Source organism: Sciscionella sediminilitoris (genome assembly GCF_000737195.2).
In the GTDB taxonomy this organism is placed as follows: Bacteria; Actinomycetota; Actinomycetes; order Mycobacteriales; family Pseudonocardiaceae; genus Sciscionella; species Sciscionella sediminilitoris.
The window spans coordinates 1-55,760 of record NZ_JALM01000010.1 but is presented as its reverse complement, the minus strand read 5'-3'; the positions used below and the strand labels follow the sequence as shown (position 1 = coordinate 55,760).

General features: G+C 70.4%; 54 protein-coding genes, 1 tRNA gene, 1 pseudogene and 1 riboswitch (1 of these 57 running past the window's edge). Of the genes and pseudogenes, 26 read left to right on the top strand and 30 right to left on the bottom strand.

Going from position 1 to position 55,760, the window contains the following annotated elements; translation table 11 throughout:
• The 4 genes from AD72_RS05020 to AD72_RS05005 all read left to right on the top strand — a co-directional run.
• A protein-coding gene (locus AD72_RS05020; RefSeq protein ID WP_051897951.1) for an alpha/beta hydrolase crosses the window boundary here: on the top strand, nt 1–623 show its 3' portion. 343 nt of this gene lie to the left of the window's left edge; the window shows 623 of its 966 coding nt (coding positions 344–966); its start codon lies beyond the left edge, outside the window; it ends in the stop codon at nt 621–623.
• Between the two features lie 36 nt (nt 624–659).
• Complete coding sequence (gene lysX, locus AD72_RS05015) at nt 660–3,959, top strand: bifunctional lysylphosphatidylglycerol synthetase/lysine--tRNA ligase LysX (RefSeq protein ID WP_031465202.1); 3,300 nt, start codon at nt 660–662, stop codon at nt 3,957–3,959.
• A gap of 74 nt (nt 3,960–4,033) precedes the next feature.
• Nucleotides 4,034–4,384: a nuclear transport factor 2 family protein gene (locus AD72_RS05010; protein ID WP_037344889.1), complete on the top strand. Its 351-nt coding sequence runs from the start codon at nt 4,034–4,036 to the stop codon at nt 4,382–4,384.
• Nucleotides 4,377–5,243, top strand: coding sequence for a proline iminopeptidase-family hydrolase (locus AD72_RS05005; RefSeq protein WP_031465200.1), 867 nt, complete (start codon nt 4,377–4,379; stop codon nt 5,241–5,243). Before AD72_RS05010 ends, AD72_RS05005 begins: the two co-directional genes overlap by 8 nt.
• On the opposite strand, the gene AD72_RS05000 is transcribed toward AD72_RS05005, so the two are convergent.
• Nucleotides 5,213–6,373: an FAD-dependent monooxygenase gene (locus AD72_RS05000; RefSeq protein ID WP_031465199.1), complete on the bottom strand. Its 1,161-nt coding sequence runs from the start codon at nt 6,371–6,373 to the stop codon at nt 5,213–5,215. The two genes, AD72_RS05005 and AD72_RS05000, sit on opposite strands and share 31 nt — an antisense overlap.
• Nucleotides 6,370–7,995, bottom strand: coding sequence for an FAD-binding dehydrogenase (locus AD72_RS04995; RefSeq protein WP_031465198.1), 1,626 nt, complete (start codon nt 7,993–7,995; stop codon nt 6,370–6,372). Before AD72_RS04995 ends, AD72_RS05000 begins: the two co-directional genes overlap by 4 nt.
• A 19-nt stretch (nt 7,996–8,014) precedes the next feature.
• Between AD72_RS04995 and AD72_RS04990 the strand changes: the two genes are divergently transcribed.
• A complete protein-coding gene (locus AD72_RS04990; RefSeq protein WP_031465197.1) occupies nt 8,015–9,562 on the top strand; it encodes an acetolactate synthase large subunit in 1,548 nt (515 codons plus the stop codon).
• Here AD72_RS04990 and AD72_RS04985 read toward each other — a convergent pair.
• The gene (locus tag AD72_RS04985) at nt 9,549–10,040 is read right to left on the bottom strand and encodes a DUF4188 domain-containing protein (protein ID WP_037344886.1); all 492 of its coding nucleotides are present in this window, start codon (nt 10,038–10,040) and stop codon (nt 9,549–9,551) included. The genes AD72_RS04990 and AD72_RS04985 overlap by 14 nt on opposite strands.
• A gap of 57 nt (nt 10,041–10,097) precedes the next feature.
• Here AD72_RS04985 and AD72_RS04980 point away from each other — a divergent pair, with 57 nt between their 5' ends.
• Entirely contained in the window at nt 10,098–10,688 is a 591-nt protein-coding gene (locus tag AD72_RS04980; protein WP_031465195.1) for a TetR/AcrR family transcriptional regulator, read from the top strand.
• A 38-nt stretch (nt 10,689–10,726) separates the two neighbouring features.
• Entirely contained in the window at nt 10,727–11,590 is an 864-nt protein-coding gene (locus AD72_RS04975) for an oxygenase MpaB family protein (protein WP_031465194.1), read from the top strand.
• On the opposite strand, the gene AD72_RS04970 is transcribed toward AD72_RS04975, so the two are convergent.
• Complete coding sequence (locus AD72_RS04970; protein WP_031465193.1) at nt 11,587–12,852, bottom strand: hypothetical protein; 1,266 nt, start codon at nt 12,850–12,852, stop codon at nt 11,587–11,589. The two genes, AD72_RS04975 and AD72_RS04970, sit on opposite strands and share 4 nt — an antisense overlap.
• A 191-nt stretch (nt 12,853–13,043) precedes the next feature.
• On the opposite strand from AD72_RS04970, the gene AD72_RS04965 reads away from it, so the two are divergent.
• Together AD72_RS04965 and AD72_RS04960 are read left to right on the top strand one after the other, a co-directional pair.
• The gene (locus tag AD72_RS04965) at nt 13,044–13,547 is read left to right on the top strand and encodes a DUF3145 domain-containing protein (RefSeq protein WP_031465192.1); all 504 of its coding nucleotides are present in this window, start codon (nt 13,044–13,046) and stop codon (nt 13,545–13,547) included.
• Between the two features lie 109 nt (nt 13,548–13,656).
• Entirely contained in the window at nt 13,657–14,256 is a 600-nt protein-coding gene (locus tag AD72_RS04960) for a hypothetical protein (protein ID WP_156365051.1), read from the top strand.
• 69 nt (nt 14,257–14,325) lie between these two features.
• On the opposite strand, the gene AD72_RS04955 is transcribed toward AD72_RS04960, so the two are convergent.
• The 7 genes from AD72_RS04955 to AD72_RS04925 form a co-directional block, all read right to left on the bottom strand.
• Nucleotides 14,326–15,570 carry a beta-ketoacyl-[acyl-carrier-protein] synthase family protein gene (locus AD72_RS04955; RefSeq protein ID WP_031465190.1) on the bottom strand — a complete coding sequence of 415 codons (1,245 nt, stop codon included), beginning with the start codon at nt 15,568–15,570 and terminating at the stop codon, nt 14,326–14,328.
• Nucleotides 15,567–15,809, bottom strand: a complete 243-nt coding sequence (locus AD72_RS04950) for an acyl carrier protein (RefSeq protein WP_020495317.1) — start codon at nt 15,807–15,809, stop codon at nt 15,567–15,569. The genes AD72_RS04955 and AD72_RS04950 overlap by 4 nt, the downstream gene beginning before the upstream one ends.
• A gap of 94 nt (nt 15,810–15,903) precedes the next feature.
• On the bottom strand, nt 15,904–16,875 hold the full coding sequence (locus tag AD72_RS04945; protein WP_031465189.1) for a beta-ketoacyl-ACP synthase III: 972 nt from the start codon (nt 16,873–16,875) through the stop codon (nt 15,904–15,906).
• Nucleotides 16,872–17,780: an ACP S-malonyltransferase gene (locus AD72_RS04940; RefSeq protein WP_156365050.1), complete on the bottom strand. Its 909-nt coding sequence runs from the start codon at nt 17,778–17,780 to the stop codon at nt 16,872–16,874. The genes AD72_RS04945 and AD72_RS04940 overlap by 4 nt, the downstream gene beginning before the upstream one ends.
• Nucleotides 17,781–17,860: 80 nt before the next feature.
• A complete protein-coding gene (locus AD72_RS04935; RefSeq protein ID WP_031465187.1) occupies nt 17,861–18,787 on the bottom strand; it encodes an SRPBCC family protein in 927 nt (308 codons plus the stop codon).
• Nucleotides 18,784–19,095 (bottom strand): ArsR/SmtB family transcription factor, encoded by a 312-nt coding sequence (locus AD72_RS04930; RefSeq protein ID WP_031465186.1) that lies wholly within the window; start codon nt 19,093–19,095, stop codon nt 18,784–18,786. Before AD72_RS04930 ends, AD72_RS04935 begins: the two co-directional genes overlap by 4 nt.
• Nucleotides 19,096–19,132: 37 nt before the next feature.
• A complete protein-coding gene (locus tag AD72_RS04925; RefSeq protein WP_031465185.1) occupies nt 19,133–20,332 on the bottom strand; it encodes a PucR family transcriptional regulator in 1,200 nt (399 codons plus the stop codon).
• 120 nt (nt 20,333–20,452) lie between these two features.
• Nucleotides 20,453–20,602, top strand: a riboswitch (FMN riboswitch).
• Nucleotides 20,603–20,676: 74 nt separating this feature from the next.
• On the opposite strand from AD72_RS04925, the gene pnuC reads away from it, so the two are divergent.
• The 3 genes from pnuC (at nt 20,677) to AD72_RS04910 (ending at nt 23,373) form a co-directional block, all read left to right on the top strand.
• Complete coding sequence (gene pnuC / locus AD72_RS04920) at nt 20,677–21,309, top strand: nicotinamide riboside transporter PnuC (RefSeq protein WP_031465184.1); 633 nt, start codon at nt 20,677–20,679, stop codon at nt 21,307–21,309.
• A gap of 157 nt (nt 21,310–21,466) precedes the next feature.
• Complete coding sequence (locus AD72_RS04915; protein WP_031465183.1) at nt 21,467–22,348, top strand: SRPBCC family protein; 882 nt, start codon at nt 21,467–21,469, stop codon at nt 22,346–22,348.
• A gap of 80 nt (nt 22,349–22,428) precedes the next feature.
• Nucleotides 22,429–23,373 carry an SRPBCC family protein gene (locus AD72_RS04910; protein WP_156365049.1) on the top strand — a complete coding sequence of 315 codons (945 nt, stop codon included), beginning with the start codon at nt 22,429–22,431 and terminating at the stop codon, nt 23,371–23,373.
• Nucleotides 23,374–23,404: 31 nt separating this feature from the next.
• Here AD72_RS04910 and aceE read toward each other — a convergent pair whose 3' ends face one another.
• Entirely contained in the window at nt 23,405–26,203 is a 2,799-nt protein-coding gene (aceE, locus tag AD72_RS04905) for a pyruvate dehydrogenase (acetyl-transferring), homodimeric type (protein WP_231644734.1), read from the bottom strand.
• A gap of 256 nt (nt 26,204–26,459) precedes the next feature.
• Here aceE and AD72_RS04900 point away from each other — a divergent pair, with 256 nt between their 5' ends.
• The 4 genes from AD72_RS04900 (at nt 26,460) to AD72_RS04885 (ending at nt 28,961) form a co-directional block, all read left to right on the top strand.
• Nucleotides 26,460–26,891, top strand: a complete 432-nt coding sequence (locus AD72_RS04900; RefSeq protein WP_026196849.1) for a DUF3052 domain-containing protein — start codon at nt 26,460–26,462, stop codon at nt 26,889–26,891.
• A gap of 61 nt (nt 26,892–26,952) precedes the next feature.
• Nucleotides 26,953–27,411 carry a peroxiredoxin gene (locus AD72_RS04895; protein ID WP_031465180.1) on the top strand — a complete coding sequence of 153 codons (459 nt, stop codon included), beginning with the start codon at nt 26,953–26,955 and terminating at the stop codon, nt 27,409–27,411.
• A gap of 46 nt (nt 27,412–27,457) precedes the next feature.
• Nucleotides 27,458–27,529 (top strand) — tRNA-Val (locus AD72_RS04890).
• A 247-nt stretch (nt 27,530–27,776) separates the two neighbouring features.
• Nucleotides 27,777–28,961 carry a glycoside hydrolase family 3 N-terminal domain-containing protein gene (locus tag AD72_RS04885; RefSeq protein WP_037344880.1) on the top strand — a complete coding sequence of 395 codons (1,185 nt, stop codon included), beginning with the start codon at nt 27,777–27,779 and terminating at the stop codon, nt 28,959–28,961.
• 18 nt (nt 28,962–28,979) lie between these two features.
• Here AD72_RS04885 and AD72_RS04880 read toward each other — a convergent pair whose 3' ends face one another.
• Both AD72_RS04880 and AD72_RS04875 read right to left on the bottom strand, forming a co-directional pair.
• Nucleotides 28,980–29,534: a GNAT family N-acetyltransferase gene (locus AD72_RS04880; RefSeq protein ID WP_031465178.1), complete on the bottom strand. Its 555-nt coding sequence runs from the start codon at nt 29,532–29,534 to the stop codon at nt 28,980–28,982.
• Nucleotides 29,535–29,574: 40 nt separating this feature from the next.
• Entirely contained in the window at nt 29,575–30,714 is a 1,140-nt protein-coding gene (locus tag AD72_RS04875) for a citrate synthase (protein WP_031465177.1), read from the bottom strand.
• A gap of 82 nt (nt 30,715–30,796) precedes the next feature.
• Between AD72_RS04875 and AD72_RS04870 the strand changes: the two genes are divergently transcribed.
• Both AD72_RS04870 and AD72_RS04865 read left to right on the top strand, forming a co-directional pair.
• On the top strand, nt 30,797–31,963 hold the full coding sequence (locus AD72_RS04870) for a citrate synthase (protein WP_031465176.1): 1,167 nt from the start codon (nt 30,797–30,799) through the stop codon (nt 31,961–31,963).
• A gap of 12 nt (nt 31,964–31,975) precedes the next feature.
• A complete protein-coding gene (locus AD72_RS04865) occupies nt 31,976–33,013 on the top strand; it encodes a saccharopine dehydrogenase family protein (RefSeq protein WP_031465175.1) in 1,038 nt (345 codons plus the stop codon).
• A 55-nt stretch (nt 33,014–33,068) separates the two neighbouring features.
• Here AD72_RS04865 and lipA read toward each other — a convergent pair whose 3' ends face one another.
• The 3 genes from lipA to AD72_RS04850 all read right to left on the bottom strand — a co-directional run bounded on the left by lipA (nt 33,069) and on the right by AD72_RS04850 (nt 35,777).
• Nucleotides 33,069–34,070: a lipoyl synthase gene (lipA, locus tag AD72_RS04860; protein ID WP_031465174.1), complete on the bottom strand. Its 1,002-nt coding sequence runs from the start codon at nt 34,068–34,070 to the stop codon at nt 33,069–33,071.
• A 185-nt stretch (nt 34,071–34,255) separates the two neighbouring features.
• Nucleotides 34,256–35,179, bottom strand: a complete 924-nt coding sequence (locus AD72_RS04855) for an oxidoreductase (RefSeq protein WP_031465173.1) — start codon at nt 35,177–35,179, stop codon at nt 34,256–34,258.
• Between the two features lie 76 nt (nt 35,180–35,255).
• Nucleotides 35,256–35,777: a hypothetical protein gene (locus tag AD72_RS04850; RefSeq protein WP_031465172.1), complete on the bottom strand. Its 522-nt coding sequence runs from the start codon at nt 35,775–35,777 to the stop codon at nt 35,256–35,258.
• A 133-nt stretch (nt 35,778–35,910) separates the two neighbouring features.
• On the opposite strand from AD72_RS04850, the gene AD72_RS04845 reads away from it, so the two are divergent.
• Together AD72_RS04845 and AD72_RS04840 are read left to right on the top strand one after the other, a co-directional pair.
• Nucleotides 35,911–36,546 carry a TetR/AcrR family transcriptional regulator gene (locus tag AD72_RS04845; RefSeq protein ID WP_020495272.1) on the top strand — a complete coding sequence of 212 codons (636 nt, stop codon included), beginning with the start codon at nt 35,911–35,913 and terminating at the stop codon, nt 36,544–36,546.
• A 9-nt stretch (nt 36,547–36,555) separates the two neighbouring features.
• Nucleotides 36,556–37,479, top strand: a complete 924-nt coding sequence (locus AD72_RS04840; protein WP_031465171.1) for an LLM class F420-dependent oxidoreductase — start codon at nt 36,556–36,558, stop codon at nt 37,477–37,479.
• On the opposite strand, the gene AD72_RS04835 is transcribed toward AD72_RS04840, so the two are convergent.
• From AD72_RS04835 to lpdA, 4 genes are all read right to left on the bottom strand, one after another.
• A complete protein-coding gene (locus tag AD72_RS04835) occupies nt 37,476–38,033 on the bottom strand; it encodes an RNA polymerase sigma factor (RefSeq protein ID WP_051897945.1) in 558 nt (185 codons plus the stop codon). The genes AD72_RS04840 and AD72_RS04835 overlap by 4 nt on opposite strands.
• A gap of 98 nt (nt 38,034–38,131) precedes the next feature.
• Complete coding sequence (gene lipB / locus AD72_RS04830) at nt 38,132–38,863, bottom strand: lipoyl(octanoyl) transferase LipB (protein ID WP_031465169.1); 732 nt, start codon at nt 38,861–38,863, stop codon at nt 38,132–38,134.
• Between the two features lie 27 nt (nt 38,864–38,890).
• Complete coding sequence (gene sucB / locus AD72_RS04825; RefSeq protein WP_031465168.1) at nt 38,891–40,612, bottom strand: 2-oxoglutarate dehydrogenase, E2 component, dihydrolipoamide succinyltransferase; 1,722 nt, start codon at nt 40,610–40,612, stop codon at nt 38,891–38,893.
• A 57-nt stretch (nt 40,613–40,669) separates the two neighbouring features.
• The gene (gene lpdA / locus AD72_RS04820; RefSeq protein ID WP_031465167.1) at nt 40,670–42,037 is read right to left on the bottom strand and encodes a dihydrolipoyl dehydrogenase; all 1,368 of its coding nucleotides are present in this window, start codon (nt 42,035–42,037) and stop codon (nt 40,670–40,672) included.
• A gap of 142 nt (nt 42,038–42,179) precedes the next feature.
• Here lpdA and AD72_RS04815 point away from each other — a divergent pair, with 142 nt between their 5' ends.
• Complete coding sequence (locus tag AD72_RS04815) at nt 42,180–42,521, top strand: hypothetical protein (RefSeq protein ID WP_031465166.1); 342 nt, start codon at nt 42,180–42,182, stop codon at nt 42,519–42,521.
• Here AD72_RS04815 and AD72_RS04810 read toward each other — a convergent pair.
• Entirely contained in the window at nt 42,497–44,434 is a 1,938-nt protein-coding gene (locus AD72_RS04810; RefSeq protein WP_031465165.1) for an ABC1 kinase family protein, read from the bottom strand. The two genes, AD72_RS04815 and AD72_RS04810, sit on opposite strands and share 25 nt — an antisense overlap.
• Nucleotides 44,435–44,473: 39 nt before the next feature.
• Entirely contained in the window at nt 44,474–45,949 is a 1,476-nt protein-coding gene (locus AD72_RS04805) for a leucyl aminopeptidase (protein ID WP_031465164.1), read from the bottom strand.
• A gap of 100 nt (nt 45,950–46,049) precedes the next feature.
• Here AD72_RS04805 and AD72_RS04800 point away from each other — a divergent pair, with 100 nt between their 5' ends.
• Together AD72_RS04800 and AD72_RS04795 are read left to right on the top strand one after the other, a co-directional pair.
• Entirely contained in the window at nt 46,050–46,907 is an 858-nt protein-coding gene (locus AD72_RS04800) for a hypothetical protein (RefSeq protein WP_156365047.1), read from the top strand.
• Nucleotides 46,908–46,912: 5 nt separating this feature from the next.
• Nucleotides 46,913–47,998 carry a branched-chain amino acid aminotransferase gene (locus AD72_RS04795; RefSeq protein ID WP_031465162.1) on the top strand — a complete coding sequence of 362 codons (1,086 nt, stop codon included), beginning with the start codon at nt 46,913–46,915 and terminating at the stop codon, nt 47,996–47,998.
• Here AD72_RS04795 and AD72_RS04790 read toward each other — a convergent pair.
• Together AD72_RS04790 and AD72_RS04785 are read right to left on the bottom strand one after the other, a co-directional pair.
• Nucleotides 47,982–48,746: an alpha/beta fold hydrolase gene (locus AD72_RS04790; protein WP_304437778.1), complete on the bottom strand. Its 765-nt coding sequence runs from the start codon at nt 48,744–48,746 to the stop codon at nt 47,982–47,984. The two genes, AD72_RS04795 and AD72_RS04790, sit on opposite strands and share 17 nt — an antisense overlap.
• Nucleotides 48,724–50,148: an MFS transporter gene (locus tag AD72_RS04785; protein ID WP_051897940.1), complete on the bottom strand. Its 1,425-nt coding sequence runs from the start codon at nt 50,146–50,148 to the stop codon at nt 48,724–48,726. The genes AD72_RS04790 and AD72_RS04785 overlap by 23 nt, the downstream gene beginning before the upstream one ends.
• A gap of 44 nt (nt 50,149–50,192) precedes the next feature.
• On the opposite strand from AD72_RS04785, the pseudogene AD72_RS38340 reads away from it, so the two are divergent.
• Nucleotides 50,193–50,414 (top strand): annotated as a pseudogene (locus AD72_RS38340) (TetR family transcriptional regulator); the annotation flags it as partial.
• A gap of 396 nt (nt 50,415–50,810) precedes the next feature.
• Here AD72_RS38340 and AD72_RS04780 read toward each other — a convergent pair.
• From AD72_RS04780 to AD72_RS04770, 3 genes are read right to left on the bottom strand one after another with little or no spacing between them, the layout of a single operon-like run.
• Nucleotides 50,811–51,551, bottom strand: a complete 741-nt coding sequence (locus tag AD72_RS04780; RefSeq protein WP_231644733.1) for an adenosylcobinamide-GDP ribazoletransferase — start codon at nt 51,549–51,551, stop codon at nt 50,811–50,813.
• Nucleotides 51,548–52,597, bottom strand: coding sequence for a nicotinate-nucleotide--dimethylbenzimidazole phosphoribosyltransferase (gene cobT / locus AD72_RS04775; RefSeq protein ID WP_031465158.1), 1,050 nt, complete (start codon nt 52,595–52,597; stop codon nt 51,548–51,550). The genes AD72_RS04780 and cobT overlap by 4 nt, the downstream gene beginning before the upstream one ends.
• A gap of 35 nt (nt 52,598–52,632) precedes the next feature.
• Nucleotides 52,633–53,163 (bottom strand): bifunctional adenosylcobinamide kinase/adenosylcobinamide-phosphate guanylyltransferase, encoded by a 531-nt coding sequence (locus AD72_RS04770; protein ID WP_031465157.1) that lies wholly within the window; start codon nt 53,161–53,163, stop codon nt 52,633–52,635.
• Nucleotides 53,164–53,188: 25 nt separating this feature from the next.
• Here AD72_RS04770 and AD72_RS04765 point away from each other — a divergent pair, with 25 nt between their 5' ends.
• Complete coding sequence (locus tag AD72_RS04765) at nt 53,189–53,389, top strand: hypothetical protein (protein WP_031465156.1); 201 nt, start codon at nt 53,189–53,191, stop codon at nt 53,387–53,389.
• A 36-nt stretch (nt 53,390–53,425) separates the two neighbouring features.
• Here AD72_RS04765 and AD72_RS04760 read toward each other — a convergent pair whose 3' ends face one another.
• Nucleotides 53,426–54,415, bottom strand: coding sequence for an aldo/keto reductase family protein (locus AD72_RS04760; RefSeq protein WP_031465155.1), 990 nt, complete (start codon nt 54,413–54,415; stop codon nt 53,426–53,428).
• An 83-nt stretch (nt 54,416–54,498) separates the two neighbouring features.
• Complete coding sequence (locus tag AD72_RS04755; protein WP_031465154.1) at nt 54,499–55,149, bottom strand: DUF3043 domain-containing protein; 651 nt, start codon at nt 55,147–55,149, stop codon at nt 54,499–54,501.
• Between the two features lie 186 nt (nt 55,150–55,335).
• Between AD72_RS04755 and AD72_RS04750 the strand changes: the two genes are divergently transcribed.
• Nucleotides 55,336–55,698 (top strand): HesB/IscA family protein, encoded by a 363-nt coding sequence (locus tag AD72_RS04750; protein WP_031465153.1) that lies wholly within the window; start codon nt 55,336–55,338, stop codon nt 55,696–55,698.
• Nucleotides 55,699–55,760 lie beyond the last annotated feature (62 nt).

Sequence of the window (55,760 nt, the reverse complement as noted above, 5' to 3'; positions counted from 1 at the left end):
ATCAGCTCTACAGTCATCACCTGGTGCGCCCGATGATCCTGGTCGGGGCGGACATGACCGCGGGCGATACGGGGACCGATTGGGAATGCCTGAACGTTCCGCACGGTCCGCGGCTGGAGAGTTACCTGACCGAGCACGTCGTCGGGCAGATCGACCACCGGTTCCGCACCCTCGCCGATCGGGGTGACCGGGCGATCGGCGGGATGTCCGGTGGTGGATTCTGCGCGCTGAACGTGGGCCTGCGTCATCTGCCGGAGTTCGCCACGATGCTGATCACCCTTCCCTACGACACCCTCGGAACGGACGCCTCGCTGCTCGGCGGGGACAAGGCGCTGGCGGCCGCGAACGATCCGCGTGCCTACATCCCGCGGATGCGGTTCACCCAGCCGATCGCGGCGATGATCGACGCCGGAATGGGGTCCCGGGTGGATGTGCAGGTCGCCAAGCGGCTCGCCCGCTCACTGCTCGCCAGGGGACAGCGGGTGGCGCTGCGCGAGGAACCGGGCATGAACCACACCTGGAACACCGCGCGCGCCGCGCTGCCGTTCCTGATCGCCTTCGCGGACCAACAGTTCCCCAGAACCACGGACGTGCAGCAGGTCGGAGTACCCGGTCGCCATTAGGATCCCACCGTGACGAGCACAACACCTCCCGTATGGATGAACAGGGCGGCGGCGTTTCTCGCGACGCTGACCGAGATCATGGCGCTGTGCAGCTTCGTGCTCGCCGTGTTCCCCGGTCATGTGCGCTGGCTCTGGCTGCCGGTGAACATCCTGACCGGCGTCTTCTTCGTCCCGGCCGATGCGAGCCTGTTCATGGCGCTCGCGCTCGCCCTGCTCGGGGTCGCGCTGCGCAGGCGCAAACGGGCCGCGCTGTGGGTACTGCTGTTGCTGCAGGGCTTCTGGTCGATCCTCGCGGTGACCTTCCTCGTCACGCTCATCCTGCGCGGTTCCCAGGTGTACGCGGATCTCGAGGTCCGGAAACCACCGATGATCATGCAGTACGTGCTCCCGGTGATGTTCGCCCTGGTGCTCGTGGTGTTCGTGGTGGAGATCCTGCTGCGCCCGGCTTTCCCGGCCCGGCGCGCGAAGGGTGCGTTGCGCCGCGCGCTCGCGCTGTTCGTCGGCGGGCTCGTGGTGGTCACCCTGTTCGGCTGGGGACTGACCGAGCTGTTCCCCGGAAAACTGGAGAACACCTGGGACCGGTTCGCCTGGGCGGCCAACCAGGCGGTCGGCCGGTTGATCTCCCTGCACTTCTTCGGCATCCACGGGATCGGCCCGCGCTGGGTGAGCCTGGTCATCGGGTTCGCCGCGGCCCTCGTGCTGTTCGCCGCGGTCGTGGTGTTCTTCGCCGCGGTGCGCTCCCGGCGGCTGGTGAACCCCGGCGACGAACTGCGCATCCGGGAACTGCTCGCCGAACACGGGGACCGGGACTCGCTCGGCTACTTCGCCACCCGCAGGGACAAGAGCGTGGTGTTCGCCCCGGGTGGCGCGGCCGCGGTGACCTATCGGGTGCTCGGCGGCTGCAGCCTGGCCAGCGGCGATCCGATCGGCGATCCGAGTGCCTGGTCGATGGCCGTCGAGGCGTGGATCGAGGAGGCGCGCCAGTACGGCTGGATACCCTGCGCGCTCGGCGCGAGCGAACGCGGGGCGCGGGCCTACCGGCGCGGTGGCCTCAAGGCGCGCGAGATCGGGGACGAGGCGGTCATCGAGGCGGACCGGTTCAGCCTCTCCGGTCGCGGACGGAAATCCTTGCGCCAGGCCGTTTCCCGGGTACGCCGCTCCGGGTACACCACACGCATCCGGCGGCACGAGGACATCCCGGCCGAGGAGATGACCGAACTGCTCGCCCGCGCGGACGCCTGGCGCGGCGAGGAGACCGAGCGCGGGTTCTCCATGGCGCTCGGCAGGCTCGGGGATCTCGCGGACGGGCGCTGTGTGATGGCCGAAGCCTATGACGCGCAAGGGGAACTGCGCGGGCTGCTGTCCTTCGTGCCCTGGGGACGCGGCGGGCTCTCCCTGGATGTGATGCGCCGGGACCGCGCCGGGGTGAACGGGATCATCGAGTTCCTTGTCACCGAGGTCGTGGCCGCCGCCGGTGGGCTCGGGGTGCGCCGGATCTCGCTCAACTTCGCCATGTTCCGCGCCGTTTTCGCCGAGGGGGAGCGGATCGGCGCGGGGCCGGTACTGCGCGCCTGGCGGGCGATACTGCGCTTCTTCTCCCGGTACTTCCAGCTGGAATCGCTGTACCGGTCGAGCGCCAAGTACGCCCCGACCTGGATTCCCCGCTTCCTGTGCTACCAGAAGGGCCGCCAGCTCGCCCGGGTCTCACTCGTGGCCGGGATGGCCGAGGGATTCGTGCCGACCCGCAGACGATCCCTGCTCGCCCAGCCGGGCAACACCGATCCCGCGTTCCTCGAGCGGGTGGGCGAGATCGAGTCCAGTGCGAATGCCGCCGCCCCCGAACGCCAGCTCGGTGAACAGGTCCGGGTGCGGATGGCCAAACTCAGCGCGCTGGAGAACGAGGGCATCGATGCCTACCCGCCCGCGGAGGTGTCCCCACGGCGGCTGGCCGGGCTGCACGAGGAATTCGCCCTGCTCGGCCCAGATGACCACAGTGGACAGACGGTCACCGTCGCCGGGAGGGTGGTGGCGAAACGGGATTTCGGTGGGCTGTGTTTCATCGTGCTGCGCGACGGGAGCGGGGAACTGCAGGCGATGCTCACCGCGGACCGGCTCGGCCGCGCCGAACTGCGCGCGGTGCGCCGCGGCCTGGACATCGGCGACCAGCTCGCGGCCACCGGTGAGGTGATCACCTCGCGTACCGGCGAGCTCTCCGTTGCCGTGCGCGAGACGCGACTGACCGCGAAGTGCCTGCATCCCTTGCCGGACAAGCGAAAAGGGCTCGTGGACGCGGAGTCCCGGGTGCGCTACCGCTACCTCGACCTGCTCACCGGGGCGAGCGCGGGTGAGGTGCTCCGGCTGCGCGGCACGGTGCTGCGTACGGTGCGGGAAATGTTGCAGGGCAAGGAATTCCTCGAGGTCGAGACCCCGATCCTGCAGCGGGTGCACGGCGGGGCGAACGCACGCCCGTTCATCACCCACCTCAATGCCTACGACGCGCGGATGTATCTGCGCATCGCACCCGAGCTGTACCTGAAGCGGTTGTGCGTCGCCGGGGTGGAGCGGGTGTTCGAACTGGGCAGGAACTTCCGCAACGAGGGCGCGGATGCGACGCACAATCCGGAGTTCACGATGCTCGAGGCGTATCAGGCCTACGCCGACTACACGGAGATGGCCGAACTCGCCCGCACCCTGATCCAGCAGGTGGCCCGCGCGGTCTACGGGAAACCGGTGGTGCGCAGGCGATCCGCGGACGGGACGATGTCCGAAGTGGACATCGCGGGGGACTGGCCGGTGATCCCGGTGTATCGCGCCGTCTCCGAAGCCCTGGGCAGCACGGTCACCCCGGGCACGGACGACGCGAGCCTGCGCCAGGCCTGTCTGGCCGCGGGACTCGAAGTCACCGGGCAGCAGGAGAACGCCGAACTCGTGCAGCTCGCCTACGACAAACTCGTCGAGCCCGGCACCGAATCGCCGACCTTCTACACGGACTTTCCCGCCGCGGTCTCCCCGCTGACCCGTCCGCACCGGGCCGACGAACGGCTCGCCGAACGCTGGGACCTGGTCGCCTTCGGCGGGGAGATCGGCACCGGCTACACCGAGCTCACCAATCCGCGCATCCAGCGTGAGCGGCTCACCGCCCAGTCACTGCGCGCGGCCAGCGGGGATCCCGAGGCGATGGAACTGGACGAGGAATTCCTGCACGCGCTCGAATACGGCATGGCGCCGACCGGTGGCCTCGGCCTCGGCGTGGACCGGCTGGTCATGCTGCTCACCGGAGCGCCGATCCGGCAGGTCATCACGTTCCCCTTCGTGCGCAAGGACATCGGCGTCTGAGCCCGGTACTGCCGGATCGGGCGGGACAGTTCAAGACTTATATTTTCCGGGTTCGTCCCTACGCTTGAACAACCATGGAGACAGAACTCGGCGAGCGAGCGATACGAAGTCTGCGGTGCCTCGAAGCGGGCGACCATGCGGGGATGCGAGCGTTGTGCACGGAGAGCGCCACGGTGTGGCACGACGACGGCACGGGGGAACGGACCCTCGATGAGCAACTGACCCGATTCGCCTCACTGGCCACGACGGTCGATTCGGTGCGCTTCGAGCTGGTGCGGCAGTTCACCAAGGCGAATGAGGTGCTGCAACAACAGGTGCTGCATTTCGAACGGGCGGACGGACAGCGTGGCGGGCTGCACGCCACGATGTATTTCCGGTTCACCGGCGGGCTGATCGAGCGCATCGAGGAGTTCGCCCATGCGTGAGGGCAGGATCTCCGTTCCGGGCGGCAGTGTGTGGTATCGCCGGATGGGCAGCGGCGGGGTACCACTGTTACTCGTGCACGGCGGGCCGGGATACCCGAGTGATCCGCTGTTCGCTGCCTTCGCGCCGCTGGCGGCGGAACGCGAGGTGATCTGGTACGACCAGCTCGGTGTGGGCCGCTCGGACCCGATCGAGGACGAGGCTCTGCTGACCGTGGACCGGTTTCTCGATGAACTCGGCGCGGTGCTCGAAGGCCTGGACCTGCGTCGGCCGCATGTCTACGGGCATTCCTGGGGCGCCATGCTCGGTATGCAGTACGCCGCGGAACGTGATCCCTGCTGGGCCAGTCTGATCAGTGCCAACGGACCGGCGAGCGTACCCCGGTTCACCGGGGAACTCCGGGACCTGCTGGCCGCGCTTCCCGGCCGGGTCCTCGAGCGCACCTATGGCCGGGAACTGCGCGGGCAGACCGACGATCCCGACTACCCGCGCGCGCTGCGGGAGTACCTGCGGGCCTGTGTCGTGCGCACCGGACCCGTCCGGCTGGATGCGGACCGGGTGTGCCCGCGCACCTTCCGGACGCTGATCGGCACGGCCGACTATCACGTGACCGGAACCCTGCGGGACTGGGACATCTTCGACCGGCTCCACCGGATCCGGGTGCCGACGCTGGTCCTCGGTGGCGAGTTCGACGAGTGCGTGCCCGCGCATCTCGCCGCTATCGCGGAGCGCATCCCGGATGCCGAACACCTCACCCAGCCCGGTGCCGCGCATTTCGGGTTCCTGGAGCGGGAACCACTGGGTTCGGAGTACATCCGGGCGATCCGCGACTACCTTGCCCGGGTGGAGGCGCGTTCCTGATCCGGCGGCCACCAGTCCAGTGCCGCGGCCATTCCGCGCAGCACCAGCGAATCGGGGAGCCGGTTGCTGGCCCGCACGAGTGCGTCCCGTGCGGCGACCGCGAACGGGGACCGCAGCCCGGCGATCCGGGATGCCCGTGCGGAGTTCGCGGCGATCGCCCTGGTGCGCGGCACCCGCAGGGCGGAGTATCGCTCCAGTGCCTCGGCGATCGGCCGGTTTCCGCTCAGCAGGGCGGCAAGGGTGGCCGCGTCCTCGATCGCCTGGCAGCCGCCCTGGCCCAGATTCGGCAGCATGGCATGTGCGGCGTCCCCGAGCAGCACGGTGCTTCCGTGATGGAACCGCGCGGGCGGTGGATCGAGCCGGAACAGTTCGTGGCAGAGCAGGTCCTCGCCCGCGGCCGCGATGAGTTCGGGGATCGGCTCGTGCCAGGAGCCGAAGCGCGCGGCGAGCTCGGTATGCGAATCCCAGGCACCGCGCGGTTTCGGCGCCGAGGCGAAACAGTAGGTCGTCCCGGCCGCGAGCGGCATGATGCCGAAGTACTGGCCCGCGCCCCAGGTTTCGCTTCCCGAACACGGCGGTCCACCGGCGGGCAGGACGAACCGCCAGGCGAGCATCCCGTTCGAGCGTGGTGCGCCGTACCACGGGAAGAGCGTTCCGCGCACCGCCGAGTGGATGCCGTCCGCGCCGACGATCAGGTCTCCGGAGAACTCGCCGCGATCGGTGTGTACCACGTTCCGATGTGCCCCGGTGACCCGGATTCCGTTGTGCAGCACCGAATCCGGCAGTGCCGCGAGCAGCACCCTCGTCAGGGCGCCGCGGCGGGCGAGCACGAACGGCTCGCCGAAGTAGTCGCTCACCATCTGCGGATTGCGGTGAGTCAGCCAGCGTCCGTCCGGACTGCGGATCCCGCCGCGGTTCCCGGCGATGCCGAACTCCCGGAACTTCTCCCCGATACCGATCCCGTCCAGCGCGCGCAGGGCGTTGGGTGCCAGGCCGATGCAGGTGCCGAGCGGCTCCGGGGAGGGGGCCCGGTCGAGCACCGTCACCCGCCAGCCCGCGCGATGCAAGCCGACAGCGGCGCACAGCCCACCGATGCCCGCGCCGACGATGACCGCGTGCCGGGCGGTCACAGCTCGTTCGCCATGGCCCGCCCCGCGCTGCGCCCGGAGAACAGGCAGCCGCCGAGGAAGGTGCCCTCGAGCGCGCGGTAACCGTGCACCCCGCCGCCGCCGAATCCGGCCGCCTCACCGGCCGCGTACAAGCCGGGAAGCGGCGTTCCCGAGCCGTCGAGGACCTGCCCGGACAGATTGGTCTCGAACCCGCCGAGGGTCTTGCGGCTGACCAGGTTCAGCCGCACCGCGATGAGCGGGCCCGCCTTCGGATCGCGCAACCGGTGCGGGCTCGCCACCCGGATCAGCTTGTCTCCCGGATACCGCCGGGCCCCGTTGATCGCGGTCACCTGGAGGTCCTTGGAGTACTTGTTGCCGATCTGCAGATCCCTGGTGCGCAGTTCCGCGTCCAGCGCCGCGGCGTCGATCAGCGATTCCCCGGTGACCTTGTTCATTCCCGCGGCGAGTTCGTGCACCGAATTCGCGGTGACGAAATCGGCGCCCTTGCGCAGAAATGCGCCGACCGGTCCGGGCGGGCCGGGAAGCTTGCGCGCCAAGGTCTTCGCGATACTCTTCCCGGTCAGATCGGGATTCTGCTCGGAACCGGAGAGCGCGAATTCGCGTTCGATGATTTTCTCGGTGAGCACGAACCAGGAATAGTCGTATCCCGTCCCGCGCAGATGCTCGAGAGTGGTGAGGGTGTCGAAACCCGGATAGTTCGGCGGGGGAAGCCGGTTGCCCTCCGCGTCGAGCCACAGCGAGGACGGACCGGGGAGAATGCGGATGCCGTGGCCGGGCCAGATCGGCGCGTAGTTCGTGATTCCCTCGACGTAGTGCCACATCCGGTCGGAGTTGATCAGGTTCGCCCCGGCGGCCGCGCCGATCCCGAGCATCCGCCCGTCCACGTGCGCTGGTACCCCGGTGAGCATGGTCGCCGGCGGGGTACCGAGCCGCGACGGCCAGTTCGCCCGGATCAGCTCGTGGTTGGCGCCGATCCCGCCGGAACTGATCAGCACGGCCTGGGCGTGCAGTTCGAAGGAACCGGTCTCGGTGCGCGAACTGCGTTCCCCGCGGGCGGCCCGGCTCGGTTCGAGCACCGCGCCGCGCACCCCGTCCACCGCGCCCGAGGTGGTGCTCAGTTCGTCCACCCGGTGCCGGAACCGGAACTCGAGCAGCCCGGACCGCTGCGCCTCCCGTGCCCGCCGCACGAACGGGGCGAGCACCCCGGGGCCGGTTCCCCAGGTGATGTGGAAGCGGGGGACCGAATTGCCCGCCCGCTCCGCCCAGCCGACCACCGGGAAGAACCGCATCCCCATCTCGTGCAGCCAGGGACGCTTCTCCCCGGCGGCGAACTCGACGTAGGCGCGGGCCCATTCCCGCGGCCAGCGGTCCTCCGCGCGGTCGAATCCGGCGAAGCCGAACCAGTCGTCCATGGCGAGCTCGACCGAGTCCCGCACGCCGAGGCGGCGCTGCTCTGGGGAATCGACGAAGAACAGGCCACCGAGCGACCAGTGCGCCTGGCCGCCAAGCGAAGCCTCCGGTTCCTGATCGAGCACCAGCACCCGCCGCCCCGCGCCGGTGAGCTCGGTCGCCGCGACGAGCCCGGCGAGTCCGGCACCGACGATGATCACGTCCGCGTCCATGCGCGTTACGGTACCCGGTATGAACGGTGCGCATGCGTTGCTCGGTGCCTTGGTGGACGCCGGGGTCGAGGTCTGTTTCGCGAACCCGGGAACCTCGGAGATGCATTTCGTCGCCGCGCTCGACGAGGTCGAGGGGATGCGCGCGGTGCTGGGGCTCTACGAGGGAGTGGTCACCGGCGCCGCGGACGGGTACGCGCGGATGGCCGGGAAACCCGCGGCCACGCTGCTGCATCTGGGCCCGGGAATGGCCAACGGCTGGGCGAACCTGCACAACGCCCGGCGCGCGCATTCCCCGATGATCAACATCGTCGGCGATCACGCCACCTATCACCGGCACCTGGACGCCCCGCTCACCTCGGACATCGCCGCGCTCGCCGGGGCGGTCTCGGTGTGGACGAGGGAATGCGCGTGCACCGAGGACCTCGTGGTGGATGTGGCCGAGGCGGTCGGGGAGGCGAACGGGGCACCGCACGGCATCGCCACGCTGATCCTGCCCGCCGACGTGTCCTGGTCCGAGGGCGGCACCGGACCGGTCGAGGTGCCCGAGACCGGATTGGAACCGGTGCCCGGGCAGACGGTCACCGAGCTCGCCGCCCTGCTGCGCGCCGAGGGCGACCGGGCCTGTCTGCTGCTCGGCGGCGAAACCCTCGGCGAGCAGGGACTGCGCGCCGCCGACCGGATCGCCGCGAACACCGGGGCGCGCGTGTTCGCCGAGCACTTTCCCGCCCGGATGACCAGGGGACGGGGACTGCCGCAGCTCGAACTGCTCGGCTACCTGGCCGAACACGTGCAGCATCAGCTCACCGGATTCGAGCACCTGGTGCTCGCCGGGACACCCGCCCCGGTCTCGTTCTTCGCCTACCCGGGAAAACCGAGTGAGCTCACCCCGGAGGGCGCTCGGGTGCACACCCTGGCCACGGTGGCCCAGCAGGGCACCGCGGCACTGACCGCGCTGGCCGAGCTCACCGGGGACCCGGCTCCGGAACCGCCGATCGCGCCGGTGCCCGAACTCCCCGAGGGTGCGCTCACCCCGGCCGCGTTCACCGATGTGATCGCAGCGCTGCTGCCGCAGGACACGATCCTGGTCGACGAGTCGAACACGTCCGGGGTCACGCTGCCCGCCAGCACCCTCGGTTCGCCGCGGCACGATCTGCTCACCCTCACCGGCGGGGCGATCGGCCAGGCGATGGCGGTCGCGACCGGGGCGGCCATCGCCTGCCCGGACCGGCCGGTGCTGTGCCTGGAATCCGATGGCAGCGCCATGTACGGACCGGCCGCGCTGTGGACCATGGCCCGTGAACGGCAGGACGTCACCACGGTGTTCGTGAACAACCGCTCCTATGCGGTGCTGCGGATGGAACTGGCCAGGGTCGGCGCGAGCGAGGGGGAGCAGGCGCGGCGGCTGCTCTCGCTCGCCGAACCCGAGCTCGACTTCGTCGCCCTCGCCACGGGAATGGGGGTGCCCGCCCGGCGCGCGGACACCTGCGAGGAGTTCGCCGCGGCACTGCGGGACTCCTTCGCCGAACCGGGCCCGCACGTGATCGAGGCCGTGCTCAGCCCGTGGTGAGCGGGCGGCGGTTGCGCCTGGCCCGCTTGCGCGCCGTGGTCGTGGCGCTGTTCACCCGGGTGTGCTCGAACGCCTTGCCGAGCCCGAACCGGGGCATGTTGACGTAGACGCAGTCGAATCCGTCGATCGGGTGCGTCTCGTGCCAGACGCCGATCGCCCCGGACCGGTAGGCCTTGGCGAAATACCCGCGCCACGCGGGAAGGTGCGGCGCGGCGGGATCCTCGGCGAACCGCACCACGTGGTCCAGGCTGCGCCAGTAGCCGACCTGCATGGTGGTGCGGCCGAACCAGTTGCCCACGGTGAGCATTCCCGCCTCGGGGTGCCTGCGCAGATAGGCCAGCATCCGGCCCATCGCGAGGCCGACCCAGATGATCAGGTCCAGCCGCCACCAGTGGTTGACCCGCATTCCGATCAGGAACAGCACCGGTTGCCGCTCCTCGGTGACCCGTGCCGTCCAGCGCCCCTCATGAATGGTCATGGCATCCTCCCAGAGTCGTAACACTGTTATGAAACAGCGTTACGGTACCCTTGTCAAGTGCCACGACCACGGACTCACGATCAGGCGCTGCGCGCGAGCTTGCTCGAGGAGGCGGGCCGGACCCTCGTCGATCAGGGGCTGTCCGCGCTGAGCCTGCGCAAGCTCGCCGAGCGCGCCGGAACCTCGACCACGGCGGTCTACTCGCTGTTCGGCGGCAAGCCGGAACTGCTGCGCGCGCTGTTCCTCGAAGGGGTGCGGCGGTTCACGGCGGCGATGGCCGCGGTCCAGCCGGGGCGGGACCCGCTGGACACCATCGAACGGCTCGGCCTCGCCTACCGGGACTACGGCATCGCGAACCCGCACCTGTACCAGGTGGTGTTCGGCGGCGCCATTCCGGAACTCGAACCGGACGACGAGGCCCGCGAGGAGACGGCGCGGGCCATCGCCCCGTTGCTGGACGCCGTACGGGCGGCGCGCGAACAGGGCCTGTTCGGTGACCATCCGGTCGAGGTCATCGCGCTCGCGCTGTGGTCGGGGGTGCACGGCCTGGTCACCCTGGAACTGAACAAGAGCGCCCCGGCTGCACTCGACATCCGGGCGAACCACCGGGCGGTGCTGGCCGCCGCCATCCGCGCCTGGCTGGCGTAACCTGAGACAGTCCGGGCTGACTTGTCTTGGGAGCGGGTATGACCGAAACGCTCGAACAGGCCGACGAGGGGCTGGTGGGGCCGCGCAGTGTCACCTGGCAGGTGCACGCGGACCCGGCCATGTGGGTCGGCGGTATCCGCAGCCTCTTCCTGCAGGCGCTGCATCCGAGGGCGGTAGCCGGGGTCGTGCAGAATTCCGACTACCGCACCGATCCGCTCGGACGGCTGCGGCGCACCGGCCAGTACGTGGACGTCACCACCTATGGCACCACCGAGCAGGCACACGCGGCCGGTGCACGGGTGCGGGCGATCCACGAGCGGCTGCGCGCGACCGATCCGGTGACCGGAGAGCGGTTCCGGATCGACGAACCGGAACTGCTCTGCTGGGTGCACTGCGCCGAGGTGGTCTCCTTCGTCGACGTGGTCCGCCTCGCCGGGATGCGCCTGGCCGGGCCGCAACTCGACCGCTACTTCCGCGAGCAGCGTGCCGTCGCCGCGCTCGTCGGCCTGGACGAGGGGAGCGTGCCGGGTTCGGTCGCCGGTATCCGCCGGTACTTCGCGCGGATGCGCCCCGAACTCGCGGCGACCCAGGACGCGCTGGAGATCTACGAGTTCCTGCACCGGCCCCCGCTCGACGGTCCGCTGCGGCTCGGCCTCGGTGTCTACGAGCGGTTGCTCGGGCATCTGGCCTATTCGCTGCTGCCCGGCTGGGCGATCCGGCTCTACGGACTCCAGCCGTATCCGCGCCCGGCCGCGCTCGCCCTGCTGCGCGCGCTGCGCGGGCTGGCGCTGCTCGCGCCCTCCCGTACCCCGTTCCTCGGGCACGGTCCCGGAATCCTCGCCGCGCTGCGCCGCCTCGGCGCCGAGGCCGAGCCCTCACCCCGGCTGCTGCCCGCGGACTAGCCGGGCAGGTGCAGGGCGTCGGTGGCCAGTTTGGTCAGCGCGGGATCGTCCGGATCGGATTTCCCCGCGGTGTACACGGCCTGGCCGATGCGCACCCGGGTGCCATCGCGCAGGGTGGTGAAGGCGGCATCGTCGAAGGAGCGCGGCGCCCCTGCCCAGCGCCGTCCCTCGGCGACCAGGTCGGTGATCCCGCCCGCCCCGGGTTTCGCCGCCGTCTCGTGGAATCGCCGTGCCGCTTCCGGTTCCCCGAAGGTCACCGTGGCCAGCGCGACGGAGGCGGCACGTTCCCCGGTCTTGCTCACGTACACCGCGCGCGCCAGTCGGGTACACGGTGCCTGCTGCAGGGCCAGCTGCGCATCGCCGTAGGCGTGCGCGGCGCAGTCGCGTGTGCGGTCCGCGCTCATCCGCTGATAGGTGCTGCCGTCCACGGTCACCGGGGGAGGACCGCCGCTCGCCGAGGCCGGTGTGGATGTGCCGCCACCCGCGAGCAGGACCAGGCCCAGCGCGCCGACCGCGAGCACACCGCCGAGCGCGAACGGCAGCCAGCTCGGTTTGCGCCGCCACCACGGCCGCTCCTGCTCCGGCCGGTGCATCGCGGTGACCAGCTGGGCCTGCTGCGGGTGAACCTCCCGGGCGGGGGCGGGCGGGCGTGGCCGATGTTCGACGAAGCCCTCCTCGTGCAGCGCGGCATCGGAGAGCACGGGTTCCCGCGGGGCGAGGGTGGCGAGCACCCTGCGCACCTGCTCGTAGGTGAACACCTCGCCGCCGAGCTGGTCGGCGGCCTCGCGCAGGCTGCCCGGCTCCGGGAACAGCACCCGGATCCCGCGCGCCAGATCGGCGGGCGGGGTGATGACCTCGCCGGCGTAGGGACCGACCGCGAGCACGGCGCAGGAGGTCGGGGGCTCGCCGAGCAGTTCGCCGAGGGAACGCACCGCGGCGCTGGCCGTGTTCAGGGCCTTGTGCGCGGGATTGACCGCACCGGCGGCGTTGTCGTCGATCAGCGGCCAGCCGTCGGCGAGCCAGGGACCGTCGACCGGTGCCTCGAGCCGCTTCGCCGGATCGGGCAGATCGACCCCGACGACCACCAGCATCCCGCGCGGCAGTATCAGCACCGCGTCCACCATGCGCTTGCAGCCCGGTGGTTTCGTACCGATCAGCGCGATGCCGCCGCGGACCTGCTCGCCCCGGCGCCAGGAAACGAGTGCGGCGTGCACGTTCTGGCTGGCCTTCGTCTCGGGCGTGCCGATTCGCAGGATACGCACCTGTCCACCTCCGCGAGCATCCTATCCGCCGTACGGGTGAGCCGGGAGTGCACGCGCCGGTAGCGCGGGTACCTCAACTGGCGCAACACGGGGAACAGGAGGCACAATAGGCACACGTGTTCGCGCGCGCCCGTCGTGAGCCGGCCAGGGAGTAGGGGAAGACGTCCCTCGTCGAGCAGCGGAGGTCAACCGTGAGCACACGGAAAACAACCGGTGGAGTCGTGTACGTCCACTCCTCGCCGTCCGCGGTCTGTCCGCACGTCGAGTGGGCGATAGGCGGCACCATCGGCGTACGCGCGAACCTGCAGTGGTCGGCACAGCCGGCCTCCGCGGGTCAGTTGCGCGCGCACTGCGCCTGGTCCGGTGAAGCGGGGACCGCGGCGCGGATTGTTGCTGCCCTCAAGGCGTGGCCGATGACCCGGTTCGAGGTGACCGAGGACCCGAGCCCCGGAGTGGACGGCATCCGTTACTGCCACGTGCCCGGGCTCGGCCTCTGGCACGGGGCGACCTCGGCGAACGGTGACATCGTTGCCGGTGAGGACCAGCTGCGTGCCCTCGCAGTGAGCGCGAGCTCCGGCGCGGCCTTCGCGCACAAGATCGACGAACTGCTCGGCGCGGCGTGGGACGAGGCGCTCGAGCCCTATCGGAGGGCGGGCGACGGTCAGCCGGTCACCTGGCTGCACCGGGTGGGTTGAGACCCTCGGGGCCTTCGTGGCGGGTCCGCCGCGGTGCGGGCCGTGTGGGTGGTGAACGCGGCTCCGCCACCCGAGACCGCAAGCTGAGGACCTCGGTACGCTCGGGACCGTGCCAGGACCGAGTGGAAACCGTGCGCGCGGCACCAGTCAGCCGTGGTTGTTCGCCGCCGTGTTGTTCGCGGTCGTCGTCGCGCTCGCGGCGGGGCTGCTGACCAGGGGATGGTACGTCCTGCCGACCCGGGTGACCACGCCGATCAGCCCGAGCCAGCCGAGCCCCTCGAAGAACGGCGCGGCTCCGGGATCGCCCGTGGTGAGCATGTCCACCGATGCCGCGGCCCATCCGGACGGGGCACGGGTGCGGGACGCGCTGCAGACCTACTTCAACTCGATCAACGAGGGGTCCTACACCGACTGGTTGCGCGCGGTCACCACGGACCGGGCCGAGGACAAGACCCGCGCGCAGTGGAAACAGGAGTACCGCAGCACCAAGGACGGGAGTATCACCGTCTACCGCATCGAGCGTGCGGGCCCGGGCTCGCTGCGGGTGCTGCTGAGCTTCACCTCGGCGCAGAATCCGCGGGACGCACCGGCGGATTTCCCGTACCAGTGCATCCGCTGGCGGGTGGTGTACCCCTTCGCGCTGGAGCGCGGGGAGTGGAAACTGGACTCCGGGCAGGCGGGCGCCTCGCCGCAGCACGATCAGTGCTGACCGGCCGGTACTGATCCGCGCGGGGTGCGGCGACCGCGGTCCACGGGGCCGCCACACCCGCGCGTGCCCTCAGTCCTTGGTGAACAGCAGGGCGATGTTGTGTCCGCCGAACCCGAACGAGTTGTTGATCGCCGCGGTCACGTCGGTCTTGCGTGCCTCGCCGGAGACGACATCCAGCTCGATCTTCGGGTCGAGCTCGACCAGGTTCCTGGTCGGGGGGATGATCCCCTCCCGCAGCGAGAGCAGCGTCGCGATGCTCTCCACCGCGCCCGCCCCGCCGACGAGGTGACCGAGCGAGCCCTTGGGCGCGGTGACCAGCGGGTGGTCGCCGACCGCCTTGCGGATGGCCCGTGCCTCGCCGACATCGCCGACCACCGTGGAGGTGGCGTGCGCGTTGACGTGTCCCACATCGTTCGCGGTGAGTCCCGCGGAGTGGATCGCCTGCTGCATGGCGCCGATCTGGCCGATGCCGTCCGGGTGGTTACCGGTGATGTGGTACGCGTCCGAGGTGATGCCGTACCCGCGCAGCTGCCCGTAGATCCGGGCACCCCGGGCGCGTGCGTGCTCGGCGCGTTCGAGGATCACGATGCCCGCGCCCTCACCGAGCACGAACCCGTCCCGGGAGGTGTCGAACGGGCGTGAGGCGGCCTCCGGGTCCTCGTTCGAGGACAGGGTGCGCGCCTGCACGAATCCCGCGACGGTGATCGGGTGGATGCACGCCTCGGTACCGCCCGCGACGACCACATCGGCCCGTCCGGACTCGATCATCATCGCCGCGGTGGCGATGCCCTCCGCGCCGGAGGCACAGGCCGAGGCGGGGGAGTGCACACCGGCCCGCGCGCCGATCTCGATCGAGACCTGGGCGGCCGAGGCGTTCGCCATCAGCATCGGGACGGTGAGCGGGGAAACCTTGCGCAGCCCGTTCTGCTCGAGCAGATCGTCCTGGGCGAGCAGGGTGTGCGGGCCGCCGATGCCGGTGCCGATCACCACGCCGAGCCGCTCGGGCTCCACGTCGTGGTGTTCCTCGCTCGGCGTTTCGTAACCCGCGTCCGTCCACGCCTGGCGCGCGGCGATGATCGCGGTCTGGGCCGCCCGGTCGAGCCGCCTCGCCTGCACGCGCGGCAGGATGTCGGTCGGCTCGACGGCGAGCGGGGCCGCGATCTTGGTCGGCAGGTCGTACTGCTCGACCCAGCCGTCGGTGACCCTGCGGACGCCGGTGCGTGCCGAAACCAATCCGTCCCACGTGGTCTGGACATCGCCACCGAGCGGGGTCATGGCCCCCAGCCCGGTGACGACGATTTCAGTATTTGTCATGAGTTCTTGGCGACGTAGGACACCGCGTCGCCCACGGTCTTCAGGTTGGCCAGTTCATCGTCCGGAATCTTCACCCCGAACTTGTCCTCGGCCTGCACGGCGATCTCCACCATGGACAGCGAGTCGATGTCCAGGTCGTCCACGAAGGACTTCTCCTCGGTGACCTCATCGGCGGAGACGCCGGCGACCTCCTCGACGATCTCGCCGAGTCCGGACAGGATTTCCTCGTTGCTCGCCACGGGTTGGTTCCCTTCTCGCGTGTTTCTCTTCAGATCCGGCCGGATGGCCGATTCGCTTGCCGGTTGATCATCTCGTATCCGGGTTTCCCGGTTTTCACGGGCAGATCACCACCTGTCCCGCGTAGGAAAGCCCCGCACCGAAACCGACGAGCAGCATGGTGTCCCCGGAGCGGATCTTCCCATCGGCGCGCATCCGGTCGATCGCCAGCGGGATCGAGGCCGAGGAGGTGTTCCCCGAGGTCACGATGTCCTCGGCGACGATCATGTCCTCGCGCGCCCCCTTGGCCCGCAGCTTCTTGGCGATGGCCTCGACGATGCGCAGGTTCGCCTGGTGCGGGACGAGTACGTCGATGTCCGCCGGGGTGATCCCGGCCGCCTCGATCGCCTGCAGGCCGATCGGCGCGATCGCGGTGGTCGCCCAGCGGAACACGGACTGCCCCTCCTGGAAGAGGTAGCGGTCCTCGCGCATGTAGATCAGGTCCACGAGCTCGCCCGCGCTGCCCCAGACCACCGGGCCGATCCCCGGTTCCTCGGCCGGGCCGATCACGGCGGCGGCCGAACCGTCCGCGAAGATGATCGCGTTCGCCCGGTCGTAGGGGTCCACGGAGTCGGTGAGCTTCTCCGCGCCGATCACCAGCACGTGCCGGGCGGTGCCCGCGCGGACCAGATCCGAGGCGGTGCCGATGCCGTAACAGAATCCGGCACAGGCCGCGTTCAGGTCGAAGGCGCCCTTGTTCTCGATACCGATGCGGCTGGACACCTGGGCGGCCGCGTTCGGGATCCCGCACGGCATGGTGCAGGTCGCCACGAGCACGGTGTCGATGTCCGATGGCTTCAGCCCGGCGTCGGCCAGCGCGCGGTTCCCGGCGATCACCGCGAGATCGGGCACCGTCTGGTCCTTGTCCGCGAACCGGCGCTCGGCGATCCCGACCCTGGTGCGGATCCACTCGTCATTGGTGTCCATGATCGCCGAGAGGTCGTCGTTGGTGACCACTCGCTCGGGACGGTAGCTGCCGAAGCCGAGGATCCGCGTGGCGTCCACCCGCGGTGTCTGGTTGAGTTTCACGCGTTCACCCGCACGAATTCGGCGATCCCTTCGGCGTCCGGCTGTTTCATCTGGAACCGTGCGACCTCTTTGAGGGTGCGCTTGATCAGACCGGTGAGCGGTCCGGCTGGCGGGAACTCGATCGCCGCGCTGATCCCTTGTGCGCCAAGGGTTTCCATGCACAGATCCCAGCGAACGGGCGCGGTGATCTGTTCGATGAGGCGGCGGCGGAACTCGTCCCCGGAGGTGACCACGGTGCCGTCCAGGTTGGACAGCAGCGGGCGCACCGGATCGCGCACCTCGACCTGTTCGGCGTGCTTGGCGAAGGCCTCCTGGGCCGGGGCCATGTACTTGGTGTGGAACGCGCCGGCGACCTGGAGCTGCTTCACCCGGACCCCACCGGGGCGCTGCTCGGCGAGCTGCTCGAGCTTGTCCAGCGCACCGGCGACCACGAGCTGGCCCGCGCCGTTCTGGTTGGCGGGGATGAGGTCGAGCCCGGGGAGCGCGTCGAGCAGTTCGGCCTGTTCGCCGCCCATGACCGCGGCCATTCCGGTCGGTTCGAGCGCGCACGCGGCGGCCATCTCCCTGCCGCGCGCCGCGGCGAGTGCGACGGCGTCCTCCTCGCCGATCACCCCGGCGATGGCCGCGGCGGCGAGCTCGCCGACCGAGTGCCCCGCGGTGGGGCCGTCGGCGGGCAGTTCACCCGAGTGCTCGTAACCGAGCAGGGTCGCGGTGACGATCAGCGGCTGCGCGATGGCGGTATCGGTGATCTCCTCGGCCTCCGCGGTCGTGCCGAGCCTGGCGAGATCCAGTCCGCTCGCCGCCGAATACCGTTCGATCCGCGCCGCCACCCCGTCGAGTTCGAGCCACGAGGTGAGCATGCCCGGCGCCTGGGAGCCCTGTCCTGGGGCAAGCAATGCGATCACACACCTAGCCAACACCCGGCGGCGCGGTGCACGGGATGCCGACAGTCACCAAGTCCGGCCCCCGACATTGTGGGGATCCTCTAAGTGGGCTGCTGCGCGTACCTTTCCCGGAGCTTTTCGGTGCGCTCGCTCGGCCACGGGCAGCGGATGTCGCCGTGCAGTGCGGCCACCAACAGCTCCAGGTGAGTCTGCCACGCGGCCAGCGCTTCCGCACGGTCCCCGGGAGCGGTCTGGGTGAGCACCAGCCGGCAGCCGATCGGTTCCTGATCCCGCAGTTCGAACCGCACCCGGCCGGTGCCGCAGGCGTATTCGAGCACCCGGCGCGGCTCCGCCTCGGTGACCGGGCCGGGGGTGAGGTAGCCATGGGTGGCGGGCAGCGGTGGCTGGTCGCCCGGTTCTGGATCGGTTCCCTCGGCCAGGAGCGCCCAGACCTTCTCGTGCCCGTGTATCAGGTCGCGCTCGAACCGGATCCCGGTCGCGGTGTCCGTGCCCTCGGCGAGCCCGAAGCGTTCCACGTAGCGCTCGATGAGCGGGAGGTTGAAGTCCGCGCGTTGCTGCGGGGCGGGTGCGCCGTCCAGCCGGGCGAGCAGCGCCCCGAGGCATTCGTGCCAGCCGGGCGCGGTGCGGGCGACCGAGGGGAGATCGCAGGTGGTGTCGGTACCCGGCAGCGTGGTGCTGAACACGAGTGTGCAGCCGGAGTCGTGCGGGATGAGCTCGATCCGGAAGATCTCGTGTGCCCAGCGGAACGCGTACACCTTCGGCGGGTCGTATTCGAGGATCTCGCCCTCGCCGAACCGGTCGCCGAGGTCGAAGTGCCCGTCGAAGCCGAATCGCATGGCCGCGCCCGCGCGCAGTTCCGTGCGCACCTGCGCGGGGAACCAGTGCGCCATCTCGGCGGGTTCGGTCACGGCGCGCCAGACCTTCTCGACCGGATGGCGCAGTGTGCGTTCGAAGCGCAGCACGTAGGCATCGCCTTGGGGGTGCAGCGTTCCGAGGTCGTCGCTCATGAGTCCTCCATCGTGTCCAGGTGGTGTTCCAGGTCGTCCAGCCGGTCGGCCCAGAACCGGCGATAGGGGGTGAGCCAGGAGTCGATCTCGGCGAGCGGCCCGGGGCGTAGCCGGTAGAGCCGGCGCTGGGCCGCGGCGCGGACCTCGACGAGCCCGGCCTCGCGCAGCACCCGCAGGTGTTTGGAGACCGCGGGCTGGGTCAGTTCGAGGTGGTCCACCAGGTCGCCGACCTGGCGTTCGCCTTCGCGCAGCAGGTCGAGGATCTCCCGGCGGCGTGGCTCGGCCAGCACCTCGAATGTACTTGCCATGTCGGTAATATAACCGACTCGGCATATAGCGGCAACTCTAGGAGCGGTTGAGCCTGCCGACGGTGAGCGCGATCCGCAGCACGTGGGCATCGCGCGCATCGAGCGGATTGCGCCCGGTCAGTTCCGCGGTGCGCTTGAGCCGGTAGCGCACGGTGTTCGGGTGCACGTAGAGCTGGCGGGCGCAGCTCTCCAGCACCCCGCCCGCCTCGAGGTAGGTCTGCACCGTCTCGAGCAGTGCCCCTCCGGAGTCCTCGAGTGGGCGCGCGATCTGCTCCACCAACTGCGCCTGCGCGTCCGCGTCCCCGTCGAGTGCCCGCTCGGGGAGCAGTTCCACGGCGCGCACCGGGCGCGGCGCCGAGGGCCACCCGGCGACCGCGCGCAGCCCGGAAAGTGCCTCCGCCGCGCTGCGGTGCGCCTCGGCGAGCCGGGGCACGGTCGGCCCGGCGATCACCGGTCCCTCGGCGAACACCTCCGCCATCGGGTTCAGGTCCTCGAGCTCGGCCGGCCGCTCGATCGGACCGCCGAGCACGACGACGAGCCGTTCGCCCTGCACCCCGATCAGGACCGGGCGCCCGGTGCGCGCCGCCCGGTTGCGCACCTCGTAGAGCATGGTCGGCTGGTCCTCCGAAGGCGAGCCGCCGACGATCACGGTCGCCGGCGCGCCCGGTGCCCAGCCGAGCGCGGCCGCCCTGGACAGCAGGGTTTCCTCGGCGTCACCGCGCACGATCCCGTCGACCACGAGCGCTTCGAGCCGGGCGTCCCAGGCGCCACGGGACTCGGCGGCCGCGGCGTAGGAGGTGGCGGCGGCGAAGGCGACCTCGCGCCCGTAGCGCAGCACCGCCTCGGTGAGCCGGTCGCGTTCGGCCTCGTCCCGGGCGAGGGAGGGAATGTGTTCCTCGTAGACCTCGATCGCCACCCGCACCAGCTCGACCGTCTGGCGCAGGCTCACCCAGCGCGAGAGGTCGCGCGGTGCGCCGCGGAAGGTCAGCACCGTCATGCGCAGCGCGCTGCGCGGATCGTGGAACCACTCGACGAAGCCCGCGGCCCCGGTCTGCACCACCAGTTTGACGCTCGCCCGCTGGTCCGCCGTCATCTTGGTGAACCAGGGGAGGCGGCGCTGCATCTCGTCGACCGCGCTGGTGGCGAATTCCCCGGATGCCCGTTCGATGGCCCGCAGTGTCGTCGCGGAGAGCCCGCCGCGCGGCTGGTCGGATCTCCGGGCCTCCCGTGCTGCCATGTGCCAAGCCTCGCACGGCTGTGCCGGAGGTTCGCGCGCGCGGTCTGTGGTACGGCACACAGCATGCGCCGCGTTCGGCGGGACCAGGAATACCCGCGCTGGTGCATGATGTTTGCCGAGCGTGTGTTCCGGGGCTCGGTGAAAATCCGAACCGGCGGTGACGGGATGACCAACCCGAAGCCCGCGAACCGGTCGGCGAGCAGGTGCCGGCCGGCCGATCCGGTGTGATTCCGGAGCCGACGGTGAAAGTCCGGATGGGAGGAACGCAGGCGACCCCAGGTGGGTGCGGTGTGCGCACCCGCTGTCGTCGTGCTGCTTCCCGGTACACCGGGAAGGAGAACGACGTGTCGGCCATCGCGCAGTACGGTTTCCAGGCGTTCGGGGAGCGGGTCTCCTACGCCGAGCTGATCGGGCAACTCGCCGCGCTCGCCGTGGTGTTCCTCGCCCAGCGGCGGATGATGCTGACCTGGCCGGTGCAGATTCTCGCCTGTGTGCTGCTGTTCTCCGTCTATCTCTCCGCCGATCTCGGCGGGCTCGCGATCCGCCAGGTGATCGTGTTCGTGATCGCCGTGTACGGGCTCATCGCCTGGTTGCGGCGTCGCGATCCGGTGCACGGCGTCGTGGTGCGCGTGGCCACCTGGAAACAGCGCGGGCTGCTCGCCGCACTGCTCGTGCTCGGCACCATCGGCACCGCACTGCTACTCGACGCGCTGGACGCCTCCTGGGCACCGTGGCCGGACGCGGCGATCCTCGTCGGAACCGCGGTCGCCTACCTCGCGCAGGGGCTGCGGATGATCGAGTTCTGGCTGCTGTGGCTGATCGTGGACGCGATCGGGGTTCCGCTGCAGCTGGCCACCGGGCTCTACTTCTCGGCCATCGTGTACATCGCGTTCGCCGCGCTGGTGATCTACGGCTGGCTGAAGTGGGTGCGCAGCCGCAGGCAGGTGCTCGCGGCCCGGGAGGCCGTCGCGGTCTGAGGCAGGGTTCTCCGCTCGAATTTTCCACCGAAGCGTCCGATGCCGCCCCTTGGTGTGGACTAGACTTCGGGGCGTGCGACGAACACCGCGAAAGCGTGGACAGGGTGTCCGGAGGTGGTTCCGGCACGATACGGATCTCGGGGGCTACGTACTCTCGGTGGCACGGCCGGTCGAGGACTCCGCGGAGGCGATCGAGCAGGCCCTTACCGACCCGGCGTGCCGCGCGCGGTGGCTTTCCCCGCCTGCGACCCCGGACTCGATCACGCTCGGCGATCCGGAACCCGTGCCGATCGAGGACACCCAGTGGGCCTACCGCATGGATTTCGGGGCCGACGAGGTCCGGCTGCGGTTCGCGCACGGGCTGCTGCGGGTGGACCAGGTCTTCGGCGGGCGGGAACCGTGGAACGCCGGGCTCGCCGCGGGCCGGTGCGCCGCCGGATGGGAAACCTGCTTCGGCAGGCTGCGCACGGTGCTCGCCGGTGGTGCGCCGCGGGCGAGCTCGCTCGCGGTCGCCAGGGCGATGGACGCCACCAAGTGGATGAGCCAGGACTCGGGTGCGCCCCGGCTGACCGTCGACGGGGACCTGCTGCGCTTCGATCGCGATCTGCTCGGCCTCGATCCGCGGCGGCTGTGGGCGATGCTGTACGCGGACGGTGCCCCGACCGAGGCGGCCCTGGCGTGCGGGATCACCGCGGCCGGGGTCACCGAGGCCACCCCCGGATCGGTGCTCGAGTTCGACGTGCGGCACGGCGTCCCCGCCGGTTCGGTGCGCTGGGAGCTGCACGAGGACCCGCAGTACGGACGGTGGCTGCGGATGGATCACCTGGTCGCCGAGGACGCGGTGAGCGAGCTGTACATGTTCCTCGCCTCCTGGCAGTTGCACATCGAGGCGCTGCTGCGCAGGGCACACGGCTTGTCGCTGGGCACCCTCGACCCGAACGACGAGTACACGATCGAGATGCTCGCCGAGCACCTCGTCGACAAGTACCCCGATGTGTTCGCCGATCCCGAGGACATCGACGATTTCGACGACTACTGAGCCGGATCCGGCCCGGGCGGGGTGAGCCACCGGAATCGGGTGTGGTGAATCTCATTCACGCGGCGCTACCATGCGTGCGCATGCGAGGTAGGCACAGGCCGCGAAGCCGGGTGTGCTTCCGGCACGACGAACAGCTCGGTGGTTACGCGGTCGGCGTCGAAGGGCGGTTCGCGGGGCACAGCCCCGCCGCGCTCGAGCGCGCGATCACCGAGGAGCGGCTGCGTGCTCGCTGGCTCCGGCTCCCGGTCTCCTCCGATCCCGCGGAACCCGCCGAACCGAGCCCGCCGGTTCCCGCCAACGGCGGCGAGTACGCGATGCGCCTCGGTTCCGACGAGGTGCGCATCCGCCTCGATCCACGCGCCCGCGAACTCGGGCTGCACCACGTCTTCCACGGCGCGGAACCGTGGCGCAACGGACTGGCCGCCGCCCGGTGCGCCGCTGCCTGGGAAGCCTGCTACGGCAGGCTGGCCACCTTGCTCGAGGGCGGCAGCCCGCGCCGTCCCCGGTTGCCGGTGTCCCGGGCGCTCGCCATGACGAGCGGGTTCGCCCAGCATCGCGGCACCCCGCACCTGACCCTGGCCGGGGAGCTGATCCGGTTCGACCGCGATCTGCTCGGCCTGTCCAGGGAGTACGTCTGGTCGGTGCTGCACGACGGCGTCGCCCCGACCGCGAACGCCGCCGGGTTCCCGTTCCGCGCCGGGACGGTCACCGAACTCGTCGAGGGACGGGTGCTGGAGTTCGAGGCCGGGCACGACCGCGGTCCGGCCGGTTCGGTGCGCTGGGAACTGCACGAGACACCCGGCTACGGGGCCTGGATCCGGCTCGATCACCTGGTCGATGCCCGCTCGCGCCCGGCGGCGTTCGCCTTCATGGCCGCCTGGCATCTGCACCTGCTCGTGCTCATGCGCCGGATGCACGGGCTCGCATCCGGGGCCGGTCCGGTCGAGGGAAGCGAACTGACCGCGCTCACCGAGCGGTACCAGCGGTGGTTTCCCGATCATTTCGCGGAGTTCTGGATTCCGTAGCGCAGGCGCCCCGTGCGGTGCTGGTGTTCGCTCAGGCGGCACCCGAGTCGCTGGTCTGCGGACCGGCGGCCTGCACATCCTCGAGCTGGTACTTGCGGGTCGCCTCGATGACTTTCGCCTGCTCGACCTCGCCGCGCCGGGCCAGCATCGTGAGCACCCCGGCGACCACCGATTCGGCGTCGATGAGGAAGTGCCGCCGTGCCGCGGGCCTGGTGTCGGAGAACCCGAAACCGTCCGCGCCGAGGGTGAGCATGTCGGTCGGCACCCACGGGCGGATCAGGTCCGGAACCGCGCGCATCCAATCGGAGACCGCGACGACCGGACCGGCCGCCTCGGAGAGCGCCGAGGTGACGTGCGGGGTGCCCGCCTCCTCCTCGGGGTGCAACAGGTTCTGCCGGTCGATCTCCTCCGCGTCCCGGCGCAGCTGCGCCCAGGAGGTGGCCGACCACACGTCCGCGGCGACCCCCCACTGCTCGGCGAGCAGCTGCTGGGCCCGCAGCGCCTCGGGCATGAGCACCCCGGAGACCAGGATCTGCGCGCGCGGGCCGGTGACGCCCTCCGGAGCGAGCTGGTACCGGTACAGGCCCTTGAGCAGCCCGTCCACGTCCAGGTTCTCTGGTTCCGGGGCCTGCACGTACGGCTCGTTGTAGACGGTCAGGTAGTAGTACACGTGCTCGGCGTTCTCGCCGTACATCCGGCGCAGGCCGTCCTTGACGATGTGCGCGATCTCGAAGGACCACGACGGGTCGTAGGCGACGACGGCCGGGTTGGTCGCGGCGAGCAGCAGCGAGTGCCCGTCCGCGTGCTGCAGGCCCTCACCGGTCAGCGTGGTGCGCCCGGCGGTCGCGCCGAGCACGAAACCGCGCGCCATCTGGTCGGCGGCGGCCCAGAGCCCGTCACCGGAGCGCTGGAACCCGAACATCGAGTAGAAGATGTAGATCGGGATCATCGGCTCGCCGTGGGTGGCGTACGAGGTGCCGACCGCGGTGAACGAGGCGGTGGACCCGGCCTCGTTGATGCCCTCGTGCAGGATCTGCCCGTGCGTGGACTCCTTGTAGGACAGCATCAGGTCCGCGTCCACGGAGGTGTAGGTCTGCCCGTGCGGGTTGTAGATCTGCTGGGTCGGGAACATCGAGTCCATCCCGAAGGTGCGCGCCTCGTCCGGGATGATCGGCACGATGCGCGGGCCGAGTTCCTTGTCCTTGGCCAGATCGCGCACGAGCCGCACGAAGGCCATCGTGGTGGCCACTTCCTGCTTGCCCGAGCCCTTGCGGATCACGTCGTAGACCTTGTCGCCGGGCAGCACGAGCGGCTTCGCCTTCTCCGTGCGGTGCGGGACGAAACCGCCGAGCTGGCGGCGGCGCTCCAGCAGGTACTGGATCGCGGGGTCCTCGTTTCCGGGGTGGTAGTACGGCGGGAGATAGGGGTCCCGCTCCAGGTCGGCGTCCGAGATCGGGATGCGCAGCTCGTCCCGGAAGAGCTTGAGGTCGTCCAGGGTCATCTTCTTCATCTGGTGGGTGGCGTTGCGCCCGGCGAAGTGCGGGCCGAGGCCGTACCCCTTGATGGTCTTGGCCAGGATGACCGTCGGCTGCCCGTGGTGCTCGGTCGCGGCCTTGTAGGCGGCGTACACCTTGCGGTAATCGTGCCCGCCGCGCTTGAGGTTCCACACCTCGGCGTCGGACATGTCGTTGACCAGTTCCTTGGTACGCGGATCCCGGCCGAAGAAATGCTCGCGCACGTAGGCGCCGTCATTGGCCTTGTAGGTCTGGTAGTCCCCGTCCGGGGTGACATTCATCAGATTGACCAGCGCGCCGTCCTTGTCGGCGTGCAGCAGCGAGTCCCACTCGCGGCCCCAGATCACCTTGATGACGTTCCAGCCTGCGCCGTGGAAGAAGCCCTCCAGCTCCTGGATGATCTTCCCGTTCCCGCGTACCGGCCCGTCCAGGCGCTGCAAGTTGCAGTTGATCACGAAGGTCAGGTTGTCCAGGCCCTCGTTGGCGGCGACGTGCACCAGACCGCGCGACTCCGCCTCGTCCATCTCGCCGTCGCCGAGGAAGGCCCACACCCGTGAATCGCTGGTGTCCTTGATGCCCCGGTCGTGCAGGTAGCGGTTGAATCGTGCCTGGTAGATCGCGTTCATCGGGCCGAGCCCCATGGACACCGTGGGGAACTCCCAGAAGTCCTGCATCAGCCTCGGGTGCGGGTAGGACGGCAGGCCGCCGCCCGCTCCGGCGTGCGAGTACTCCTGACGGAACCCGTCCAGCTGCTCGGCGGAGAGCCGGCCCTCGAGGAAGGCGCGGGCGTACACACCCGGGGAGGCGTGCCCCTGCACGTAGACCTGGTCCCCGCCGCTCGGGTGATCCTTACCGCGGAAGAAGTGGTTGAACCCGACCTCGTAGAGGCTCGCCGAGGACGCGTAGGTGGAGATGTGCCCGCCGACACCCACCCCGGGACGCTGCGCACGGTGCACGGTCATCGCCGCGTTCCACCGGATCCACGCACGGTAACGACGCTCGGCCTCCTCGTCACCGGGGAACCACGGCTCCCGCTCGGTGGGGATGGAGTTCACGTAATCGGTGGTGGTCAGCGCGGGGATGCCGACGCCTTCCTCACGAGCCCGCTCCAGCATCCGCAGCATGAGGTAGCGCGCGCGCTGTTTGCCCGCGTTCGCCATCATCCCGTCGAAGGAATCCAGCCATTCGCCGGTTTCCTCCGGGTCGATGTCCGGCAGGTACGCCGCGACCCCGTCACGGATGACCCGGACGCGCTCTCCACCCTGTGAAGTCAAGGGATCTCCTTGCCATATCGCTGTTGTGTGACTATGCGTCATCGTGTGCTCGACGGACGAGCGACCGCCTGCGGCATGCCGGAATGGGGGACGAACCCCCGAACTACGGCGTGTCGTTCCCCGGAAGCGGTTGCGCAGGTGGGTGCTGTCAGTGTTCGCTGTCCTCAATCGGCCGTGAACGGCCGATACCGGACAACCGCGTCCGGCCGGTGGCGCTTCGAGTCTACTCGCGGCGTTAGCACCCAAAACGGCAGCGGGTGTCGGTGAAACGAGACGGATGGAAGTGGAGGAGAACACAGTGGTCGCCGCTGGAGACGCCGGCAAGTCCGGGGTCGCCGAAACGCTCGGTATCGAGCAAGGCATGGTCGTTCAGGAGTTCGGCTGGGACGAGGATGCCGATGAGGTGGTGCGCGAGGCCGTCGAGGAGGTCTCCGGCGCGGAGATGCTCGACGAGGACGCCGATGAAGTCGTAGACGTCGTGCTGCTGTGGTGGCGCGAGGACGACGGCGACCTGGTGGATGCGCTGGTCGACGCGACCACGCCGCTCGCCGAACACGGGTGCATCTGGCTGCTCACCCCCAAGACCGGGAGGGACGGGCACGTCGAACCCGCGGACATCGCGGAGTCGGTCCCGACCGCGGGGCTGGCCCAGACCTCGAACATCAGCATCGGCTCCGACTGGTCGGGCACCCGCCTGGCCCTGCCGAAGGCCGCGAAGGGGAACCGCTGAGTCGCGGGCGCGGTCGGTAGGCTGCGAACGTAGGACTCACGGCAGGAAGGAAAGCCCCACCATGGCCATCGAAGTCGGCGCCAAGGCACCGGATTTCACGCTCAACGACTACAACCGGCAGCCGGTCTCGCTCGCCGATTACCGCGGTAGGAAGAACGTGCTCGTGGTGTTCTACCCGTTCGCGTTCTCCGGTATCTGCACCGGCGAACTCTGCGGCGTCCGCGACTCCATCGACACCTTCTCCAACGACAAGGTCGAGATCATCGGCATCTCCGTGGACACCACCTTCAGCCTCAAGGTCTGGTCCGCGCAGGAGGGCTACACCTTCCCGCTGCTCTCGGACTTCTGGCCGCACGGCGAGGTGGCGAAGGCGTTCGGCGTGTTCAACGAGGCCGCCGGCATGGCCAACCGGGGCACCTTCCTCATCGACACCGAGGGAGTCGTGCGCTTCGCCGAGGTCAACGAGCCCGGCGAGGCCCGCGACCAGGAGGCGTGGAAGAAGGCCATCGCCGCACTGTAGGCTTGTCCACCGTTGCCCGCGAGTCCGGACGGACTCGCGGGCATCAGGGCGCGTAGCTCAGCGGGAGAGCACTCGGTTTACACCCGAGCGGTCGTAGGTTCGATCCCTACCGCGCCCACGAGGCGGGTCATGCTGTTCGCGACTCCTGCGGAGTCGCTCCCGGTGCCCGCCGTATCTACCCGGGGATCGAATCCCCGGACCCCCTACGGCGCGAGCTCCTGCCGGACCTGCGTGGTCCGGTTGGATGCCGACCGGCGACCGGGTTGAGCCGGTGTTCGAATGGCGGGGTCCCGGCTTGTCTCGGTCACCTTGCCTGCACCCCGTGTCACACTTGGCGAAACGTCGACGAGGGTGAGGGGTCATCGATGCTGGGAAGAAGGGCCGTAGTCGCGACGGCGGGCGTGCTCGCGCTGTGCGCCACCGGCTGCTCGGGCGGAACGCCGCAAGCCGGTGCCCCCAGCGGCACGCCCAGCTCCAGCCCCGCCCCGGCCAGCTCCTCGGCGCCGCCGGACACCGCGACCCAGGCGAGCCAGGAACAGCGACTCACCCCCGCGCAGCAGGCGGGACAGCGGGTCATCTACTCGTACCCGGGCAAGACGGTGCCCGCCAGCCTGCTCGCGCACGTCAAAGCGGGCGAGGTCGCCGGGGTCATCTTCTTCAAGGAGAACATTCCCAGCCGCGCCCAGCTGGCCGCCGCCATCGACAAGCTCAACGCCGCCAACGCGCAGAGCCCGGTGAAACAGCCGCTGCTGCTGCTTACCGATCAGGAAGGCGGCCAGATCCGCCGGTTGCCTGGCGCACCCGAGTCCTCGGCGAAGGAGGACGGCGCCGCCGCCGACCCGGTCGCCGCGGCCCGCCGCTCCGGCACCGAGGCCGCGCAGAACCTCGCCGGTGTCGGCATGAACGCCAACGCGGCACCGGTACTCGACGTGTACCGCAAACCCGGGGACTTCGCCGACCGCACCGAACGTTCCTACTCCCGTGACCCGCGCGCCGTGGCCGCGGACGCCGGAGCTTTCGCCGAGGCCCAGCAGGCGGGCGGGGTCGCAGCCACCGCCAAACACTTCCCCGGCCTCGGATCCGCCACCGCCACGGCCAACACCGACGAAGAGCCCGTCACCCTCGACGTTCCGCTGGAGACCCTGCGCTCGGTGGACGAGGCGCCCTATCCGAGCCTGATCAAATCCGGGGTCCGGATGATCATGTCCTCCTGGGCGATCTATCCGGCACTCGACCCGAAACGCCCGGCCGGACTGTCCCCGGCCGTGGTGCGCAAGGAACTGCGCGAACGGCTCGGCTTCGGCGGCGTCACCATCACCGACGCCCTCGAAGCCAAGGCGCTGCGCCAGTTCGGCGACTCGGGCCGGCGCGGACTGCTCGCCGCGCAGGCGGGGGAGGACCTGATCCTCGCCTCGGGGCGCAGCGTGGCGCAGGGCGAACAGGTGGCCACCGCGCTCAGGAACGGCCTCGCGAGCGGCGAACTCGACGGCGCCGACAACGCCGCGGCACTCGACCGGATCACCGAGCTGCGGTCCGGGCTCGGACACTGATCCGCCCCGCCACCGAGATCAGGGCAGCGCCGTCCGGTCGATCTCGGGGGCCGGGTCGGAGCGCAACCGGCTGTACAACAGGCCGTCCCGCCACTGGCCCGCGCGGAACTCGCAGCAGCGGATCGTGCCCTCGAACTGGAATCCGGCCTTGCGCAGCGCGTGCTGCTCGGCGCTGTTCTCCGGGTGGGTCCCCGCCTGGATCCGCTGCACCGGAGTGTGCCGGAACAGGTACTCGCACAGCATCGCCTGGGCGCGCCAGCCGATGCCGTTGCCCCGGTGCTCCGGGAACAGGACGATGCCGATCTCCCAGTACTTCGCCAGCTCCGCCATGCCCGCGGCATAGGAGCCGATCCACCAGCTGACGAACCCCGCCGTCCGCCCGTCCGCGTCCACCGCGAGCCGGCCGCCGTCGGGTCGCAGGAACCCGTGCTCCTCGAACTGGCGGACCGGCTCGCGCGCATCGCGGAAACCGGACCAGTCGAGGCCGATCAGGTACGGCTCGGTGAGCAGCCGTTGGAGCAGCGGAAGATCGGCCTCGGTGCACGGGCGCAGCCCGATTTTCTGGGTACTCACCGCACCGAGCCTAGGCGCGGTTTCCCGGGCGCAGGTCCGTTCAGGCCCGATCCGGTGGCGGGCCGACGTACCGCGCGGCCGGACGGATGATCGCGTGTTCCCGGGACTGTTCGAGAATGTTCGCGCACCAGCCGACGACCCGGCTCACCGCGAAGGTGGGGGTGAACATGCTGCGCGGGATCCCGCAACGGTCCATCACCACCCCCGCGTAGAACTCGACGTTCGTGTGCACCTCCCGCCCGGGTTTGAGTTCGGCGAGCGCCGCGACCACCTGGGCCTCGACCTCGACCGCGAAGTCCACGATCTCGCCACCGAGCCCCTCGGCGATCTCACGCAGCATCACCGCGCGCGGGTCCTCGGTGCGGTAGACCGGGTGGCCGAAGCCCATGATCCGCCGCCCCGCGCCGACCTGTTCCCGCACCCAGTCCCTGATCCGCTCCGGGGTGCCGATCTCGTCGAGGCTGGCCAGCGCGCGATCCGGGGCGCCGCCGTGCCGTGGCCCGGAGAAGGTGCTGATCGCCGCGACCACACCGGCGGCCACATCCGCCCCGGCCGAGGCCACGACCCGCGCGGTGAACGTCGAGGCGTTGAACCCGTGGTCGATGGTGGCCACGAGGTAGGACTCGATCGCTTCGACGTACCGCCGCTGGGGTTCGGCGCCGTCGAGCATGTACAGCCAGTTCGCCGCGGTTCCCAGGTCCGGGCGCGGCTCGACCGGTTCGTTGCCGTTCGCGAGCCGGTGCAGCGCGGCCAGGATCGTCGGGGTCACCGCGCAGATGAGCATCGCATCGGCCGTGCGCTGCTCCTGGTCGATATCGAGTACCGGCCGCATACCGAGCGCGGGAGCGAGCATGGAAAGCGCCGTGCGCAGACCGGCGAGCGGATTCGCACCGGCCGCGGCGATCGCCGGGAGGGCATCGCGCACCGGCCCGGGGAGCACCCGCAGCTCGGCGAGCTCGGCGGCGAACCGCTGCTCCTCGGCCTCTCCGGGCAGCCTGCCCTCGAAGAACAGGAACCAGACCTCCTCGAAGCTCCTGCTCTTGGCGAGCTCGATCGCCGGGTACTGCCGGTAGTGGTAGAAGCCCTCGGCGCCACGTACATCGCCGAGCTCGGTTTCGGTCACGATGACATTGCGCAACCCGGCCGGTGCCTCGATCGGGCCATCAATTGTGGTCGACATGGATACCCTCCTTTATGCTCTCAACAATCGATTAGTCGATCGATGTATGTCAATGTCGATCGAGTCGAGATAAGGTGAGGCGATGAGCGAAGAGCGATACCTGACCACGGCCGAGGTCGCGCGGCGACTCGATGTGAAACCCGAGACGGTCTACACCTATGTCAGCCGCGGCCTGCTCACCAATACGAGCACCGGCCGCAAGCGGGGGAGCCTGTTCGCGCTCAGCGAGGTCGACCGGCTCGCGAAACGTGGCCGGGAAGCGCACGAGCCCTCGGGTTCGGTCGAGCGGATACGCACCGGGATCACCCTGATCGAGAAGGACGAGCTCTACTACCGGGGCCACCGGGCCCGTGAGCTCGCCGGAACCTGGCCGATCGAGGCGGTGGCGGAACTGCTGTGGAGCGGAGAACTCGGTGAACAGCCACCGTTCCGCGGTCCGGAGCGGATGCTCGCCGCGGCCAGGGCGGCGAGCGCGGCGCTTCCCGAGCAGGCCCGGCTCACCGACCGGATGCGGGTCGCCGTCGCGGCCGCGGGCGCGGTCGATCCGCTGCGGTTCGACCTCGCGCCGCGCGCGGTCACCCGGTCCGCCGGGCTACTGCTCGGCACCCTCGTCGATCTGTTCGCCGACGACAAGGCGAGTGGCAGCGTCGGCCAGCGCCTGTGGCCGGGACTGTCCAGCGCACCCGCCCGGCCGGAGCTGCTCGAGACCGCGCTGGTGCTGCTCGCCGATCACGGGCTCGCCGTCTCCACCGTCGCCGCGCGGGTCGCCGCGAGCACAAGGGCGAACGTGTACGCGGTGATCTCGGCCGGCCTCGGCGCGATCGACGGCCCCTATCACGGAGCCGCCAGCGCCCTCGCCTACCGCTTCCTCGCCGAGGCCAAGGAGGATCCGGTCACCGCGATCGCCGACCGGATGCGTTCCGGCCAGCCCATCCCCGGTTTCGGGCACGTGCTGTATCAGCGGGCCGATCCGCGCGCCGAGGTGCTGCTCGACCTGCTGCGCGACCAGCCGATCCAGGACACCGTGGACGTACTGCGGATCACCCTCGGCGACCGCGAGGACCTGTTCCCGAACATCGACCTCGCGCTCGCCGCGCTCATGCACGCCTACGCCATGCCGCACGACGCCGGGGAGACACTGTTCGCACTCGCCCGCGTGGTCGGCTGGGTCGCGCACGCCATCGAGGAGTACGCCGAACCCGGGCTGCGCTATCGAGCGCTGGGTATCTACACGGGTGCGGATCCGTGACATACTCCCGGTATGTCAGTGCTGATATATGGGGCGACCGGGCACACAGGGCAACTCGTCGCGCGGCGGGCGGTGCGGGACGGGCTGCGGCCGATACTCGCCGGGCGCAGTGCGCCGAAGGTGGTGGAGCTGGCCGGTGAGCTGGGCCTGGACTACCGGGTGGCCGATCTCGCGGACCCGAAGGGACTGCGCGCGGCGCTGGAGGATGTCGAGGTGGTCGCGCACTGCGCGGGCCCGTTCTCGGCGACCTGGCGCCCGATGGTGGACGCCTGCCTGGAGACCAGGACGCACTACATCGACATCACCGGTGAGATCGACGTGTTCGAGGCGATCTACGCCCGCTCGGCCGAGGCGGAGGCGGCCGGTGTGGTGCTGCTGCCCGGTGGTGGTTTCGACGTGGTCCCCACGGACTGTCTCGCGGCGATGGTGCACGAGGCGATGCCGGAAGCGGTGGAACTGGACATCGCGTTCGCGGCCCAGATGAGCATCGGGCCGGGAACGGTGAAGACGGCGGTGGAGGGCGCGGGTACCGGTGGGCGCGCCCGGGTGGACGGGGCGGTCCGCTCGGTGCCGATGGCGCACAAGCAGATCACCGCGCTGTTCCCGGCGGGCCCGAAGACGGTGTCCGCGATCCCGTGGGGCGATGTGGCCAGCGCGTACCGGACGACGGGGATCCCGAACATCACGACTTACACGATCGTGCCCGGTGCGCGGCTGCTCTCGACCGGGCAGCGCTATTTTGGACCGGTATTGCGCAGTGCCCCGGTACAGAAGGCGGGCAAGGCGTTGATCGACCGGTTCTTCCGGCCGGAGACCGAGGTGACCGGCGGGCGCAGTCAGGCGTGGGCCTGCGCGCGGGACGCCGAGGGGACGAGCGTGTCCGCGAGCCTGACCGGCCCCGGTCCGCTGCCGCTCACGGCGGACGCGGTGCTGCGCATCGCGGACCGCCTCGCCGCCGGTGAGGTGCGGCCCGGCTCGCACACCCCGGCGACCGCGTTCGGCGCGGGTTTCGTGGCGGAACTCGACGAGGTGCGGGTGGAGCGCCCCTGAGCGGCCGGTGGCCGGGCATCCGGTGACGAGCGGGGCCCGCCACCGGACCGGTGCGTCACCGGGCGAGCAGGGCGCTCGCTTCCTGGCGCGCGGTACCCGCCGTGGCGAGATGCGTGAGGTTCTCCGGCAGTTCCTCACCGCGGTGGCGCACGGTCTGCGCGTAGAGCCGCCCGGCCCGGTAGGAGGAGCGCACCAGCGGCCCGGCCATGACTCCGGCGTAGCCCATTTCCTCGGCGACGCGGGAGTGCTCGATGAACTCCTCGGGCTTGACCCAGCGATCGACCGGGTGGTGGCGCACGCTCGGGCGCAGGTACTGGGTGATGGTGAGGATCTCGCAGCCCGCCTCGTAGAGGTCACGCATCGCGGGCTCGACCTCCTCGGGGGTCTCGCCCATACCGAGGATCAGGTTCGACTTGGTGACCAGTCCGGCGTCCCGTGCCTCGCTGATCACCTTCAGCGAACGGTCGTAGCGGAAGGCGGGGCGCATGCGCTTGAACACCCGCGGCACCGTCTCGAGATTGTGCGCGAGCACCTCCGGCCGGGATGCGAACACCTCGGCGAGCTGGTCCGGCTCGGCGTTGAAGTCCGGGATCAGCAGCTCCACACCGGTGCCCGGGTTGAGCTGATGGATCTGGCGCACCGTCTCCGCGTAGAGCCAGGCACCGCCGTCCGGGAGATCGTCGCGGGCGACACCGGTGACCGTGGAGTAGCGCAGCCCCATCGCCTGGACCGACTCGGCGACCCGGCGCGGTTCGTCGGTGTCCAGCTCGGCCGGTTTTCCGGTGTCGATCTGGCAGAAATCGCAGCGGCGGGTGCACTGCTCACCGCCGATGAGGAAGGTGGCCTCGCGGTCTTCCCAGCACTCGTAGATGTTCGGGCAGCCGGCCTCCTCGCACACGGTGTGCAGACCTTCGCGCTTCACGAGTCCCTTGAGCTCCGAATACTCCGGACCCATCCGCGCCTTGGTCTTGATCCAGGACGGCTTCTTCTCGATCGGCGTCTCGCTGTTGCGGACCTCGAGCCGCAGCAGTTTCCGCCCTTCCGGCGCAACAGTCACAGGCGCCAGCCTACCTGTGTTTTACAAGTGCGTTTGGGGGCTCTCGTCCGTCGCGAGCGGGAGTCAGCGTGGATGAGATGCAAGGCGGACGACGGGGCCGCACTGGAAGTGCGGGCGAGGAGGACAATGCCGCAGATCGCCGCGCTGGCCCCGCGCAGCAGGACATGGAGTTCCCAAGCGTGCTCTTACACCGGGTCGGGGGAGACGCCCGTGAGTTCGGCGGTGAGATTCCACAACCGCTCGCGGGTGCGCTCCTGGCCCTTGGCGCGCCGGACCGAGACCTTCCTCGGATGCCCGCGCAGCTCCATGAACCCGCCCGGTCCGATGTAGTCGCCGCCGCTCGCCTCGGGTGCGGTGGCCGCGTAGAGCTCCGGGAGCGCCCCGATCCTGGCGGGCTGGGCGCTGATCCCGTTGACGAGTTTGGCGCCCTGTTCGAGCAGGCCGCTTCCCCGGGACCGGGCCATGTTCGCCTGCAGCTCGGTGGCGCTGTAGCCCGGATGCGCGGCGAGGCTGGCCACCGGTTCGCCCCCGGCGCGCAGCCGCTTGTCCAGTTCGAGCGCGAACAGCAGGTTGGCCATCTTCGCCTGGCAGTAGGAGAACGAGGGCAGATAACGGCGGCCGGTGAAGTTCGGGTCCTTGGTGTCCACCCAGCCGAACTGCGCCATGAAGCTGGAGAGGGTGACCACGCGGGCACCCGTTCCGTTGCGCAGCGCGGGCATCAGCAGCCAGGTCAGCGCGGCGTGCCCGAGGTGGTTGGTGCCGAACTGCAGCTCGAAACCGTCCGCGGTGTGCCGCTTCGGGGTCATCATCACCCCGGCGTTGTTGATCAGCACGTCCAACCGGTCACCGGTGCGCTCGCGGATCTCCTTGGCCGCGGCCGCGACGGAGGACAGATCGGCGAGGTCGAGCCGGACGAGTTCCGCGTCCGGTGAGTCGACCTGGGCGAGTGCCTGCTCGCCGCGCTCGGGGGAGCGGCAGGCGAGCAGCACCCGCGCGCCCGCCTTCGCCAGCGCCTTCGCCGCGTGCAGGCCGAGCCCGGAGTTGGCCCCGGTGACCACGATCGTGCGCCCCTGCTGATCGGGGATGTCCGCCTCGGTCCAGTTCGCCATGTCCATCACCTACCTTCAAGTAGGTATCAGACTACCGGTATCCGAGTGGCCGGCAACTCGCGACTGACCAGGGTGTTCAGGCGCTGACCGCGTCCGCGAGCTTGCGCAGCAGTGCGGTGCCCCGCCGCGGTGAGTTGCCTGCCTTGTCGTTCCCGGCGCGCACCAGGGCGAGGAAGGTGCTCCCGAGGTGGGTGGCCTCCTCCTCGCTGTCACCCGCGCTGGTGAGCCCGGCGAGGTGAGCCAGCTTGCGGCGTTCGCTCGCGATACGCCCGCTGATCGCCGGGTGGTGTTCGTTGGCGTCGAGGACCGCGCGCAGCACGGGTTCGCGTTTGGTGGCGGCGAGCCACGCGTCCCGGACCACGTCGAAGCGGTCGATGCGCGGATCGTCGTCGGCCTCCGCGATCGCCACGTCGATCTGGCCGGTCAGGGTCTGCTGCCACTTGTACTGCAGCGCGGTCAGCAGCTCCTCCCTGGTGCCGAAGACCTCGCGCACGGCGGGAAGTTCGTCGTAGGGGAGGGCGCCATTGCCCCGTCGCGCAGCGGTGGCGAGCACGGTGTTCACCGCGTCGCGCCGCCGGTAGAAGTCGTCCCAGCTCATCGCTGTGTCCCTCCTCTCGGTGATCTGGTTCATACCGCAGGTTTGTGGCGTACCATCGGTATGTAACCCCTATTGAGAAGATACCAGCGGTACGTTGCCGAATCGTGTCGTAGAGTCTGTGACTGTGGTGACAATGCGTTCGCGGCGGCTCGAATATTCCGAGTCCACCAGAAAAGCGCTGGTGGACAGCGCCATCGAGCTGATAACCAAACGTGGCTACGCGGGTACCTCACTCGATGAGATCGCCAAGCGCGCACGGGTGACCAAGGGCGCGCTCTACCACCACTTCAGTGGCAAGCAGGCACTGTTCGAGGCCGCGTTCGACGCGGTGGAGCGCGATGTCATGGCGCGGGTGGCGAAGATCCTCGAGGACGCGGGGGACCGCTGGGAGGTCGCGATGAGCGGGGTGCGCGCCTACCTGCGCACCTGCCTGGAACCCACCTACCAGCGGATCGTGCTCAACGAGGGGCCGGTCGTGATGGGCTGGGAGCGCTGGCGCGAGGCGGAGGACCAGTTCAGCTTCGGGCTGTTCCGCAACAGTGTGGAGTCGCTGATCAACGCCGGGATCGTGGCCTCGGTGGCTCCGGTGGAGGCCACCGCGCGGCTGCTGTTCGGCGCGGTCTCGGCCGGTGCCCAGTACATCGTCGGTGCCGCGGACCAGAAACAGACCTACAACGAGGTGGCCACCGCGATCGAGCGGCTGTTCGGGATGCTGCGCACGGCGGCCGCGGTGGAACGCGGCGAGGAGCCGGAGCAGCCGAAGAGATAGCGTTGACTCGTGGAATTGCGAGTGTTCACCGAACCCCAGCAAGGCGCGAGCTACACCGATCTGCTGCGTATCGCCCGATGCGCCGAGGACGCGGGCTACGGCGCGTTCTTCCGCTCGGATCACTACCAGCACATGGGTGATGTGGATCCACGGCCCGGACCGAGCGACGCGTGGATCACCCTCGCCGGTCTCGCGCGGGAGACCACGAGCATCCGGCTCGGCACCCTGGTCACCGCGGCGAGCTTCCGGTACCCGGGCCCGCTGGCGATCGGCGTGGCGAACGTGGACCAGATGTCCGGCGGCCGGGTGGAGTTCGGCCTCGGGACCGGGTGGTACGAGACTGAGCACGCCAGCTACGGGCTGCCCTTCCCGCCGCTCGGGGAGCGCTTCGACCGGTACGCCGAGCAGCTGGAGATCATCACCGGACTGTGGGCGGCGGAGGGCAGCTACTCCTTCCAAGGTGAGCACTACACGATCACCGATTCGCCCGCCCTGCCCAAGCCCGCGCAGTCGCCCCGGCCGCCGGTGATCATCGGCGGTGGCGGGCGCAAGCGCACCCCGGCACTGGCCGCGCGGTTCGCCGACGAGTTCAACATGCCGTTTGCTCCGCTCGCCGATGCGAAGGCGCAGTACGCCCGGGTCGAGCAGGCGTGCACGGATGCCGGGCGGGCACCCGCCGAACTGACCTACTCCGCCGCGCTCGTGGCCTGCGTCGGCAAGGACGAAGCCGAGGTCAGCAGGCGGGCGAGCGCCATCGGCAGGGAGGTCAGTGAGCTGCGGGGCAACGGCGTCGCGGGCACCGTTGAGGAGGCCGTGCAGACCCTCGGCGCCTGGGCGGAGGCCGGGGCCCAGCGGGTCTACCTGCAGATCCTCGACCTCGCCGACCTCGACCACGTGGAACTGATCGCCGCCGAGGTCGCCCGTCAGCTCTAGGGGCTCGCCGGATCCCCGAGGTGTTCGGCGAGCCGGGCGCGCAGCCGGTCCAGGCAGCGGCGCCGGGTGGGTCCGATGCTGCCCTCGGCGAGCGCGAGCGCGCTGCCGATCTCGGCGTAACCGAGGCGGGACAGGTCGAGGGTGAGTAGTCGGCGGCACCGCTCCGGCAGCGCCGCGAAGGCGGTGCGGACGAGGTGCGCCCGGTCCGCGCGGACGGCGAGCTGTTCGGGACCGGGGCGCTCGTCCGCGAGTGGCAGCTCGGCGAGATCGGCGCACAGTTCGGTGCGGTGCTGGCGGGTGAACCGCACACACAGCCGGTGCGCGGTGGTGCGGATCCACCCGGGAAGGGCCTCCGGGTTTCGGATGGTGCGGTGCTCGGCGAGCAGCGCCACCCACACCGACTGGATGAGGTCGTCCAGATCGGCCCGCCGGATCCGGTGCCTGGCCGCCGAGCTCACGATGATCCGCTCATAGCGGCGCACCAGTTCGCGGGCGGCGGCGTTGTCCGCGAGTGCGAGCCGGTCCAGCAGCTCGCGTTCCGACCAGTGCTGCATGTGTCCACACCTTCCGTGTCCGGAATTCGGTCACGGATCGGACGGGACGGGGTCCTGGTGCGGCTCCCCGTTGTGCTCAGGTGTGCCGCATCGGGTGATCAGGTGGACAGTTCGAGGCGCAGTCCCGGCGCTTCGGCCTCGGCGCGGACGATGTCCCGTTCGGTCACCTCGAGCGTGCCCTCGAGCGCGTCCAGTACGGCGTCCCTGGCCAGCGGGAGCACTTCCTCGACGGGGACGGTCCTGCCGAGTTCGCGGGACAGCGAGGTGGTTCCCGCGTCGGTGATGCCGCACGGGATGATCGTGTCGAAACCGCCGAGCGGGTTGTCGCAGTTGATCGAGAAACCGTGCAGGGTCACGCCACGCGCGACCCGGACCCCGATGGCGGCGATCTTGCGTTCCGGGAGCCCGTTGCCCGCGGGCAGCCACACTCCGGTGCGCCCGTCCACCCTTCCGGTGCCGGGCAGCCCGAGCCGGTCGCACACCGCGATGATGGCCTGCTCCACCCGGCGCACGTATTCGAGCACGTCGATGGGGTCGGCGAGCCCGATGATCGGATAACCGACGAGCTGGCCCGGCTCGTGATAGGTGATCTTGCCGCCGCGGTCCACATCGATGACCGGGGTTCCGTCGACGGGCTTCTCCGCTTCGCGGGTGCGTTTCCCCGCGGTGTAGACGGGAGGGTGCTGCAACAACAGCAGCGTGTCCGCTCCGGTGCCGTCGGCGCGCGCCCCGGCCAGTTCGCGCTGGGTCTGCCAGGTCGGCAAGTATTCGACCAGACCCAGCTCACGAACGGTGACCGGGGTGCGCGCGCTACGACAGGTTGAGCTCATGCCTGCGAGATTACTCCCGCCGACGGGCTAGAGCCCGAGCTCGGCGGTGAAGTTGGCCTCTTCGAGGCGCTTCTTCACCGTGGTGAGGAAACGGCCCGCGTCCGCACCGTCCACGAGCCGGTGATCGTAGGTCAGCGGCAGGTAGCACATCGACCGCACGGCGATGGCGTCCGCGCCGTCCGGGCCGGTGACCACGACGGGCCGCTTCACGATCGCCCCGGTGCCGAGCATCCCCGCCTGCGGGGGAACCAGGATCGGGGTGTCGAACAGCGCGCCCTGGCTGCCGATGTTCGTGATGGTGAACGTGCCACCGGCGAGCTCATCGGGCTTGAGGCCGTTGCTGCGCGCCCGGGACGCGATGTCCGAGATCGCCCGCGCGAGGCCACCGAGGGAGAGATCGCCCGCATTGTGGATCACCGGGGAGATCAGCCCCTGCTCGGTGTCCACAGCGATGCCGAGGTGCTCGGCGCCGTGGTAGGTGATCTCCTTGCTGCCCTCGTCGTAGGAGGCGTTCACGTTCGGGTGCGACTTGAGCGCCTCGACGACCGCCTTCGCGATGAACGGGAGGAAGGTCAGGTTGACCCCCTCGCGTTCGGCGAACGAGGCCTTGGCCGAGGCCCGCAGCTTGGCGATCCCGGTCATGTCGACCTCGAAGGTCTGCGTCAGCTGCGCGGTGGTCTGCAGCGACTCCTTGGTCTTCTGCGCGGTGATCTGCCGGATGCGGTTGGCCTTCTTCGTGGTCCCGCGCAGCGCGGCGAGTTCCGGCCGGATCTCCTTGCCCGCGCTCGCCGGGGCGGGCGCGGCGGCAGCGGCAGCGGGTGCGGCCGCCGGTGCACTGGCCGCGGGCTGGCTCTTCGCCTCGATGGCCGCCTGCACATCCTGTTTGCGGATGCGCCCGCCGACCCCGCTTCCGGTGATCGTGGTCAGGTCGATGCCGTTCTCGTTGGCGAGCTTGCGCACCAGCGGGGTGACGTACGGGCCCTCACCGCTCGCGGGCTGTTCGGGCTGCGCGTGCTTGGGCGCCGCCGGAGCAGCCGGAGCCGCTGGTGCTGCCGGTGCCGCCGCGGCGGGGGCCGGGGCAGGCGTGGGTTCCGGTGCCGGAGCGGGCGTCGGCTCCGGGGCGGGTGCCGGTGCGGGGGCCGCTGCCGCGGGCGCACCGCTGCCGATCACCGCGAGCTGGCCGCCGACCTCGACGGTGTCGTCCTCGTTCGCGCTGATCTCCAGCAGCGTCCCGGCGGCCGGGGAGGGGATCTCGGTGTCGACCTTGTCGGTGGAGACCTCGAGCAGTGGCTCGTCGACCTCGACGGAGTCACCGACCTGCTTGAGCCAGCGAGTGATGGTGCCCTCGGTGACCGACTCGCCGAGCGCGGGCATCGGCACCGGGGTGCCCGCTCCCGAGGACGGCGCGGGAGCGGCGGGCTGCGCCGCGGGTACTGGTTCCGGTGCCGCGGCCGGTTCCGGGGCGGGTTCGGGCTCGGCCTGCGCGGCGGGTGCCGCGGGCGCCCCGCCGGAACCGTCGTCGATCACGGCGAGCTCACCGCCGACGTCGACCGTGTCGTCCTCGTTCGCGACGATCCGCGAGAGCGTCCCGGCGGCCGGGGAGGGGATCTCGGTGTCGACCTTGTCGGTGGAGACCTCGAGCAGTGGCTCGTCGACCTCGACCGTGTCGCCCTCCTGCTTCAACCAGCGGGTGATGGTGCCCTCGGTGACGGACTCACCGAGAGCGGGCATCTGGACGGAGAATGCCATGGCGTGCTGACTCCTGACTCCTCGGAACTTCCTGTGACTCCCCGGGCGAGGTGTTCCTCAGCCGTGGACGTGTAGTGGCTTGCCCGCGAGCGCGAGGTGTGCCTCGCCGAGCGCCTCGGTCTGCGTCGGGTGCGCGTGCACCAGCGGTGCGACGTCCTCGGGGAACGCCTCCCAGTTCACGATCAGCTGGGCCTCGCCGACCAGTTCGCCGACCCGTTCGCCGACCATGTGCACGCCGACGACCGGCCCGTCCGGTGCCTTGATCAGCTTGACCGCGCCCTTGGTCTTCAGGATCTGGCTCTTGCCGTTGCCCGCGAGGTCGTAGGTGAAGGTGCTCACCTCGGCACCGTAGCGTTCCTTGGCCTCGGCCTCGGTGAGCCCGACGGAGGCGACCTCGGGCTTGCAGTAGGTGACCCGCGGGATGCCGGACTCCTCGATCGCGCGCGGGTTCAGCCCGGCGATGTCCTCGGCGACGAAGATGCCCTGCGCGAAACCGCGGTGCGCGAGCTGCAGCCCGGGCACGATGTCGCCGACCGCGTACACGTTGGCGAGATTGGTGCGCAGCCGGTCGTCGGTGCGCACGAAGCCGCGCTCCATGGTCAGGCCGGCCTCTTCATAGCCCATGCCCGCGGTGTTGGGGCCGCGGCCGACCGCGACGAGCAGCAGGTCGGCGGTGAGGGTCTCGCCGTTCTCCAGGGTCACCGAGACGCTGTTGGCGTCCTGGGAGGCCCCGGTGAACTTCACGCCGGTCTTCGCGGTGATCTTGCGGCGGCGGAAGGCGCGCTCGAGCTGCTTGGAGGAGTGCTCGTCCTCGTTCGGCACCAGCCGCGGCAGCGCCTCGACGATGGTGACCTCGGAACCGAAGGAGCTCCATACGCTGGCGAACTCGACGCCGATGACGCCGCCGCCGAGCACGATCACCTTCTCCGGCACGTAGTCCAGGTTGAGCGCCTGCTCGCTGGCGATGATCCGGCCGCCGAGCTCGAGACCGGGCAGCGTCTTGGAGTAGGAGCCGGAGGCGAGCACCACGTTCTTCGCGGTGATGCGCTGGCCGTTGACCTCGACCGAGTTCGGGCCGACGAACCGGCCCTCGCCCTCGACGACGTTGACCTTGTTCGCCTTCGCCAGCCCCTGCAGGCCCTTGAACAGGCCGGAGACGATGCCGTCCTTGTAGGAGTTGACCCCGCTCATGTCGATGCCCTCGAAGGAGGACTTGACACCGAACTGGTCGCCCTCGCGGGCGGCGTCGGCTACCTCGGCGGCGTGCAGCAGGGCTTTGGTCGGGATGCAGCCGCGGTGCAGGCAGGTTCCCCCGAACTTGTCCTTCTCCACAAGGGTCACGGAAAGGCCCAGCTCGGCAGCGCGGAACGCGCACGCGTAGCCGCCGGAGCCGCCACCAAGGATCACGAGGTCGGCGTCGGTCACAATCGCTCCTAGATCAGGCGAGATTCTGTTCTAACCAGCGTCGCGGGTACCGAACGGCCGCCCGCGGCCATACGCCATCTTTCCACCAAGGCGTGCATTCTTGTGATGCGGGGACGGACGGCAATGAGGTGGAGGTTCGCCTATGGGGATCCGTGCCAGACTCCGGCACGGTAAACGCGCGGGCAGCAAGCGGGGAGAAACTCGCGAGAACACGGCCTACCTGCGGGAATGGGCCGGCGCGCGTCGTGGTGTCGAGGGTTATGTCGAACCGAGGACCACGGTCACCGAGACGACCGTGATGCTCGTCGCTCATGACGGAGAGTGGACGCGCCGCCGGGTTTCCGGGCCGCGCGCGGCGCATTCGCTCGGTGACTCGCTCGGTATCCCGGTCTACGACGCCGGAGTGGTCGGCTACCCGCAGCGAATGCGTGCCTACAACCGGCGCAGGAAAGAGGACGGTCAGGGTTCTCCGCGCCCGCGCTGATTGCGGAACGCCAGATACAGCAGGCGCACCCCGATCAGCGCGCTGATCATCAGCAGGTTGTACCCGATCAGGTCCTTGAGCGTGATGCCGGGGACGATCGGCGGCCCGCCACCCGAGGACAGCAGCAGCGCGGCCATGATCCCGGTGGTCGCGCCGAGCACGGCAAGCAGCACCTCGTGCAGCGCACCGAACAGCACCCTGCGGTCCCGCGGATCGGCGAGCAGCCGCACGTTCACCGAGAGCCTGCCCTCCTCGAGCGATCCGGTGATCCGGTCCAGCCTGCGCGGCAGTTTGCGCAGTACCGGCAGCGTGGTCACCAGTTCCCGCATGGCCAGCTCGCGCACCGATTCCGGATGCACCGCCGCGCGCACCTGTTCGCCCGCGTAGCTCCGCGCGTTGGCCAGAATGTCGAAGCCCGGGCACAGCGTGGTCAGGGTGCCCTCGAGTGTGGCGAGCGCGCGGAACACCGCCGCGATCTCCGGGGGAACCGCGAGCCCGTGCGTGCCGATCAGGGAGAACAGCTCCGCGAACAGGGCAGCGTTGGGGCGCGCGTCCCCGCCGAGGTGCTTGGCCGCGATCCGGCCGAGTTCGCGTTCGAGCGCGGCGCCGTCGATCCGCTCCGGGCGGTCGAGGATGTCGAGCAGGGCGTCGCGCATCGCGGCCGCGTCGCCGGAGTCCACACCGAGCAGGAAGGCGCGCAGACCTTCGCGCAGTGCTCCGTCGATGCGCCCGACCGAACCGAAATCGAGCAGCGCCAGCCTGCCGTCCTCGAGGACGAGCACATTGCCCGGATGCGGATCGGCGTGGAACACCCCGTGCCGCATGACCTGGCCGAGCATGGTGGTGAGCAGGGCGCGCGCCGCTGCCTCCCGGTCGGGGAGCCCGGTGTCCGGGCGCAGCGGTGTGCCGCGCAGCCGTTCGGTGATCAGCACGCTCTCGCTGGCCTCGTAGAGCCGGGGGAGCACGATCCGGCCGTCCGGATCGGCGGCGCGTACCGCCTCGAGATTGCGCGCCTCGATGGTGAAGTCGAGTTCCTCGGTCAGCGCACGGGCGAATCCGTGTGCCAGTTCGACGAGACCGAGCCTGCGTGCCCAGCTCGCCCGCGCTTCGAGGGTGGCGGCGACCTTGGCGAGGATGTCCAGGTCCCGTTCGACGGTCTCGCGGATTCCCGGCCTGCGCACCTTCACCGCGACCTCGGTGCCGTCGGCGCGCTTTCCCGGGTACACCTGCGCGATGGAGGCGGCCGCGAGTGGCTGCCCGGACAGCTCGGCGAGATCGGCCCCGGGGAGTTCGGCACGCAGCACGGCCAGGGTCGCCGCGTCGTCCGAACTCTGCGCCTGGTGCTGGAGTTTGGCGAGCTCCGTGGTGAATTCCCTGGGCAGTAGTTCGGTCCTGGTGGCGAGTACCTGGCCGAGCTTGACGAAGGTGACCCCGCCTTCCTCGAGCACGGTGCGCAGGGAGCGGGCCAGCCGGATGCGCCGCGCCGGCGCCTGATCCCCGCGTGCACCCCGGCCGCCGAGGTACCCGCCGAGCCCGTGGCGCGCCGCGATCCGCAGAATCCGCCCGTATCGCCTGCTGCGCCGCCACCACCGCACCAGGGCGCCCGGCCAGCCGCGCACGTTCCACGGTTGCCCGCTCGGATGGACGAACTCCGCGGCCAGCAACAGGATCAGCACCACGATCAGTGCCGCTCCGACGATCGGGACGAGCAGCCCGACCGCTTTCCCCGCGCTGTGCACCGGGGGAAAGGACTGCACGATCGCACCGGCCACGGTCCAGCCGATGACCGCGGTGACCGCTCCGCGCAGGAATCCGATGCGAACTCCGAGCACCCGCCGTGCCACGCCGATCATGGCGAGCACGAGCAGGAACCAGGTCACCGAACCCAGGACCGTCAGCAGCCACTGCGTCATCGGCTCACCGTAACGTGCCCGGTGACCGGGCCGTTCCGCTCAGCCGTGCTCGGCGATGTCGGTGAGTACCGCGGCCATGGTGCGCACCGGCACCCCGGTGCCGCCCTTTCCGGTGTAGCCCCACGGCGATCCGGTGTTGTAGGCCGGGCCCGCGACGTCGATGTGCGCCCAGTCGACCCCTTCGGCGACGAACTCGCCGAGGAACACCCCGGCCAGCAGCATCCCGGCGACCTTGGCCCCGTTGGAGACGTTGGTCAGATCGGCGAGGTTCGAGTCGAGGTCGGCGCGCAGTTCCTCGGGCAGCGGCATGGCCCAGGCGGCCTCGCCGACCTCGCGTCCCTGTTCGGCGACCCGGTCCCGGAACTCCGGGCTGCCCATCACGCCACTGGTGCGGGTGCCGAGCGCGGTCAGCTGCGCCCCGGTCAGCGTGGCGGCCTCGATGAGGTAGTCGGGCTTGTCCTCGCAGGCGCGCACGATCGCGTCGGCCAGGACAAGGCGGCCCTCGGCGTCGGTGTTGAGCACCTCGACGGTCTTGCCGCCGTACATGGTGAGCACGTCACCGGGGCGGTAGGCGGTGCCCGAGGGCATGTTCTCGGCCATCGGCACGGTCGCGGTGACCTCGATGGGGAGCTTGAGCCGTGCGGCGAGCGCGGCCACGGCGACCGCCGCGGCGGCACCGCTCATGTCCGAGGTCATGTCGTCCATCTTCGCCGGCGGCTTGAGCGAGATCCCGCCGGTGTCGAAGGTGATGCCCTTGCCGACCACGGCGACCTTGGCCTTCGGCTTGTTCGGGCGGTACCGCATCCGGACCAGGCGCGGCGGTCGCGAGGAGCCGTCGCCGACCCCGAGGATTCCGCCGAATCCCTTGCGGCGCAACGCTTTCTCGTCGAGCACTTCCACCGTCATGCCGGCGTCCTCACCGAGCTGCTTGGCGCGGACGGCGAAGGACTGCGGGTAGAGCTCGTTCGGCGGGGTGTTGATCAGATCGCGCGCCTGGCACACCGCCTCGGCGATCGCGGTCGCGGTGCGCAGCTCGGCCCGCTGCCCGGTTCCGCCCTGGGCGGCGAAGGCCACGCTCCCCAGTGCTTCGCCGTTCGGTTTCACGCTCGGCTGGTACGCGCCGAGGATCGTGCCCTCGACCGCGGCGTGTGTGTCCACAGTGGACAGCGTGCTCGCGGCCTTCCTTGTTCCGGCGAGCGCCCGGGCGGCGACCCCGGACGCGCGGCGCACCTGCTCGGCGCTCGGCGTGTCCTCGACCGCACCGAGTCCCGCGGCGAGCACCACCGGAGCGGTGATCGTGCCGAGGGTGGCCAGCTTCACGGCCTCGCCAGCGGCGCCCTTCGCGCCGAGCTCGGTCAGGATCCCGGTGAGCCTGCCGCCGAAGGCCGCGTCGATCGCTTCGGCGCCGGGCGCGAGCGCGATCCCGTCCGTACCGGCAATCGTGCCGATCACGACGGCGTCGACGGCGATCGTCTCCAGCCCGGTCTTCGTGATGCTCAGTTTCGGCGTGGCCACGGAGCGCTCCCTGCTTTCGTGTGCTGTTTTCCCGGATCCGCGACGCATCGTAACCAGTGCTGGCGGGCGCCGCTGCGGCTCGGTCTGCGACGGTGTGCGCATGCAGCGAACCAGGAGCCTTGCCCTCGCGGGTCTCGGCGTGCTCGCGATCGGGCCGCTGGCCCTGATCGCCGGTCGGTACGCGCCGCTGGCCGGGGTGCTCGCGGTGCTGCTCGCCCTCGCCGCGCGGCTGGTCCCCGCGCCGGAGACGGCGGACCGGACGGGGCGGGCGCTGGACGGCCTGTGCGCGTGCGCCACCGCCGGGGTGCTCGCCAGGGGGATCGGTGACTATCTGGTGCCCGGCCATCCGCGGCCGGCCGCGGTGGTGGTGCTCGTCCTGCTGGGGCTGCTGGTGTTCGCGCGCACCGCGATCCCGGATGTGCTCGCCTGGTTCGGCATCGGGCTCGGCGCGCTGGCCGCGGTGCTGTTCGCCGGGGCGGGCCTCGGTATCGCCCCGCCGCCACATCCACCGGAGGCGGGCCACCCCGCGCTGCTCGTGCCCGCCGCCGTGCTGCTGCTCGGTGCGGCGGCGGGGGTGTCGCGCGGGCCCGGTCGCGGATTCCCGTGGTGGCTCGCCGGTGCCGCGCTCGGCTTCGGCGGTCTCGCCTGGGTGGCGCAGTACCAGCTCGGGGCCGCGCGCACCGGGCTTTCCCCGGCCCCGCTCACCGATGCGCTCGAGGTGGCGAACGCGGGAGAACTGACGCCGGTACTCGTGGTGGCACTGGTGCTCGCGCTCGCGCTCGGCGCGCACGGTCAGCTCGGTCTTGCCGCCGAACGGTTCCCCGCCTGGTCGCCCGCGCTCGGCGGGATCGTGGTGGTGTTCGCCGGGCAGCTCGGCGGGATCGTGGTGTGCGCCGTGCTCGTGCTCACGCGTTTCGCCTACCTCGGTTGGTCGGCGAAACGCGGCGAGCTACCGTGAACACTATGACGTCCGACCAATTCACCGTGACCCGTCATCCGAATCCGGCCTCCGCGGAGCGCGTGGCCGAGGTACTCGCCGACCCCGGTTTCGGCAAGTACATGACCGATCACATGGTGAGTATTGGTTACGCCGACGGCGGCTGGGGTGAACCGCAGGTACGGCCCTATCAACCGCTCTCGCTCGACCCGGCGACCACGGTGCTGCACTACGGGCAGGCGATCTTCGAGGGGCTCAAGGCCTACCGCCAGGCGGACGGTTCGATCGCCACCTTCCGCCCGTACAGCAACGCATCCCGGTTCCAGGCTTCCGCGCGCCGGCTCGCCATGCCGGAGCTTCCCGAGGACCTGTTCGTCGAGTCGCTGCGCCAGCTGGTCGCCGTGGACGAGCGCTGGGTGCCCGCCGCGGGCGGTGAGGACTCGCTCTACCTGCGCCCGTTCATGATCTCCACCGAGGTGTTCCTCGGTGTCCGCCCCGCGACCGAGTACCTGTACATGCTGATCGCTTCTCCGGCGGGCTCGTACTTCTCCGGCGGGATCAAGCCGGTGAGCGTGTGGCTGTCCACCGAGTACGTGCGCGCGGCCCCGGGCGGCACGGGCGCGGCGAAGTTCGCCGGGAACTACGCCGCCTCGCTCGCCGCGCAGGCCCAGGCCGCCGAGCAGGGCTGCGACCAGGTGGTGTGGCTGGACGCGGTGGAGCGGCGCTACGTCGAGGAGATGGGCGGGATGAACCTGTTCTTCGTGCTCGGCGACCGCATCGTCACCCCGGAACTCTCCGGTTCGCTGCTCGCCGGGGTCACCCGCGACTCGCTGCTCACCCTCGCCGCCGAGCACGGTTACGAGGTGGAGGAGCGCAAGTTCTCCACCGAGGAGTGGGAGAAGAAGGCCGCGAGCGGGGAGCTCACCGAGGTGTTCGCCTGCGGCACGGCCGCGGTGATCACCCCGGTCGGCCAGGTCAAGCACTCCGGCGGGGAATTCACCATCGCCGACGGTCAGGCGGGCCCGGCCACCACGAAGCTGCGCGCCGCGCTGACCGACATCCAGACCGGGGCGGCCGAGGACACCCACGGCTGGCTCACCACGCTGGGCTGACTTCCGCGAAGAACCGGGTGCACAGCCGCGCGAAATCCGGGGCGGTGATCGCGCGGCTGTGGTCGCCGGGCAGGTCCGCGTAGCGCGCGCCCGGCAGCGCTTCGGCGAGTTCGCGCGCCGATTCGCGGCGGACGTCCTCGGTTCCGGCGAGCACGAGCACCGGCATGGCGATCCCGTCCAGTTCGGCGCGCCCGGTCGGCACCAGGCTGTCCAGTACCCGCAGCAGGGCGAGCGGATCCCCGCCGGTCTCGGTCAGCCACCGTTCGACGTCGTGTTCCGGGGAATCGGGTTCGAAGGTGCCCGGGTTCGCCTGGACCCGGCGCAGGACCGGTTCCGTCCGGCTCGGTGCGGTCCCGGTGATCTCGGCGAGCCCCTGTCCGGCGAGCACGGCCCGCCCCGGCCGGGCACCGCGGGCGAGCATGCGGGCCACCACGCGCGCGCCCAGCGAATAGCCGCCGAGGTCGTAACCGTCCAGGCCGAGCTCGGTGAGCAGGGCGAGCCCGTCCTCGGCGAGCACATCCGGGGGATAGGCGCCCGGATCGTGCGGCCGTGCGCTGTCCCCGTGCCCGCGCAGATCCGGCATGATCACTCGGAATCCTTGCGCGGCAAGGGTTTCCGCATGCCCCGGACGGATCCAGTGCTCCGCAGCGAATCCGCAGAAACCGTGCACCAGCACCAGTGGCCGTCCCTCGCCGAGTTCCCGGTAGGCGAGCCTGGTGCCGTCCTCACCCCTGCTGTACCTGATCAACCCGTTCCCCTTCCTGGGAATCCTGCCCGCCCTGCCCGGGAAGCAGCGGCGCGAGCAGCAGCGCGGCGAGGAGCAGTCCGGCGGCCACCAGGAACGCGGTGATCGTGGCCGAGGCGGTCGCGCCGCCGGCGAAGAACACCGTACCGAGCAGGGCGATCCCCGAGGCCGGACCCAGTTGCATCGCGGTGTTCACCACCCCGGACGCGGAGCCCGCTTCCTCGGCGGGGACCTCGGCGAGTATCACGGTGAGCACCGAGCTCATCACGGTGCCCAGCCCGTAACCGAGCAGCACCGCGCCGGGAATGAGCTCCCAGGAGTGCAGCTGCTCGCCCGCGCTGTAGAGGGCGAGGCAGAGTGCCGCGATGCCGAGGATCCCGGCGATCAGACCGACCGGGATCAGGTTCTTGCCGAGCTTCCTGAGCAACGCGGCCGAGCTGCCGTTGCCCGCGACGATGCCGAGGGTGATCGGCAGGAAGGTCAGCGCGGTCTGCAGCGGGGAGTAGTGCAGGCCGTTCTGCAGGTGCATGGTCAGCACCACGAAGGTGCCCATGGCGGCGGTGAACAGGATCCCGATGGGGAGCCCGGCGGACATCTCCCGCCTGCGCAGCATGCCGAGCCCGATGAGCGGGTCGGTGCGCCGCTTCGACTGCTGGTGGACGAAAAGCCCCGCGAGCGGGATCGCGGCGAGCATCAGCAGGATCGTCCAGACCGGCCAGCCGATGCTCCAGCCTTCCACGAGCGGGTAGAGCACGGCGAACAACGGCAGCGCGAACAGCACGACGCCGAGCCGGTCGATGCGCACCTCCGGCCGTCCGGCCCGCCTGGGCAGGAACGCGGCGGAGCAGCCGAGGGCGATCAGCCCGATCGGCAGGTTCACCAGGAAAATCGAGCGCCATCCGAGCCCGGCGATGTCCGCCTGGGTGAGCAGCCCGCCGAGCAGCGGCCCGGCCGCCCCGCCGAGCGGGAACGTCGCCCCGAACAGGGCGAAGGCCTTGCCGCGCTCCTCATCCGGGAATTCGGTCCGGATCACCGCGAGCACCTGCGGCACCATCAGCCCGGCGAAGGCGCCCTGCACGATGCGGGCGCCGATCAGCACCCCGACCGTCGGGGAGAGCCCGGCGAGCAGCGAAGCGAGAGTGAATCCGAGCGTGCCGCAGAGGAACACCGTGCGGGCGCTGTACCGATCACCGAGGCGGCCGCCGGTGATCAGCAGCAGCGCGTAGGCGAGCGTGTACCCGGAGGCGATCCACTCCAGCGCCGATCCGCTCGCCTGCTGCTCGTGCTGGATCGAGGGCAGTGCGACGGCGACGATCTGATTGTCGAGCATGTCCATGAAAACGGCGAGCAGCAGTGGGAACAGCGCCGCCCAGCGGTGGGGATGCCATGTCTGAGGTCTGGTCATGAGGCTCATAATCAACCAGATGGATAATTGTGTCAACTATCAGGATGACTAAGCTGACTGCTAGGGTGACTGTCGTGGCGAGGCGAACACCGGAACCCGGGGAACGACAGCGCGATGCCGAGCGCACCAAGCGGTCGATCCTGGAGGCCGCGGCCGAGGAGTTCGCCGCATCGGGTTTCGCCGGGGCCCGGGTCGCGGGCATCGCGGCCCGCGCCGGGGTGAACAAGCAGCTGATCTCGTACTACTTCGGCGGCAAGGAAGGCCTCTACCGCGCGATCGGGGAACGTTGGCGGGAGTACGAGGACGAGAACCTGACCGCCGAGCGGTTACCGGAGGCGTTGCGCGGCTACGCGCTGGTGCCGCTGCAGGACCCCGCAGGGCCGAAACTGCTCGCCTGGGAGGGGCTGAACGACGAAGGGGGAGCCGCGGCCGAGCCCGGTCGTGCCGAACGGCTGCGCGCCAACTTCGGCCGGCTGGTCGCCGCGCACGAGGGGGAGCTGGACCCGGGCTTCGATCCGGACATGCTCGGCCTGATGTTGTTCGCCGCCGCGAGCATGCCCTCGGTGTATCCGCAACTGGTGCGCGAGGTGTGCGGGGCGGAGGCGAGCTCGCCGGAGTTCCTGCGCGCGTACGCCGATCAGCTGGCTCTGCTCGCCGAGCGGTTAGTGGGCGGCGAGCACCGCACCGACCGCGGTGAGCAGCACGGCGAGTTCGCAGCAGGCGCCGAGCACATCCCCGGTGATCCCGCCGAAGCGGCGCACGCAGTGCCGGACGAGGCCGAACACGGCGCAGCCGGTGATCACCCACGTCACCCCGAGCCACGGTGACCACAGCGCGCCCGCCGCGGCGAGCACGAGCCACCACAGCACCGGGAGCGCGGGGTGCTGGCCACCCGCCACCAGGGAGCCGAGCCCGTCCGCGCGGGCCGCGGGAACCCCGCGCGCGCAGGCGATGGCGAACGCCGCGCGTCCCGCGGTGACCGCGGCGAGGATGCCCGGCCAGTCGTGCGTGTTCGCGAGCGCGCCGAAGCACACGGCCTGCGCGCCGATATCGACCACGAGGGCCACCACGGCGAACGGGCCGGTACTGCCGTCGCGCATCACCTCGAGCGCGCGCTCCGGTCCGCCGTAACAGCCGAGCCCGTCGGTGGTGTCCGCGAGCCCGTCGACGTGCATGCCGCGGGTACCGAGCACCCCGAGCGCCACCGCCAGCAGGCCCGCGAGCGTTTCCGGTGCGCCGAGCAGCCGGATCCCGAACGCGGCCCCGGCCAGGACCGCCCCGAGCAGCAGCCCGACCAGCGGGGCGAGCGCGATCGCGAACCGCCCGGCCGCGCGGTCCACGCTGCGCACCCGGACCGGGAGCACGGTCAGCATGGAAAGCGCGAGCGCGAACCCCCGGATCACCGGTCCCGCACGCCCGCCTCGTCGAAGGTGGCCATTCCGGAGAGCAGCCGCGCCGAGGCGGCGACCAGCGGCAGCGCGGAGATCGCGCCGGTGCCCTCGCCGAGGCGCATGTTCAGCTCCAGCACCGGGGTCAGGTCGAGCTGTTCGAGCGCGGCCCTGTGTGCGGGTTCGGGGGAGCGGTGCCCGGCGATCCACCAGTGCCGGGCACCGGGGGCGAGCGAGTCCGCGACGAGCGCGGCCGCCGTGGAGACCACGCCGTCCAGGATCACCGGGGTGCGCCGGACCGCGGCCTGGGCGAGGAACGCGGCCATCGCGGTGATGTCCGCACCGGCGACGGTCCGCAGTAGCTCCACCGGATCACCGAGCACCGCGACGGCCCGCCGCCGCGCGTCCCGGATCGCCGAGGCCTTGCGCATCCAGGTGAGGTCGTCGATGCCGGTTCCCCTGCCGACCATGGTTACCGGTTCCGCTCCGGTCAGCGCGGAGACGAGCACCGCGGCCGGAGTGGTGTTGCCGATCCCGAGGTCCCCGGGAATGAGCAGGTCGGCCCCCGAATCGACCTCCTCGTCCGCGATCGCCTTGCCCGCGGCGATCGCCTGGCGCGCCTGTTCCGGGGTCAGCGACTCCTGCCGGTCGATCGCCGCCGAGCCCTCGCGCACCTTGTACCCGCGAACCGATTCCGGCGTCGGCGCGTTCACGGCCATGTCCACCACGCGCACCGTGGCCCCGGAGGCCTCGGCGAGCACATTGGCGGCGGCGCCCCCGGCGAGCAGGTTCGCCACCATCTGACCGGTGACCTCGGGCGGATAGGCGGAGACCCCGCGTGCGGCGATGCCGTGGTCCCCGGCGAACACCACCACCCGCGGGCGGTTCAGCGGATGCGGTGGGCAGCTGCCCTGGCAGGCGGCGATCCAGTTGCCGAGCTGTTCGAGCCTGCCGAGCGAGCCCTCGGGTTTGGTCAGCCGCGCCTGGCGGGCCTCGGCCTGCGCGCGCACCTGCTCATCGGGCGCGGTCACCTCGTCGAACGAACTGTCCGCTGTGGACATTCGGACGGTACCTCCTCGTAGTTCCTAACGAACTCTCAGCGAAGCCGCAGGGGGATCCCCGCGATCAACAGCTTGACCTCCGTGCTCACCTCGGCGACCGCGGCGTTGAGCGCGCCGAGCTCATCGCGGAAAAGCCTGCCAGAAGCGGTGGCGGGCACGATGCCGAGTCCGGTCTCCGCGGAGACGAGCACGACATCGCAGGCGCAGTCCCCGAGCGCGCGCACCGTGTCCGCGATGCGTTCACGCACGCGCGCCAGGTCGCCGGACTCCCAGGCACCCGTCTCGTCGAGCAGCGCGGTCAGCCAGGTCGCGAGATCGTCCACCAGCAGCGGCGGATCAGCGGGCCCGGCCGAGGCGAACAGTTCCCGCAGGTCCGCAGTCTCGACCGTGGACCAGCAGCCGGGCCTGCGGGCGATGTGCCGGGCGATCCGCGCATCGAACTCCCGGTCGGCCGGATCGCGGCGGGCGGTCGCCACGTAGGTCGCGGGCCGGGTGCCGTCGAGCAATCCCTCGGCGTGCGCCGACTTCCCTGAGCGCGCCCCGCCGAGGACAAGCGTTACCGTCACGGTGGCGACCCTACGGGAGGCAATCATGGAGTACCGCTGGCGCTACGAGGACTCGGCGGGTGCCGAGCAGCAGGGCCCCGCGCAGACCTTCGAGGACCAGCAGGAGGCGGAGCTCTGGCTCGCCGATTCCTGGGTCGACCTGCTCGACTCCGGGATCGAACAGGTCACCCTGCTCGAGGACGAGCAGCCGGTGTACGGGCCGATGGGCCTGCACTCGCCCGAGTAGTACGAGCAAGCGGGGCAGCCCAAGCTCAGCGGCGCTCTACGGTGAGCGGGTCAGCCCGGGGTTGGTCTCCACCACACCGTCGAGCACCTCGTCGATCTTGGTCAGCAGGGCGGGATCGAGCGCGACCCCGGCCGCGGCGACGTTGTCGGTGATCTGCTCGGGCCGGGAGGCGCCGATGATCGCGGAGGCCACATTGGTGTTCTGCAGCACCCAGGCCACCGCGAGCGCGGCCATGGACAGCCCCGCCTCCTCGGCGATCGGCCGCAGCCGCGCGACCCGCTCGAGCACCTCGTCCCGCAGCCAGTGGGCGATCATGTCGGCCCCTCCCGCCGTATCGGTGGCCCGCGAACCCTCCGGTGGCTTCGCGCCCTGCTGGTACTTCCCGGTGAGCACGCCCTGCGCGATCGGGGACCAGACGATCTGGGACAGCCCCTCGCGCTCGGCGGCGGGCACCACCTGCTCCTCGATGACCCGCCACAGCATCGAGTACTGCGGCTGATTGGACACCAGCGGGATGCGCAGCTCCCGCGCGAGCGCCGCGCCCCTGCTGATCTGTTCGGCGGACCACTCGGAGACGCCGATGTAGTTGACCTTCCCGGCGTGCACCAGGTCCGCGAAGGCCGACATCGTCTCCTCCAGCGGAGTGCGCCGGTCGAAGCGGTGCGCCTGGTAGAGGTCGATGTGATCGGTCTGCAGCCTGCGCAGCGAGGCGTGCGCCGACTCCAGGATGTGCTTGCGGCCGAGACCGGAATCGTTCGGTCCACCGGGACCGGTCGGGAAGAACACCTTGGTGCACAGCTCGAGCGATTCGCGCCGTTGCCCGTGCAGTGCCTTGCCGAGCACCGTCTCGGCCGCGGTGTTCGCGTACACATCCGCGGTGTCGAAGGTGGTGATCCCCGCGTCGAGGGCGGCCCGCACGCAGGCGAGCGCGCGTTCCTCCTCGACCTGGGAACCGTGGGTCAGCCAGTTGCCGTAGGAGATCTCACTGACGAAGAGGCCGCTGTGGCCGAGGCGACGATGTTCCATACCGCCAGCCTAGGATTTCCCGGGCTCGGTTGAGTAGCGGCGCGGGCGACCTGGGTGGAAGAGCGGCTTCGCAACGCCCGTGTTCAGTCGACCTTCTGCCCGGCCTTGATGCGTGGTTTCGGCATGCGCAACTTACGGATCTGGGTGCTCCGGACGAAGGCGTACCAACCGAGCGAAAGGCCCTTGTCGGTGGCGTCCGGGAACTTCGCGCGCACCCGCTTGGTGATGCTGCGGCCGTTGATCACGCCCTCGATCACCATCAGCGCCAGGATCACGGTGCACACCAGCACGGCGATCTGCTGCACCTGCGGGGTCGGGGTGAACAGGCTGATGAAGATGAGCCCGGCCATGGGCATGAACAGCCCGGCGAAGTTGCGTTTGGAGTCGACGACATCGCGCACGTACCGGCGCACCGGGCCGCGGTCGCGCGGCATCACGTAGCGGTCGTCGCCCTCTTCCATCTTCTTGCGCCGCTCCGCGGCCTGCGTGCGCCGGTCCTCCTTGGACCCGCGCAGCGCCTTGGCCCGCTTCGCCGCCTCGCGCTGGGTGGTCGGCGGGGGCAGCACCGGTCCGCGCTGACCACCCGAGGCCTCCTTGCGCTTGGGCGTCGGCCGTCCCTTCGGAGCGGTGTACCCGCGCTGGCCGGATTCGCCCGTTTCCTCGATCGACTCGGCGACCTCGGCGGTCGAGGCATCGGCCGTCTGCTCGTCACGCGCGCGGTTGAACAACTTCACACCCCAAGTCTAGCGGGCGGGTCCCGCGCCGAGGACCGCAGCTCGCGTCGGTGGTACCGGCCACGCGGTCCACGGTGGCCGAGTGATCGATACCGCCCGGTGAATGTGTCACCATGGAAGGGAACAAACCATCCTCGGCGAGCTGTTGTAGGGGTGGAGAGGCGCAGACCGCACAAGGGAGAGTCAATGACTGTCGATGCCACCGCGGCGACCGAAGAGAAGACCCACGGCGTGCAGCTTTCCGATGCCGCTGCCGCGAAGGCCAAGGCACTGCTCGACCAAGAGGGCCGCGACGACATGCACCTGCGCATCGCGGTGCAGCCGGGTGGCTGCGCCGGCCTGCGCTACCAGCTGTTCTTCGACGAGCGCACCCTCGACGGCGACCTGTTCCGCGACTTCGGCGGGCTCTCGGTCGCCGTGGACCGGATGAGCGCGCCGTACGTGGAGGGCGCGACCATCGACTTCGTGGACACCATCGAGAAGCAGGGCTTCACGATCGACAACCCGAACGCGGGCGGGTCCTGCGCCTGCGGCGACTCCTTCAACTGAGTCCCGGGGCCAGGTGCGCCGCTGCCGTCCGTGACGGCGGCAGCCGCTGTCATGGCAGGCGC

Bases quoted from the DNA above. Each gene is read 5' to 3' on its own strand.
- lysX (WP_031465202.1), top strand. From the start codon at position 660: ATGAACAGGGCGGCGGCGTTTCTCGCGACGCTGACCGAGATCATGGCG.
- AD72_RS05010 (WP_037344889.1), top strand. From the start codon at position 4,034: ATGGAGACAGAACTCGGCGAGCGAGCGATACGAAGTCTGCGGTGCCTC.
- AD72_RS05005 (WP_031465200.1), top strand. From the start codon at position 4,377: ATGCGTGAGGGCAGGATCTCCGTTCCGGGCGGCAGTGTGTGGTATCGC.
- AD72_RS04995 (WP_031465198.1), bottom strand. From the start codon at position 7,995: ATGGACGCGGACGTGATCATCGTCGGTGCCGGACTCGCCGGGCTCGTC.
- AD72_RS04990 (WP_031465197.1), top strand. From the start codon at position 8,015: ATGAACGGTGCGCATGCGTTGCTCGGTGCCTTGGTGGACGCCGGGGTC.
- AD72_RS04985 (WP_037344886.1), bottom strand. From the start codon at position 10,040: ATGACCATTCATGAGGGGCGCTGGACGGCACGGGTCACCGAGGAGCGG.
- AD72_RS04975 (WP_031465194.1), top strand. From the start codon at position 10,727: ATGACCGAAACGCTCGAACAGGCCGACGAGGGGCTGGTGGGGCCGCGC.
- AD72_RS04955 (WP_031465190.1), bottom strand. From the start codon at position 15,570: ATGACAAATACTGAAATCGTCGTCACCGGGCTGGGGGCCATGACCCCG.
- AD72_RS04935 (WP_031465187.1), bottom strand. From the start codon at position 18,787: ATGAGCGACGACCTCGGAACGCTGCACCCCCAAGGCGATGCCTACGTG.
- AD72_RS04930 (WP_031465186.1), bottom strand. From the start codon at position 19,095: ATGGCAAGTACATTCGAGGTGCTGGCCGAGCCACGCCGCCGGGAGATC.
- AD72_RS04925 (WP_031465185.1), bottom strand. From the start codon at position 20,332: ATGGCAGCACGGGAGGCCCGGAGATCCGACCAGCCGCGCGGCGGGCTC.
- AD72_RS04910 (WP_156365049.1), top strand. From the start codon at position 22,429: ATGCGAGGTAGGCACAGGCCGCGAAGCCGGGTGTGCTTCCGGCACGAC.
- aceE (WP_231644734.1), bottom strand. From the start codon at position 26,203: ATGACGCATAGTCACACAACAGCGATATGGCAAGGAGATCCCTTGACT.
- AD72_RS04895 (WP_031465180.1), top strand. From the start codon at position 26,953: ATGGCCATCGAAGTCGGCGCCAAGGCACCGGATTTCACGCTCAACGAC.
- AD72_RS04885 (WP_037344880.1), top strand. From the start codon at position 27,777: ATGCTGGGAAGAAGGGCCGTAGTCGCGACGGCGGGCGTGCTCGCGCTG.
- AD72_RS04875 (WP_031465177.1), bottom strand. From the start codon at position 30,714: ATGTCGACCACAATTGATGGCCCGATCGAGGCACCGGCCGGGTTGCGC.
- AD72_RS04870 (WP_031465176.1), top strand. From the start codon at position 30,797: ATGAGCGAAGAGCGATACCTGACCACGGCCGAGGTCGCGCGGCGACTC.
- AD72_RS04865 (WP_031465175.1), top strand. From the start codon at position 31,976: ATGTCAGTGCTGATATATGGGGCGACCGGGCACACAGGGCAACTCGTC.
- AD72_RS04855 (WP_031465173.1), bottom strand. From the start codon at position 35,179: ATGGCGAACTGGACCGAGGCGGACATCCCCGATCAGCAGGGGCGCACG.
- AD72_RS04850 (WP_031465172.1), bottom strand. From the start codon at position 35,777: ATGAGCTGGGACGACTTCTACCGGCGGCGCGACGCGGTGAACACCGTG.
- AD72_RS04845 (WP_020495272.1), top strand. From the start codon at position 35,911: ATGCGTTCGCGGCGGCTCGAATATTCCGAGTCCACCAGAAAAGCGCTG.
- AD72_RS04835 (WP_051897945.1), bottom strand. From the start codon at position 38,033: ATGCAGCACTGGTCGGAACGCGAGCTGCTGGACCGGCTCGCACTCGCG.
- lipB (WP_031465169.1), bottom strand. From the start codon at position 38,863: ATGAGCTCAACCTGTCGTAGCGCGCGCACCCCGGTCACCGTTCGTGAG.
- sucB (WP_031465168.1), bottom strand. From the start codon at position 40,612: ATGGCATTCTCCGTCCAGATGCCCGCTCTCGGTGAGTCCGTCACCGAG.
- AD72_RS04815 (WP_031465166.1), top strand. From the start codon at position 42,180: ATGGGGATCCGTGCCAGACTCCGGCACGGTAAACGCGCGGGCAGCAAG.
- AD72_RS04810 (WP_031465165.1), bottom strand. From the start codon at position 44,434: ATGACGCAGTGGCTGCTGACGGTCCTGGGTTCGGTGACCTGGTTCCTG.
- AD72_RS04800 (WP_156365047.1), top strand. From the start codon at position 46,050: ATGCAGCGAACCAGGAGCCTTGCCCTCGCGGGTCTCGGCGTGCTCGCG.
- AD72_RS04795 (WP_031465162.1), top strand. From the start codon at position 46,913: ATGACGTCCGACCAATTCACCGTGACCCGTCATCCGAATCCGGCCTCC.
- AD72_RS04785 (WP_051897940.1), bottom strand. From the start codon at position 50,148: ATGACCAGACCTCAGACATGGCATCCCCACCGCTGGGCGGCGCTGTTC.
- cobT (WP_031465158.1), bottom strand. From the start codon at position 52,597: ATGTCCACAGCGGACAGTTCGTTCGACGAGGTGACCGCGCCCGATGAG.
- AD72_RS04765 (WP_031465156.1), top strand. From the start codon at position 53,189: ATGGAGTACCGCTGGCGCTACGAGGACTCGGCGGGTGCCGAGCAGCAG.
- AD72_RS04760 (WP_031465155.1), bottom strand. From the start codon at position 54,415: ATGGAACATCGTCGCCTCGGCCACAGCGGCCTCTTCGTCAGTGAGATC.
- AD72_RS04750 (WP_031465153.1), top strand. From the start codon at position 55,336: ATGACTGTCGATGCCACCGCGGCGACCGAAGAGAAGACCCACGGCGTG.